Here is a 55,628-nt window from a genome sequence, read left to right as displayed (position 1 = left end):
TTCGTCCAGCGCGGAAACACGCCCGGTCAAGCCGGACAACTCCTGTTCGAGCTTGGAGGCAAGAGCCGTCTGGTTGTCCGAGAGCGTGTCGAGATCGCCGCGCAGACCGGAAAACTCGGACTTGAGCCCTTCGAAGTCCTGTCGCAGCGAAGTTGCGCGGTCGCGCAACTCGGCAAGGCCGCCGGAAAGGTCCGACGTGTCGGGGACCTTGGCAGCGAGCTCATCGAGACGGGTGCCCAGCGCCTGCTGGCCGTCCGAAACCTGCTTCAGCGTCGTATCCAGCGCGCCCTGCGCTTCCTGGAGGCTGGCAAGACCCGCCGTCTCCCCGGCACCGCCGGAGGACACGAACCGGCGGAGCTCGGCGAGGCCGGATTCGATCTGATCGATACGCGTTGCCGCTTCCTCGGACAGGCTGCCTGTCGCCGACCCGGACGACAGATCGCGCAAGGAGGTCTCGAGGGCGGCGATACGCTCCTGGACGGCGCTCAAGGCCGCATCGGCAGCCGGAGCCTCGCGCTCGGCAAGGCCCGCGATCTGCGTCTCCAGGCCGGCGATGCGGCTTTGCGCGGCGGCAAGCGCGGACTGGACGTCGCCGGAAGCGCTGCCCGAAGAGAGGAAGCCTGCCTGATTGGCCCCCCAGACGCCGCCAAGGGCGATGGCGCCGCCGAGCAGCGAGGCGACAAGCAGGCCGCCGAAACCGGTCGAGGACTTCGCCTCCTTCGCAGCGGCAGAGGTCGCGGACTTGTCCGGCTTGGCCTGCGAAGACGCAGTCGATGCAGAAGACGTCGGCTTGGCGGCGCCGCTGCCTGAGCCTGCGGCGCCCGAAGAGGTCGAGGAAGAAGATGGAGCGGACGAGGACGCCGCCCCCGAAGAGGGTGTTGCCGCAGCCGGCTTGGCCGTTGCGGCCGGACCGGAGGATGACGGCGACGTTGCCGAAGATGCGAACGATTCCTTCGAGCTGCCGGAAGACGCGCCGCTTGCTGACGAGGCAGAGGCCGACGACGACGCACCGACGGACGGCTTGGCACCGGCAGAGGCGGCCCCGGGTGTCGAACTGCTTGCCGAACCGGACGCCGGGCTGGCGGTGGACTGGCCGGTCGTTGTGCTGCTTGCCGGCTTCGATGCAGCCGACGTCGACGAGGGAGAAGACGACGATCCCGAAGAGGAGGAACTGCCGGCCGAGGCGGAGGATGTCGAAGCGGTCTTCGCCGCGCCGACTTCCTTGGCCTGCAGATCGATGGTCACCGGCTTGCGGCCCGCGCCTGCAGCCGCTGCGCCCTTGGCATCGGTCGCTTTCGGATCTCCCGCCTTCCGGTCGGCGGATGTCGAAGCGGTGCTCCTGGGGTCCGGCTTCTTGCTGTCGGCAGCCATGAACGGTCTCTCCCTTGGGTCCTTCACCGGGGCCGGATATCGGCACGGAGCCAGTATAGCGCGTCCGGCGGCGTCCTTGCCCCTCACCCCTTTGTCTATGTTCGCCGCTCTTGCGGTGCAAAACAAATCTGCCCCATGGCGGGTTTCGCCGCAGGCGAAAAAAACGTTTCAGCGCCCGCACATCGCTGTCACAGCAATGCCATGAGGCCGGCCTCATCCGGAGTTTTCGCGAGCTCTACCGGCCCGAGTCCCGCCAAAGGCTCGCCCGCCTCCGCCGAAATGGCGAGGAAGCGGAACGGCGGCCGGTCGCTCCAGGCAGCTAGCGCATCGGCCAGCGCCTGCGCGGAACGGCGCGAGTAAACGGGCGCAAGCACCGGCTCGGCACCGGCCGACAGGGCCGTGCGGATGTCCTGCGGCAAGCTGCCGACCGGTTCCATCGCATAGAGCTCGACCAGTCGGCAGGCGATCCCCGCCGGTGCGAGCAGCCCGGCCAGGTCGCCCGAGCGGTCACGTGCGCCAAGCTGCAGCACCTTGCTTCCACGCGGAAGCGCCGCCCGCAAGGCCGCGGCAAGCGTAGCGAGATCCCCCTCCGCCGCGTGAGTCTCGGCAAAGCCGGCCGCCCGTGCAGCTCGTGCGGTCGCCTCCCCCACCGCATGCAGCGGCAGGGCGTAATGGGCGGGAGACAGAAGGGGGACGGCCGCCTCGATGCCTCTCGCGCTGGTCGCCGCAATCGCCGCCAGCCCCTCTGCCGGCGGCATGGCATCCGGCCCGGGATCGAGCCGCGCGAATGCCAGGAGCGGCGCCACATGCACCTGGTGACCGGCCGCGCGGTAGCGGGCGGCACTGCGGTCGGCGGCGGGCGCCGGGCGGGTCACCAGAACACGGGCCATGGCTCAATACGCGAAGAAGTCCGGGCCGCCGCGGCGCTTCAACTCGGCGCCGGCATCGCGGCCCATCGCCTCGGCCTCGGCCGCCGCTCCCTCGCGCCGGGCCTCATGGACCGTGCGCCCGTCGGGCGTCAGGATCAGACCTTCCAGCACCAGCTTGTCGCCGGAAAGGCGCGCAAGCCCGCCGATCGGCGTGCGGCAGGAACCATCGAGCTCGCGCAGGAACGCACGCTCGGCCACCAGGCAGATCTCCGTTTCCGCGTCATGGATCGCGGCGATCATCTGCCGCGTCGCCGCATCGTCGGCGCGCGCCTCGATGCAGATCGCCCCCTGCCCCACGGCGGGCAGGAACTCCTCCACCTCCAGCAGGGAGGTGATGACATGGGCGAGGCCGAGCCGGCGCAGGCCGGCATTGGCGAGCAGCGTTGCATCGACCACTCCGTCGGCCAGCTTCTGCAACCGGCTCTGGACATTGCCGCGATAGGTCACCACCTCGATGTCCGGCCGCAGGCGCTTGATCATCGCTTGGCGGCGCAGGCTCGAGGATCCGACCACCGCGCCTTGCGGCAGGTCGGCCAGCCGTGCCGCCTTCGGCGAGATGAAGGCGTCGCGCACATCCTCGCGCGGCAGGAATGCGATGATCTCGAGCCCGTCGGGAAGCACCGTCGGCATGTCCTTGGAGGAATGCACGGCGATGTCGATCTCCCCCTCCATCATCGCCGTTTCCAGCTCCTTGGTGAAAAGGCCCTTGCCCCCCACCTCGGAGAGCGGACGGTCGAGGATGCGGTCGCCGGAGGTCTTGATCACGACGATTTCGAAGGCCTCCTGCGGCAGGCCATGGGCGGCCATCAGCCGGTCGCGGGTCTCGTGCGCCTGGGCAAGCGCCAGGGCGCTGCCGCGCGTGCCAATGCGCAAGGGAAGGCCGGAATGTTTTGTTTGCAAGAAACTCGTCCCTGGTGTTAGGCGGGGTGCGTCCGTTAGGCGGAACCGCGATGATAAGACCTGAAAGCGCATCGGCCAATGCGGCCGGCTCAAGTTTCCCTCCTGCCGGGCCGCTGACGGTGCTGGGCATCGAGACCAGCTGCGACGAGACCGCCGCCGCCGTGGTGCGCCTTGCTCCCGATGGCGACCGTGAGATCCTGTCCGACGTGATCCGTTCGCAGACCGGCGAGCACGAAGCCTTTGGCGGCGTCGTACCCGAAATCGCCGCGCGCGCCCATATCCGCATTCTCGACGGACTGGTGAGCGCGGCGCTCAAGGACGCCGGCGTCGGCTTCGACGACCTCGACGCGGTCGCCGCGACTGCAGGCCCCGGCCTGATCGGCGGCGTCATCGTGGGCCTGACGACGGCCAAGGCCATCGCCATGGCCGCCGGCAAGCCGCTCGTCGCCGTCAACCATCTGGAAGGCCACGCGCTGACGGCGCGGCTGACCGACAGTCTGCCGTTTCCCTACCTTTTGCTGCTGGTATCCGGCGGACATACCCAGTTCCTGCTGGTGGAGGGCGTCGGCTGCTACCGGCGGCTCGGCTCCACCATCGACGATGCCCTGGGAGAGGCCTTCGACAAGACGGCGAAGCTCCTGCAGCTCGGGTTTCCGGGTGGGCCGGCCGTGGAGAAGGCCGCAATGCGCGGCGATCCGTCGCGCTTCCACCTGCCCCGACCGATGCTCGACCGACCGGGCATCGACCTCTCCTTCGCCGGGCTGAAGACCGCCCTTCGCACCACCGCCGAGGCGAACGCGCCACTGTCGCAGCAGGATGTCGCGGACCTGTGCGCCTCCTTCCAGCAGGCAGTGACCGACGTGATCGGCGAGAAGAGCCGGCGGGCGCTCGCCCTCTTCGCCGAAAGCCACCCCGAGATCGCCCCTGTGCTGGTGATCGCCGGCGGCGTTGCCGCCAACACGGCGATCCGGGCGCGGCTGGAATCGGAGGCGGAAAAGGCCGGCGCACGTCTCGTCGCCCCGCCAGGCCGCCTGTGCACCGACAATGCCGCGATGATCGCCTGGGCCGGCATCGAACGGCTTGCAGAGGCGCATGCGGCCGGCGAGATTCTGGACGAGCGCGATGCCCCGGCGCGGCCGCGCTGGCCGCTGGATGCGGAAGCCACCGCCGTGATCGGATCGGGACGCAAGGGAGCCAAGGCGTGACCGCCGACCCCCGCTTTTTCGAGGGCGTCCTGTGCGACGCCATGCCGGACCGCTTCGACCGACTGAAGCACAAGGCCTATATCTACTTGACGGCCGGGCGCGAGGTACTGGTCTTCCGCCAGCCCGACCAGCCGGAAGTCGGCCTGCAGGTGCCGGGCGGCACGGTCGACCCCGGCGAGAGCCATCTTTGCGCCGCCTGCCGCGAATTTCGCGAGGAAACCGGGCTCGAGGTCGCCCGCGCGCTCGACCCGCTCTGCGAGCAGACCGTGCTCTTCGACAATTCCCGGGGACGCGACATCCACGCCCGTCGGCTCTATCACGGCCGCCTGCGCGGCAACGAGACGCGCCAGGCCCGCTGGGAGCACTACGAGATGACGCCCTCGGCCGGCGGCGATCCGATCCGCTTCGAGCTGTTCTGGATGGATGTCGGCGAGGCCTTGCGGCTCGGTCCGGACCGCTTCTTCACCGGCTTTCATGCCCCACTCGCCGAGTTGGCACGCCGATTGGGAGTTGCCCCGTGAGCCGCAAGGCGGACAGCGCGCCGGAGATCCGCCGCATCGCCGTCATCGGCGGCGGCGCCTGGGGCAGCGCATTGGCGCTCACCGCCGCGCGGGCCGGACGCGACACGGTGCTGTGGGCACGAGATGCCGAAACGGTCGCGGCCGCGGCCTCGGGTCGCGGCAATCCGGCCTATCTGCCGGGCATCGCCTTCGACGCGAAGGTGGCGGCGACCACCGACCTTGCTTTCGCGCTCGCGGGCGCCGACGCAGCGCTGCTGGCGACACCGGCCCAGACCACACGCGCCATGGGCGCGGCCATCGCCCCGCTTGCCCGTCCTGGCCTGCCGGTGGTGCTGTGCGCCAAGGGCATCGAGCGCGAGACCGGCCTGTTGCCGGCGCAGGTGCTGGCCGAGGTCGCTCCCGCATGCCGGGCGGCGATCCTCTCGGGCCCGAGCTTTGCCGCCGATGTCGCCCGCGGCCTGCCGACGGCGGTGACGCTGGCCGCCGAGGATGGCGAGCTGGCCGATGCGCTGGCGCTGGCGCTTGCCAGCCGCCAGTTCCGCCCCTACGCCTCGACCGACCCGCTCGGCGCACAGATCGGCGGTGCCTTGAAGAACGTGCTGGCGATTGCCTGCGGCGCGGTGGCAGGCAAGGGCTGGGGCGCCAGCGCGCTGGCCGCCCTGACCGCGCGCGGTTTTGCCGAGCTGAGCCGGCTCGGCCTGACGCTGGGCGCCAGGCCCGAAACGCTGACGGGTCTTTCCGGCCTTGGCGATCTCGTCCTGACCTGCTCCTCGGCCCAGTCGCGGAATTTCGCTTTCGGCATGGCGCTGGGCGAAGGCTGCACGGTGGCCGAACTCGCGGCGACCGGCAAGTTGGCGGAGGGCGTGCATTCCGCCGCCGTTGCCGTCGATCTCGCCGCCCGGCACGGGGTCGAGATGCCGATAGCGGCAGCGGTGGCCGACGTGCTGGCCGGCCGGCTCGGCGTCGACGAGGCCCTGGAGCGGTTGATGACCCGCCCGCTGCGCCGGGAAACCTGACGCGGACCCGCTTGCGGGCAGCCGCGAACCGGGTATCTATGCCGCATGATCCTCGGCGTCTTGCCATGCGCGAGACGCTACCGAACCGATACGGGAGGCCCCGCCGATGCTTTATGCCCTCATCTGCACCGACAAGCCGGGCGCGCTGCAGACGCGTCTCGACAACCGCGCCGACCACCTCGCCTTTCTCAAGGCGATGGGCGACAAGCTGAAGGCGGCCGGCCCGTTCCTTGACGACGACGGCGGCATGACCGGATCGCTGGTGGTGATCGAGGCCGCGAACCGCGACGAGGCGCTCGCCGTCGCGTCCGAGGACCCCTATGCCCGCGCGGGCCTTTTCGAGAGCGTCGAGATCCGGCCCTGGAACTGGGTCATCAAGAACCCGGAGATGTGAAGCATGCGCTACTGGCTGTTCAAGTCCGAGCCGGACAAGTGGTCCTGGGAGATGCAGAAGGCGAAGGGCGAAGCCGGCGAGCAATGGGACGGCGTGCGCAACTACCAGGCCCGCAACAACATGCGCGAGATGAAGCTCGGTGACCGCGGCTTCTTCTACCATTCCAACATCGGCAAGGAAGTGGTCGGCATCGTCGAGGTCTGCGCGCTTGCGCACCCCGACAGCACCACCGACGATCCGCGCTGGGAATGCGTCGACATCCGCGCCGTCCGCGACATGCCCAAGCCCGTGACGCTGGCCGACGTCAAGAACGAGCCGCGGCTCTCCGACATGGCGCTTGTCACCTCCATGCGCCTGTCGGTGCAACCGGTGACGGCAGAGGAATGGAAGATCGTCTGCGAGATGGGTGGCCTGACGGACGCATGACCACGACCGTCGATCCGCGCGCCTTCGTGCTGGCGAACACGCGGATCCACCCGGTCCCGCATGCGCCGGAGATCCGCCTGCACCTGGCCGACGAGGCGGTGGCACTGTGGCAGAAGACTGAGGACGATCTCGGCGCCATCGGCCTGCCGCCGCCGTTCTGGGCCTTCGCCTGGGCCGGCGGCCAGGCGCTGGCCCGCCATATCCTCGACGAGCCCGCGCTGGTCGCCGGCCGCAGCGTCTACGATTTCGCAACGGGATCGGGACTGGCCGCCATCGCAGCTGCCCGCTCCGGTGCGGCACGGGTAACCGCTTGCGACATCGACCGCTTCGCACTCGCGGCCGCCCGGCTCAACATGGAGCTGAACGAGGTCTCCTTCGCCCTCGACGGCGAAGACCCGCTCGATCTTGCCCCGCCCGACGCCGAGGTGATCCTGACCGGCGACGTCTTCTACGAAAAACCGATGGCGAGCCGGGTGCTGACCTGGGCCGACCGGTCGCTGGCCCGCGGCTCCCGCGTCCTGATCGGCGATCCGGGGCGCGCCTATCTGCCGAAGGAGCGGCTGCGGCACCTGGCCACCTTCAACGTGCCGGTGAACCGCTCGCTGGAGGATTTCGAGGTCAAGCGCACCAGCGTCTACGAACTGCTGGCGTCGAAAACCTGACGTAGCGGCGAGGCGGCGCCTGCAAAAGTGGGCCGGCAAAATGGCGCCGGGACTTGCGCAAGTCCACGTTTTCGGCGTCAGATACGCGCCTCTCCGCGGCAGCACCGCAGCCTCGACACCCTTTCGCCAAAACCAGAGGACTATCATGCCGATCATCAACCGCTTCGCCGATCTCGCCGAGGAGATCACCGAGTGGCGCCGTGACATCCATGCCCATCCGGAACTGCTTTACGACACGCACCGCACCTCCGAACTGGTCGCAGACAAGCTGAAGGCCTTCGGCGTCGACGAAGTGGCGACCGGTATCGGCCGCACGGGCGTGGTCGGCGTCATCAAGGGAAAATCGAACGGTTCCGGCAAGGTGATCGGCCTGCGTGCCGACATGGACGCGCTGCCGCTCGATGAGATCACCGGCAAGCCCTACGCCTCCACCGTTCCGGGCAAGATGCATGCCTGCGGCCATGACGGCCACACCGCCATGTTGCTCGGCGCCGCCAAGTATCTATCCGAGACCCGCAACTTCGACGGCACTGTCGTGGTCATCTTCCAGCCGGCCGAAGAGGGCGGCGCCGGCGCCAAGGCGATGGTCGACGACGGCCTGATGGACCGTTTCGGCATCCAGGAAGTCTACGGCATGCACAACATGCCGGGCGAGCCGCTGGGCAGCTTCCACATCCGCCCGGGCGCGATGATGGCCGCTGCCGACCGCATCCAGATCGACATCGAGGGCGTCGGCGGCCATGCCGCCAAGCCGCATGAGGTAGTCGACACGCTGCTGGTCGGCGCCCACATCATCCAGGCGGTGCAGTCGATCGCCAGCCGCAACGTCGATCCGCTGAAGTCCGTGGTCGTGTCGATCACCGCGTTCAATGGCGGCTTCACCGACAACGTCATCCCGCAAACGGCACGCCTGCGCGGCACCGTGCGCACGCTCGATGCGGAAATCCGCGATCTCGCCGAAAAGCGGCTGAAGGAGATCGTCCCGACCATCGCCTCCGCCTTTGGCGCCAAGGCCGAGGTCAACTACCTGCGCGACTACCCGATCACCATCAACCACGCCGAGCAGACGGATTTTGCCGCCGGCATCGCCCGCAAGATCGCCGGCGACGACAACGTGGTGACGGACGTCGCCCCGACCATGGGCGGGGAGGACTTCTCCTTCATGCTGCTGGAGCGTCCGGGCGCCTTCATCTTCGTCGGCAACGGCGACAGCGCCAACCTTCACCACCCGGCCTATGACTTCAACGACGAGCTGATCCCGGTGGGTTGCTCCTACTGGGTCAAGCTGGTCGAGACGGCGATGCCGGCCAGCTGATGCCGTCGATCTGATCCAAGACCGGATGCGGGAGACCCCTCCCGCATTCGCCCCCTCCCCCACCTGCGGGCCTCCCTTTGACCGCCCTTCTCGACACGCTGCAGCATCTCACCGCCGCTCCCGGCATGTCGGCGGCCTCGCAAGTCCTGCTCATCGCGGTCAGCCTTGCCACATCCGCCGTTTCCGCCGCCTTCGGGCTGGGCGGGGGCATGATGCTGATCGCCGTGATGGCGCAGGTCATGCCGATCCCCGCGCTGGTCCCCGTTCACGGCGTCGTCCAGATGGGCTCCAACGGCGGCCGGGCGCTGGTGTTGCTGCCGCATGTCAACTGGATCGCCGCGCTGTGGTACGCGCTCGGCGCGGTCGCAGGCGCCATCCTCGGCGGTGCGCTTGCCGTCAACCTGCCGGCGGAGATCGTCCGCCTCGCCCTCGGCCTCTTCATCCTGTGGATCGTCTGGGGCCGGATGCCGCGCTTCGAGCGCGCGCCGAAGCGGGCGATGGCCGGTGCCGGCTTCGTCGCCACCGGCCTCAGCATGGTCTTCGGTGCCACCGGCCCGATCGGTGCGGCGGTGCTGGCGGCCCTGCGCCTGCCGCGCCAGACCTTCGTTGCCACACAGGCGGTCACCGCGCTGTCGCTGCACGTGTTCAAGATCGCCGTCTTCGGCTTTCTCGGCTTCGCCTTCGCCCCCTGGACAGGCCTGATCCTGGCGATGATCGCCAGCGGTTTCATCGGCACGCTGATCGGCACGCGCCTGCTTGCGCGCATGTCGGAAGGCGCATTCCGATACGGGTTCCGTCTCCTCATGACCGTCCTTGCCGGCGGTCTCGTTCTGCGCGGCCTTGCCGGGTTCCTGCCCGCCTGAACCGCAGTCCCTTTCACCTCCCTCAAGGAGCCAGTCATGACCGAGCAGGCCGCAAAGCCCCTTCCCGTCACCGCCGCCGACATCGAGGCCGCCGCCGCACGGATCGCCGGCCGGGTGCGCCGCACGCCGGTGGTCGACAGCGGCGCCGGCAGCTTCGGCATCGATGCTTCGTTGTCGATGAAACTGGAACTGGTCCAGCATACCGGCTCCTTCAAGGCACGCGGCGCCTTCAACACGCTGCTGTCGTCCGATGTTCCGGAGGCAGGCGTTGCGGCGGCCTCCGGCGGCAACCACGGCGCGGCGGTCGCCTATGCGGCGCGCGCCCTCGGCTATCCGGCGGATATCTTCGTCCCCGAGACCTCCGCACCTGCCAAGATCGCCCGCATCCGCGCCGCCGGCGCCAGACTGCATGTGGCCGGCACCCGCTATGCCGATGCGGCGGAGGCCTGCGCTCGCCACCGGGAACAGACCGGCGCGATGGACATTCACGCCTATGACGCGCCCGGCACCATCGCCGGCCAGGGCACGGTGGCGCTGGAATGGCTGGAACAGGTCCCCGATCTCGACACGGTGCTGATCGCCGTCGGCGGCGGCGGACTGATTTCCGGCTGCGCTCTTTGGCTGGCCGGCAAGGTGCGAGTGGTGGCGGTGGAGCCGGAAGGCTCCTGCGCCCTGAACGCTGCGCTCAAGGCGGGCGAACCGGTCGATGTGCCGGTCGACAGTCTCGCCGCCGACAGTCTCGGCGCCCGGCGCTGCGGCGATCTCGTGCATACGATCTGCGCCGCCCATGTCGATCAGAGCCTGCTGGTGACCGACGAGGCCATCCGCACAGCGCAGACGCGGCTGTGGACGGAGTTGCAGGTGGCGGCCGAACCCGGCGGGGCGACGGCACTCGCCGCCCTGACCTCGGGCGTCTACCGCCCGGCGCCCCTTGAGCGGGTCGGTGTGCTCGTGTGCGGCGGCAATGTCGCACTCGACAGCATCGCGACCGGCTGAGCCGCATGCTTGCCAAGCGGCGCGCGACGTTCTAGCAGAAACCGGAAAGATCATCCCTTCGGCCTTCCGGAAAACCCACGAGGAAACGCTTCCAATGACGACCTACAAGCTTCTGCTCCTGCCTGGCGACGGCATCGGCCCCGAGACCATGGGCGAAGTGAAGAAGGTGCTCGGCTGGTTCAACGCCCGCGGCATCGCCAGCTTCGAGACCGAGGAAGACCTCGTCGGCGGCTGCGCCTATGATGCGCATGGCAAGGCGATCTCGGACGAGGCGATGGCCCGCGCCATGGCCTCCGACGCGGTGCTGTTCGGCGCCGTCGGCGGCCCGAAGTGGGACGGCGTGCCCTATGACGTGCGCCCCGAAGCCGGCCTGCTGCGCCTGCGCAAGGACATGGAGCTCTTCGCCAACCTGCGTCCGGCGATCTGCTACCCGGCACTGGCCGACGCCTCGTCGCTAAAGCGCGACGTGATCGAGGGTCTCGACATCCTGATCCTGCGCGAACTGACCGGCGGCGTTTATTTCGGCGAGCCGAAGGAGATCACCGAGCTGGGCAACGGCCAGAAGCGCGCCGTCGACACCCAGGTCTACGAGACCTACGAGATCGACCGCATCGCCCGCGCCGCCTTCGAGCTGGCCCGCACCCGTCGCGGCAAGGTTACCTCGATGGAAAAGCGCAATGTGATGAAGTCCGGCGTGCTCTGGAACGAGGTGGTGAGCCAGGCCCATGCCGACGGCTACCAGGACGTCGAACTCGAGCACATGCTGGCCGATGCCGGCGGCATGCAGCTGGTCCGCTGGCCCAAGCAGTTCGACGTCATCGTCACCGACAACCTGTTCGGCGACATGCTGTCCGACGTCGCGGCGATGCTGACCGGCTCGCTGGGCATGCTGCCCTCGGCCTCGCTCGGCGCTCCGGCCCCGGAGACCGGCAAGCGCAAGGCCCTGTACGAGCCGGTGCACGGCTCGGCGCCGGACATTGCCGGCAAGGGTGCGGCCAACCCGATCGCGATGATCGCAAGCTTCGCCATGTGCCTGCGCTACTCGTTCAGCCTCGTCGAGGAAGCGGACCTGCTGGAGAAGGCGATTTCGTCCACACTGGACAAGGGCCTGCGCACCCGCGACATCGCCGGCAAGGGCGACAGCGCCATCGGCACCTCGGCCATGGGCGATGCCATCGTCGCCGAACTCGATGCGCTGAGCGCCTGACGCGCATACCGCAATGCAAAGGGCCGGCCCCGCGGGGCCGGCCCTTTTTCGTTTCGGATTGCCGCCGGGCTGTTCGCTCAGGCGGCGTCGCTGTCGTCCAGAGGACGAGCTTCGTCCGGCAGCATGATGGGAATGCCGTCGCGGATCGGATAGGCGAGCTTGGCCGCGCGTGAGATCAGCTCCTGCTTCGCCGCATCGTATTCCAGCGTCGTCTTGGTCAGCGGGCAGACCAGCAGCTCCAGGAGCTTGCGGTCGAGTGCATGGGCGGGTTCGCTCGCCATCCCGGTCTCTCTCCGTTGTCGGGCCTGTGCCAGCCCGGTTCCGAACCGATTGCTGCCATGGCCGGAACGCCAATGCAACAGCGGCACCCGCTCCTATTGCAGCGTCACACCGCCCTCGTCGCGGCTGCGGCGGGCAAGATCGACCTCGGTCAGGGCCACGAGCGTCTCGGCGCGCGTACGAAGGTCCGGTGCCTCCAGCAGCGCCTGCTTCTCAGCCGGGCCATAGGGGCTCATCATCGCCAGCGCATTGACCAGGATTTCGGTCGAGGCGCGGTCGATGCTGTCCCAGTCTGCCTCCAGGTCATTCGCCTCGAGATAGGCACGCAGCGTCTTCACCAGCCCGTCCCGGTCGACCTCGTCCTCGCCGAGCCCGGTGCCGAAATCCTCCGCAAAGCCGGCTGAAGCGATGCGCCCTATCCGATAGGGCGTGAGCGTCGCCAATTCCTCTTCGAGGCGGAACCGCGCGATGCCGGTCAGCGTCACCAGATAGCGCCCGTCGCCGGTTTCCTGCACCGCAATGATGCGGCCGAGACAGCCGATCCCGACGAGCGGCGGCACCGGCTCCTCCGTCTTGCCGGATGCGAAGTCGGGCTGGATCATGCCGATCACCCGGTCGTTGGCCAACGCCGCGTCGATCATCGCCACATAGCGCGGCTCGAAGATGTTGAGCGGCATCTGCGCCTTGGGCAGGAGCACGGCCCCGGCGAGCGGGAACAGCGGAACCGTCGCCGGCAGGTCTGAGAAACTGGAATAGATCGCGTTTCCGGCGCGCATGTCGGATCACCCGTTGGAAAGCGTTGCGGCAGGCAGCAGCCTGCCTTCTCCTTTCCTATATGGGCGCACCGACCGCGCGTGGCCAGCCGGAGCCGGCCGTGGAGCGAAAAAAGCCCTGCCGCTCAAGGCAGGGCCGGGACTGCCGGTTCAACGGAACAAGACAGCCGACAGGCGTCGGCGACCATAAGCCGTCGCAGGATCCTTGTGCCCCCAGGCCTCGAAGAACTGCAGCAGCTGCTTGCGTGCCCCGTCCTCGTTCCACTCCCGGTCGTGGCGCACGATCTCGATCAGCTGGTCAACCGCCTCCTGGCGCCGCGCGGCGCTGGAGCCGAGCGCGACGGCCAGATCGAAACGCGCCTGGTAATCGGACGGATTCTCGGCGATGCGCGCCTCAAGACCGGCAAGATCGCCCAGATTGCTTGCCTGATCGGCAAGGTCTAGCGCCGCACGGGCAGCGGAGATCGCCGGATCGGAGGCAGCCGCCTCCGGCGCCATCGCCAGCACTTCGCGCGCCTTGTCGAGCGCCTCGGCGGCGACATAGCACTGGGCAAGCCCGCCGATGGCGACAGCGCTTTCCGGCTCCATCGACAGGGCGGCGGCATAAAGCTGCGCGGCCTGGGCGAGATCGCCGGCCTCGCGCGCGGCCTCGGCCTGCGCAATCACCTGCTCCAGATCGCTCGGCCCGATCGGCCCGGCGATTCGCTCGATGAACGCCTTCACCTGGCTTTCCTGCTGGGCGCCCATGAACCCGTCGACCGGCTGGCCGTTCTTGAACGCGATGACTGCCGGGATCGACTGAATGCCGAGCTGGCCGGCCACTTCCGGATGATCGTCGATGTTCATCTTGGCAAGGATCACCGCACCGCGCGCATCGCGCACGGCCTTTTCCAGCACCGGGGTCAATTGCTTGCAGGGGCCGCACCACGGCGCCCAGAAATCGACCAGCACCGGCTGCTTGCGCGAAGCCTCGATGACATCGGCCATGAAGGTCTGCGTGGTAACGTCGCGAATGACGTCCGCCGCCGGCGCACCACCGGCTGCCGGGCCGGCAGCGCCTCCCGGTGCGGCCGGCGTCCCGTACCCGCCACCGCCGAAGGACCCGCCGAAGCTGCCTCCGACCGAAAAACCGTCGTTGCTCATACCCTGTCGTCCCCGGTTGCGCGAACGGCTGCCGTCAGCCTGTCCGTCGCGTGATTCGTCTGGTTTCCCTCTTTCGCGCTGCCGGGTGGTCCGGAAGATCGGGAGGGCTGCCGCATGTTGCGCCTAACATGGGCGCATCGGCGGCAAAATTCAAACCGCGCCGTGCTGGCCGGATACCGCGATCACACGCGGTTCGTGGCCGCAGGCGCGCGCGAAGGCCAACAGCCCTTCGCGCGAGATCGTCGTGGTCGCCGTGTTCTCCAGCGGATGGAAATTGAGCGGCTCGACCTCCATCATCGCCGCATCGAAAACCGGCGTAACCCTCTGCCCCTCGCGGTCGTTGATCAGGGCAAAGGGTGTCACCGAACCCGGCAGCACGCCGAGCACCTCCATCAGGAGGTCCGGCTTGCCGAAGGAAACCCGCCCCTGCGCGCCGATCAGCTGGTGAATCGATTTCAGGTCGATCTCCGCATCGTGCAGCGCCACCACCAGGAAGATGCGGCCCTTCTTGTCCTTCAGGAACAGGTTCTTGGTGTGGCCGCCGGGAATTTCGTCGTGGATTTCGGTGGATTCGGCGACCGTGAACACGGCCGGATGATCGCGCGTTGCGACCTCCAGACCGAGGCCGTCGAGAAAGGCGAGAAGGTCCTGGCGATTGGCCGGCATGGGGTCCTGTCCTGATCCTGCGGGCCGGAAGTCCGGCGGGACGGCTCAACTTTTGCCTCGCAAATCAAGGCAACACCGGTCTAGCCGACGCAGCCGCCCGTGCACAAGCCGGGCCGCGCCCCATGCCCGCCAACGCCCGGAAATCCACTGTTGATCCACAGCCCGCGACGCACGAAAAACACTGTTGCAATCCGGATCGCCTTGGTTCATATACAGCCCACCTCAGGCGCCGGTCGCGACCGGCTGCCACAAACTGATGCGGGCGTAGCTCAGGGGTAGAGCACAACCTTGCCAAGGTTGGGGTCGTGGGTTCGAATCCCATCGCCCGCTCCAGTTTATAGAGCAAACAAAAAGCCGCGCTTCGCCGCGGCTTTTGTCGTTTGAGTCACCTTGCCTTGCTCAACTGGCCTGGCCGGCTTCGCAATCGTCTTGTCGTACGCTTCCCCGATCAGATCGAATGGTTGCCGCTTTCCACCGGCTCTCTCGGTGCCACCCGCCAGGAGGGAAGCCGCGCCGGCCGGCCGATGAAAAACCCTTGCGCGATATCGCAGCCCAACTGCTCCAGGTACAGAAGCTGCGCCTGCGTCTCCACCCCTTCGGCAACCGTCGTCATGCCAAGGCTGTGCGCCAGACCGATGATGGCACGCACGATGGCGGCATCGTCCTCCGATTGGCCGATATTGCGCACGAAGGACTGGTCGATCTTCAGCCGCGACACCGGAAAGCGCTTGAGATGGGTGAGCGAGGCATAGCCGGTCCCGAAATCGTCGAGGGCTAGGCTGATGCCGAGCCGCCTGAGCGCGGTCAGCGTCTCCGCAATCCGCTCGGCGGAGCGGTCGAGCAGCACGGTTTCCGTTACCTCGAATTCCAGTTGCCGCGGATCCAGTGCGTATCGCGCCAACGCTTCCGCCACATAGTCGGGAAAATGTGGGTCCTTCAGCTGCGAGGTCGCGAGATTGATCGCAAGCTGGCCCGGAGCATTCCGCTCCCCGGCCGCCTCGGAAAAGATGGCAAAGGCCCGCTCCATGATCGCCCGGCCAAGTACGCCGCCGAGCCCGAGATCTTCGGCGATGCCGATGAATTCGAGCGGGCTGATCGTCTGCCCCGCATGCTGCCAGCGCGCCAGCACCTCGAAGCCGACGATGCGGCGGTCGCCGAACCCTAGCTGCGGCTGAAAGGCGACATCGATTTCTTCTGCCGATATCGCCCGTCGCAGTGCATCGCCGAGTTCGTGGCGACGCTCCAGCCGCCGCCGCAGCTGCGGATTGAACAGGGTCCAGCCGTTCCGGCCCTGGGCCTTCGACTGATAGAGCGCGATATCGGCATTCTTGATGATGTCGGTCGGCGTGTCGCCGTCCGCCGGAAACAGAGTTACGCCCATTGAAATTCCCGGCCGCATCATCCGATCGCCGAGCCGGGTGCGCGCGGTCAGCGCCTTGTGCAGCTTCTCTGCCATCCTCTCGGCCGCCAATTCGTCCGCAAGACCGGTCAGCAGCACCGCAAATTCGTCGCCTCCCAGCCGCGCAACGACGTCTCCACGCCGCAGCAGGCGACGCAGCCGCTGCGCCACCACCCGCAGCAAGGTATCGCCGGCATCATGGCCAAGGGTGTCGTTGATCGACTTGAAGTGATCGAGATCGATGATGACGAAGGCCCCGATCCGGTCGCGGGCGCGCTTGCCTTGCAGCACCTTGTCCAATTCGCGCGTCATTACCGACCGGTTGGCCAACTGTGTCAGCCCATCCGTCTCGGCTGTGCGGCGAATGGCCAGCTCGGCATGCTTCAGCGCGGTAATATCGGTGCGTACGCCGACGATGGCGCCGCTGGCCGAACGCCTTTCGCTCACCTGCAACCAGCGCCCGTCCGACAAGAGCTGGATGCTCGGCTCGCTCGGCGGATTACGGTGGATCGCAATGCGGTTCAGGATCCAGGCTTCCCTCTGCTCCTCCGTCGCACCCGGATCCATATACTGCCCTGCCGCAACGCCATGACGCAGGATGTCCTCGAACGGCGTGCCTTCGCGGATGAGCTTGGCCGACAACGTGTAATAGTCACGATAGGAGCGGTTGAAGAGGATCAGCCTGTCCTCGGCATCGAAGGCCGCAATCGCATCGGGAATGGTCTCGATGACGTCGTGCAGAAGCGCCCGTGCCTCGACGAGTTCGGTCACATCCGTCTGTACGCCGACAAAGCCTTCCGGCTCCGCTCCCTCTCCTTGAATCGGCAGGATATCGAGGTCGAGCCAATAACGCCGGCCGGTTCGCGACTGGTTCAGCACCTGCACCCGCACAGAACGCCCCTCGGCGATGGCCGCGCTCATCTCCCGTACGGTTTCGGGATCGGTTTCAGGACATTGCAGCAACGCGCCGGGCTTCTTGCCGAGCACCTCGGCTTCCGAATAGCCCGTCAGGCGCTCGAAGGCGGTGTTCACCCAGCGAACCCGGCCGACCCGATCGCACACCACCACCGCATTGTTCGTCGCCCGGATGACGATGTCCGAACGCCGCAGCTGCTCTGCCATGGTTTCGCGCCGCGTCACGTCGCGCGTCACGCCACGATAGCCGAGAAACCGGCCGTCGGGCGAGCGGCGCGGCCGGCCGTTGACCTCCACCCACATTGACTCGCCATTGGCGCGCATTCCGGGAAAGATGAAGTTCACGATCGGCAGTTGCTGCGCCACCGTTTCCATATAGCCCCGCCAGAGCGGGTCGTTCGCCGTGTCCCCGTTCGCCACCTCCCAGCGGGTACGACCGATCCACCCGGCGAAGTCGAGGCCGAGCCGCTCCCCGTCGCCTATCACGCTGGCAAAACGATGCTCCTCGTCCGTCTCCCAGACCCAGTCGGAGGAAACGGCCACGAATTCCGCCAGCCGCTGATGCGCCTCATTGAGCCTGCGAACCGCGTCGGTCCGGGCGGTCTGGTCGACCGAAACGCCGACACCGCCGATGATCACCCCATCGGCCGTCACCGGTTCGATGGAGGTTTCGGAGACGAGCCGACCGCGCGAGGTTTCCAACTCCCGGCTGTAGTGAACGCGCTCCCCTCCGATCACCCTGAGGTGCATCTCAGTCCAGGCCTGCCCCTCCTCGGGGCCCAGGCCCGCCTCGCTCGGCAGCAACCCCACAGCGCTGCCATGGGTCTCCCGATCGATGCGGTTCTGGAAGACATAGCGACCGCTGCAATCGAAGATCCACGCGGGGTGAGGGAGACAGTCGAGCACAGCGGTCAGGCCGCGGGTGCTTTCGAGAATCCCGGTCTCCTGGGCGGAGGCGGGATCGGAGGAAGAATCGTCCCGATCCATCTTGCATCCCGTTCGGCGGATGTTGCCGCGCCGATCGAGGTCTCGGGCCGCAGCCTACCATCCAGCGTCAATTCTGTGGCCGGTCGTGGGCAGGTTATTTGCACGGCCCTGGTACCTGCCCTTTTCGTGCAAGCTTCTCCCAAGCCGAAGCATCCACATCCTGGTTCGGAAGCCATCGCCCCGAGGCCGCACATCCACGAATCGTCCGCCTGTCGAAACTTGCATGACCTGCTGATTTCTCAAAGCGACAAGTCGCGGATCGACCGCCCCTTCACCTCTCACGACCGGCAGAGAACGCGGCGGAAGCCTCGCTGTGGCGCCAGCGTCATCTCGCCGTTACACGCACCGCCTATCACTGAGCTTGGAAGTTTTGACGTGTCTGCGGCGTTGCGCCGCACGAAGGCCGAGGCTAACAATATGGAAACGCCGTTTCGTCGGCCGAAGAAAAACAGCGTGTATCTTGCAATGCACAGCTGTGCAAAGGGTGGAAAATGACGCAAGAGGGCTTCCTGAACATCGCGGGGCTGTCCGCGGGCTATGGCGCAACGCGTGTGCTCGAGGGGCTCAACCTCGCCATCGGCAAGGGAGAGTTCGTCGCGCTGCTCGGCTCGTCCGGCTGCGGCAAGACCACCTTGCTGCGTGCCATTGCCGGCTTCGTGAAGCCCTCAGGCGGCAGCATTTCCGTCGACGGTGCCGACGTTACGCGCCAACCGCCGGACAAGCGCGGCATGGCGCTGGTCTTCCAGTCCTACGCCCTGTGGCCGCACATGACGGTGGCGCAGAACATCGGCTACGGGCTGAAGCTGCGCGGCCGGCCGAAGGCCGAGATCGCAAAGCGCGTCGGTGAGCTGGAAGACCTGCTCGGCCTGTCCGGCCTCGGCGGCCGCAAGCCCGGTGCCTTGTCGGGCGGCCAGCGCCAGCGCGTCGCGCTCGGCCGGGCACTGGCGATCGATCCGCAGATCCTGCTGCTCGACGAGCCGCTGTCCAATCTCGACGCCCGCATCCGCCTCAAGGTCCGTCACGACATCAGCGCGCTGCAGAAGCGCCTCGGCATCACGGCGGTGCATGTCACCCACGACCGCGAAGAGGCCATGGTGATGGCCGACCGCATCGTCATTCTCGACCGCGGCCGCATCGCCCAGCAGGGCACGCCGCAGGAGCTGTACAACCGCCCCGCCACCCCCTTCGTCGCCGCCTTCATGGGCGCGGAGAACCGCATCGATCTGACCGGTCGGATCGCCGGCGACAGGGTCATCATCGCCGCCGGTCTGGCCAATGCCGCGGCCGATCTGGCCCTGGACGGACGGCCGCTGACCGACGGCGATCTGGAAGGGCGCTTCCGCGCCGAGGCCGCATCCCTCCTTACCGGTGAAGGCGACGGCACCGCCACCCGCGACGCGCTGGAATTGCCCGGCCGCGTCGAGGCGGCGAGCTATCCGGGCGGTGCCTGGCGCCATTCCGTGCGGGTCGGCGAAGACACGCTGCTGGTCGACAGCCCCGAACCCTTCGCGCTCGGCGCGGCGGTGCGTATTCGCATCCCTGCCGAAGCGCTCTTCCTCTTCGTCCGGCAGGGACACCCTGCCGGCCCCGAAGGCTCCTTGAGCGACGGCACCGAAGGCCGCGTCCTGGAAGCATCCGAGAGCTGAACGTCAATGATGTCTAGAAAGCGGAGTACCGACATGAGGAAACTTCTTTCGGCGACGCTGGTGCTGGGCCTTGCGTCCACACCGGTGACGGCGGCCGAACTGACCGTGATCACGGCCGGCGACCAGAACATGGTCGACTACATCAACGAGTATCTCGGCCCGATCTTCGAGGAGCAGAACCCGGGTCACACGGTGCGCGCCGTCGGCACCGGACCGGGCGATGCCGGCTCGCAGAAGATCCTGGAGCGCTTCGAGGCCCAGAAGCAGGCCGGCAGCGAGACCTGGGACACGGACGTTGCCGTCGTCCACGAGAAGTTCGCAGGCCCGATGGTGTCCGGCGGCTATCTCGAGGCCTATCGCGACACCATCTCCACCGGCAAGCTGGTGACACGGTCGAATGCAGACATAGCGCTCGGCTCGAACGTCAAGGGCTACGTCATGCCGATGTTCAACAGCCAGACCGCGCTCGCCTACAACCCGGCCCTGCTGCCGAACCCGCCGAAGAGCTACGAGGAGCTCGCCGCCTGGGTGAAGGAGAACCCGAAGCAGTTCGGCTACAACGGCATCAAGGGCGGCGCCTCGGGCGTGAGCTTCGTCATGGGCTGGGTCTACGCCTTCGGCGAGGGCGACGCCGGCAAGCTGATGAACGGCCCCTTCGAGGAGGCCGAGACCACCAAGTGGGACGCCGCCTTCGACGGCCTGAAGGAGTTCACCCAGAACGCCACCCTGACCCCGGGCAATGCGGGCACGCTCGACCTGCTGTCGCGCGGCGAGATCGCCATCGGGCCGGTCTGGGTCGACATGTTCTATTCCTGGCAGGCCAACGGCCAGCTGCCGCCGGAATTCAAGCTGGTGCTACCGGCGCCCGGCATGCCCGGCCAGCCGATGCACTACGTGATCCCGGCCAAGGCTCCGAACAAGGAGCTGGCGGAGAAGTTCGTCGAGCTCGCCACCAGCCCGAAGGTGCAGGCGGAAGGCATCGTCAAGCGCTTCAACTGGTATCCGGGCATCGATGCGCAGCACGTCCAGGCCGAGCTCGATGCCGAGACCTGGAACAAGCTGTTCACGGACGTGTCTCCGGAAGACCTCGCCAGCTACGGCAAGCCCTTCCCGATCGCGCCCTACAACAACGCGATCCTGGAAGCCTACGAGGCCAAGGCCGCGAACTGACCCTCACCGCAAAGGCCGCCCGGTTTCCCCGGGCGGCCGCCACCGGATCGACGCCATCATGCCAAGACGCCTGCTCGGACTGCTTCTCGTCCTGCCCGCCCTGACGGTGATCCTGTTCCTGTTCGTACTGCCGCTCGCCCTTTCGGTGGTCGGCGCCTTCGAGACCGAGGCGGGCTACGGGCTGGACAACTTCACGAAGTCCTTCGCGCTCTACAGCTCCGACATCCTCTTCACCGTGGTGATCGTCGGCCTGTCGACCTGCCTGATCGGGCTCTTCTCGATCGCCATCGGCGGCTATCTGACGCTGGGCGAAAACCCGCGCGCCGTGGCGATCCTGCGCTGGCTGTACCGGTGGCCGCTGTTCATTCCCTTCATCGTCGTCGGCCAGGTGCTGCGCACCTTCCTCGCCAAGAACGGCTTGATGAACAACATTCTCGTCGGTGCCGGCCTCATCACGCCGCTGCAGGCGGTAAGCTTCCTCGACTGGCGCGGCATCGTCATCGCCTTTGTCTGGAAGCAGACGCCCTTCGTGACGCTGCTGCTTGCAGGCGCCATGGCCTCGGTCGACCGCGGCACCATCGAGGCGGCACGCAATCTCGGCGCATCGCGGCTCCGCATCCTGATCGAGATCCTGGTGCCGCAGGTCGCCACCACGCTGATGGTCGGGCTGGTCCTGTCCTTCGTCACGATGATGTCGGTGCTCTCCGTGCCGCTGATGATCAACGCCCAGTCGCCCACCATGCTGACCGCCGACATCGCCTTCCGCATCAATGCCTATGGCGACTACGGCGTGGCCAACGCGCTCGGCCTGATCTCGCTCGCCGCGACCGCCTGCGTCGCATGGTTCTACCTGCGCCAGAGCATGAAGGAGCGCGGATGAGCGCCTCGTCGACACCCCTTTCGCGCAAGGCCGAGCCTGCGCGCATCCGCCCGGACCTTTGGTGGGTGCCGCGTGCCATCGTGCTCGGCCTGCTCGCCTTCATCATCTTCGGCCCGCTGACGAACCTCGTCCTGTGGACCGTCGCCGAGCGCTGGTACTTCCCCCATGCGCTGCCGCTCGAATACGGCTTCAGCTACTGGGAGCGAGTGTTCTCGCCCCGCGGCAACGCGATGGAATCTCTCGCCAACAGCGTCCTGGTGGCGAGCCTGACGGTGGTTCTGGCCATCGCGCTGGCAGTGCCTGCCGGCTATGCGCTGGCGCGCCTGCGCCTGCCGTTCAGAGCGCTGATCCTGCTGGCCTTCCTGATCCCGCAGGCCTTCCCGAACCTGCCGGTCTACGTCAACATCGCCCGGCTCTTCTACCAGATCGGCCTCAACGGCACGGTCATCGGCGTCGTGCTGGTGCATGTTACCCACGGGCTGGTCTATGCGGTCTGGATCGCGACGGCTGCCTTCTCCGCCGTCGACAGCGAACTGGAACAGGCGGCCCGCTCACTCGGCGCCGGCGCTTTCCGCGCCTTCCGGGACGTGACGCTGCCGCTTGCCGCCCCGGGACTGCTGGCCAGCGCGATCTTCGTCTTCCTGGAATCGCTCGACGAGTTCACCGGCAGCTACTTCGTCGGCGCGCCAGACGTGAATCTGTTGCCGCTCCTGCTCTATACAGCGGGTGCCGGCGGAAACTATCAGGTGGCATCGATCACGGCGTTGTTGCTCCTGATACCGTCCATTGCTTTCATGCTCGTCGTCGAGCGATTCCTCAGATCCGACGTGCTGTCGAAGGTTGGCCATTGAAACGGGACCAGGGCGAAAAGACCCCCGCACGGCGCTTCATCAGCGCGCAGCAGGTGGCACAAAAGGCCGGCGTATCGCGCTCGGCGGTCTCGCGCGCGTTTACGCCGGGCGCCAGCATCGCGCCGGAAACCCGCGAGAAGGTCATGCAGGCGGCAGCCGAGCTCGGCTACCAGGTCAACGATCTGGCGCGCGGCCTGCTCGCCAACCGCAGCCGCCTCGTCGGGCTCATCGTCACCCGGCCCGAGGTGGGCTTTCGCGCCCATCTCGTCTCCGCCCTGACGCGAGCGCTGATCCTGCGCGGCAGCGTGCCCCTGATCATCAACACCGGCAGCCTCGAGCAGGAGCTGCAGGCGGCGCAGAATGCCCTGTTCGGGTACCGCGCGGCGGCAACGATCATCCTGTCCGGCTCGCCTCCGGCCTCCTTCGTGGAACTGGCCCGGCGCAACGGCCAGCCGCTGATCATGATCGGACGCTCCGAGCCCGACTGCGATCACGTGCGCATCGACAATACCGGTGCGGCCCGAGAGGCCGCACGGCTCTTCGTCGAGCGCGGCTTCACGCGCCTCGCGGTGGCCGGGGTCTCCTCGGCGACGCCCAGCCTCGTCGAGCGCGAGGACGCTTTCGCGGACGAGGCCCGGCGCCTCGGCGCCAGCGTTGTCCGCGTTCACGGCAAGGAAGCCAACTATGCCGGCGGCCAGGAGGCTGCCGATGCGCTCCTGGGGGGGGATGCGGCACAAGAGCGACCCGAAGCTGTCTTCTGCGTCAACGATCTCGTGGCCATCGGCCTGATGGACCGCGCCCGCAGCAGGTTCAGCCTCGATCTTCCGCGGGATCTTGCGATGATCGGTTTCGACGACATCCCCGAAGCGTCCTGGGACGCCTACCGGCTCAGCACCTTCCGGCAAGATCCGGAAAAGATGGCGGAAGGCGCCGTCGCCCATCTGGAGCGACGGTTGACCGACCTGGATGCGCCGCCCTCGACCCTGAGGCTGGAGGCCATCTTCGTGGAACGCGCGACGACGCCCGGACGTTGACCGCTCAGCCTGCCTTAGCGGTTGGCCAGGTCTGCCGCCGAAGGCAGAAAGATGCTACCTGCGGGGAATACGCCTCGGCGGAGCATGTTTCACCACACGGAGGACGACATCATGAGCGCTGACATCAGGCGAGCGGTAATCCGCCAGTTCACCTGTCTCGACGACAATTTCGGCGTCCTTGTCCATGTGCCGGAAAGCGCAAGCGGACCGGGCGGCACAATCGCCATCGACGTGCCTCACCCCGATCCCTACAAGGAGGTGCTGAGGGAAACCGGCTGGACGCTGACGGATATTCTCGTCACCCACCATCACTGGGACCATGTCCAGGGGCTGGAGAAGCTCAAGGCCGATACCGGTGCCCGCGCCACCGGCCCCGCTCTGTCCCGCGACAAGATCGCCGGGCTCGACGCCTTTGTGGAAGACGGTGACGAGATCACGGTCGCGGGGATCGCCTTCAAGGCGATCGGCACGCCCGGCCATACGCTCGACCAGATCTCGTGGTGGGCGCCGGAACTCTCCTTCGCCCATACCGGCGACACGTTGTTCTCGCTCGGCTGCGGCCGCATCTTCGAGGGCGATCCGGCCATGATGTGGGCTTCGCTCGAAAAGCTCGCCCGCCTGCTGCCGCCGCAGACCTCCATCCATTGCGGTCATGAATATACCCTCTCCAACGCCCGCTTTGCGCTGACTGTCGATCCGGACAACGCCGCCTTGAAGGCGCGTGTTGCCGAGGTGGAGAGCCTGCGGCAGAAGGGCTTGCCGACGCTGCCGACGACGATGGCGGCAGAACTGGCGACAAATCCGTTCCTGCGGCCCGGCGACCCGGCCATCCGCAAGCACCTGGGCCTCGAAGGGGCAAGCGATGCGGCGGTCTTTGCCGAGATCCGGCGCCGCAAGGACACGTTCTGACCGCCCGCTGGAGCCGACCGCCGTGTTCGACGCCGACATGACCGCCGCCGAGATCATCTCGATGCTCGGCCTCGCGCCGCATCCCGAAGGCGGGCACTACCGGGAGACGTTCCGCGACAGCGAGACGGATGCCGCGGGCCGCGCCCGGTCGACCGCCATCTACTACCTGCTGGAGGCTGGCGAATTGTCGGCCTGGCACCGTGTGGATGCAGTCGAGATCTGGCACTGGCATGCCGGCGGGCCGCTCGCCCTGACCATCTCGGAGAACGGACACGATGCCCGTGCCATGCGTCTGGGGAACGACCTCGCTGCCGGCCAGCACCCGCAAGGCATCGTGCCGGCAGGAGCGTGGCAGACGGCCGAAAGCCTCGGCCGCTGGACGCTGGTCGGTTGCACCGTGGCGCCCGGCTTCGAGTTTGCCGGCTTCGAGATGGCACCTCCCGGCTGGCGGCCCGTTCCACGCGGCTGAATTTCGGCGCGGAACCGCAGCGCTTCGGGGTTTCCCGGCTTGCGCTCCGGCGCCCAAGGGCTACAGTGCGCGCGAATTTCACCAGCGGCGACCTGCCGGCCCGTGCCGGCGCACGGATCCCCTCAACCTGCCCAGGACTGGAACTACGGACCCCATGGCACACAAAGACATCAAGAAGGTGGTGCTCGCCTATTCCGGCGGCCTCGATACCTCGATCATCCTGAAGTGGCTGCAGACCGAATACGGCTGCGAAGTGGTGACCTTCACCGCCGACCTCGGCCAGGGCGAGGAACTGGAGCCGGCGCGCAAGAAGGCCGAGCTGCTCGGCATCAAGGAAATCCATATCGACGATTTGCGCGAGGAATTCATCCGCGACTTCGTCTTCCCGATGTTCCGTGCCAATGCCGTCTACGAGGGCGTCTACCTGCTCGGCACCTCCATCGCCCGCCCGCTGATCTCCAAGCGGCTGATCGAGATCGCCCACGAGACCGGCGCCGACGCGATCGCCCACGGCGCCACCGGCAAGGGCAACGATCAGGTCCGCTTCGAGCTGTCGGCCTATGCGCTCGACCCGGACATCAAGGTCATCGCCCCGTGGCGCGACTGGACCTTCAAGTCCCGTACCGACCTCATCGAATTCGCCGAGCAGCACCAGATTCCGGTGCCGAAGGACAAGCGCGGCGAGGCGCCGTTCTCGGTCGACGCCAACATGCTGCACTCCTCGTCCGAGGGTAAGGTTCTCGAGGATCCGTGGGAGGAGCCGCCGGCATATGTCTACCAGCGCACCGTCGACCCGATGGAGGCGCCGGACGTTCCCACCGAGGTCACCATCGGCTTCGAGAAGGGCGACGCCGTGTCGCTCAACGGCGAGAAGCTGTCGCCGGCAACCCTCTTCGCCAAGCTGAACGAGTATGGCCGCGAGAACGGCATCGGCCGCCTCGACCTCGTCGAGAACCGCTTCGTCGGCATGAAGTCGCGCGGCGTCTACGAGACGCCGGGCGGCACGATCCTGCTCACCGCCCACCGGGCGATCGAGTCGATCACCCTGGACCGCGGCGCCAGCCACCTGAAGGACGAACTGATGCCGCGCTATGCGGAGCTCATCTACAACGGCTTCTGGTTCTCGCCGGAGCGCGAGATGCTGCAGGCAGCTATCGACAAGAGCCAGGAAAAGGTCGCCGGCGAGGTCCGCCTCAAGCTCTACAAGGGCAACGTCATCGTCGTCGGCCGCCAGTCGCCCTACTCGCTCTACTCCGAGGAGCTGGTGACGTTCGAGGACGATCGCGGCGCCTACGACCAGAAGGACGCGGCCGGCTTCATCCGCCTGAACGCCCTGCGCCTGCGCACCCTGGCCAAGCGCGACCGGCTGAAGTGACATCGCACCCGGCGCGGGATGCCGCCTGGCTCGCCGGTCTCGGCGACGGGCTCGCTCGCGCCGGGTTTTGCCTGCTCGGCCGGTTCGAGCCCGTCCCGGAGGACGAGGTGCCCCACACCGGGACAGGCCATGCTGCCCGTGCGGTATTCGTTGTCGGCAGTCTTTCCAACGCCCTCTTCGAAGTCTTCGCAAGCAGTCCCGAAGCGGCCGACGGCCTGCCGGACCCGCTGGATCGCTTCACGCGCCGGGTCCTGACCGGGTTGGCCGAGAGCGAGGGCCTCGGCATCGTCTTTCCCTTCGAAGGCCCTCCCTACCATCCCTTCCAGCGCTGGACACTGAGGGCCGGCGGTTTCTCGCGCTCGCCGATGGGTGTGCTGGCGCATCGCGAGTTCGGCCCCTGGGCAGGCCTGCGTGCGGCCTTCCTGTCGTCGGAGCCGTTGGCCGTACCCGCGGCGTCACCCGCAGAAGGCCCCTGCCCGGCCTGCTCCGGCACGCCCTGCATGTCCGCTTGCCCAGCCGGCGCCCTGTCGGAAGCCGGCTACGACGTGCCGCGCTGTCTGGCTTATCTGCGGGCGAACCCTGCCGCGCCCTGCCACGCTGGCTGCCTCGCAAGGCATGCCTGCCCTTTCGGTCGCGCACATGCGCAGTCGCCGGAAGCCGGGAGCTTCCACATGCGCAGCTTTGTCGGCTGAAATGGTGAAATCCGGGCGGTCGGGACCCTCAGCGGTCGCGAGCAGCAACGAACCGGGCAAGCCCCGCAAGCGGCGCCGCGCGGGTCCCGTAAGGCACCAGCAGCGTCTCCGCCTCGCCCACCAGCCGGGAAAGCTCCGCGCGTGTCCACTCGGCGCCCTTGAGCGCGACCAGCGTCGCCTTGCCGGCCGCCGCATCCTTGCCGGCCGCCTTGCCGAGCGCAACCGCATCGCCCTCGACGTCGAGCAGGTCGTCGGCCAGTTGAAACGCAAGGCCGATCACCTCGCCGAACCGGGTCAACCTCTCGACATCCTCGCTGGACGCGCCGGCAAGGCGTGCGCCGGTGCGCGCTGCATAGCGGATCAGCGCGCCGGTCTTCATCGACTGCAACAGGCGGATCTCCGCCTCGCCGAGCGCGCTGTGCTCGGCCGCAAGATCGAGCATCTGCCCGCCCGCCATGCCGCCGACACCGGCGGCGCGCGCCAGGTCGCACGACGCCGACAGCCGGACGCCGGCATCTGCATGCACCCGCGGATCGGCGACGAGATCGAAGGCCAGCGTCAGCAGCGCATCGCCGGCAAGGATCGCCGTCGCCTCGTCGAAGGCGCGGTGAACCGTCGGCCGGCCGCGGCGCAGGTCGTCGTCGTCCATCGCCGGAAGATCGTCATGGACGAGCGAATAGCAGTGGATGCATTCTAGAGCGGCGGCCGCGACGAGCACGCCCTCGTCGTCGCGACCGAAAAGCCGCGCCGCCGCGATCATCAGACCCGGGCGCAGCCGCTTGCCGCCCCCGAGCACCGCATAGCGCATTGCTTCGACGAGCCGGTCGGGACGCGCCGGCTCCTCTTCGCACGGCTGCAAGGCAAGCAGGTTGTCGAGCATTGCCTCGAACCGCCCTGCATCGGCGGCAAGCTGGTCGGCGGCATCGGCAGTCACGGGAACGGCTCCGGAAAACCTTAAGGAACGGGGGCCGGCCTCGATCCGCCGGCGCCTCGCCTCAGTGTCGAAAAACCCGGCGAAGGTCAACCACTTCCAGGAAGGTTCGGTGGCGGCAGACGACCATCTGTTGTCTGAGACATTGCCAACCTGTATTCCCTCGCCACAGTGTGGCACCGTGCGCGAGGGGATCGGCACGGCGGACGGCGGGGGCGAATGAGCGAAGGCGAAGTCAGGAGCGAGACGCGGCGGCCGCGCCGCAGGCGATTGCGGCGGATCGTGCTGCGTACGCTTCTCGCCATTGTGCTGCTGCCGCCCGTCCTGACCCTGCTTTGGGCCGTGGTGCCGCCCGTCAGTACGCTGATGCTCGCCCGCTATGTCCAGGGGCTCTGGGTCGATCGCGACTATGTGTCCCTCGACGCAATCTCTCCGCATCTCGTGCGGTCCGTCGTCGCCTCGGAGGATGCCCGCTTCTGCCAGCATGGCGGCGTCGACTGGGAGGCACTGGAGAGCCAGATCGCCGCGCTGAACGACGGCGACAACGTGCGCGGCGCCTCGACCATCACCATGCAGGTCGCCAAGAACCTGTTCCTGTGGAACGACCGCAGCTATGTCCGCAAGGCCGTGGAACTGCCGCTGGCGCTGATGATCGACGCCATGCTGACCAAGCGGCGGATCCTGGAAATCTACCTCAACATCGCGGAATGGGGTGAAGGCGTCTTCGGGGCGGAAGCCGCTGCGCAGGCCTGGTTCGGCAAGCCCGCGAAGGACCTCGATCGTACGGAAGCGGCGCGCTTGGCCACGGCGCTTCCCAACCCGATCGCCCGCAATCCGGCCCGGCCGCGCCCCGGCCACGACCGGCTGGCGCGGATCAATCGCGGCCGGGCCGCGGCGATCGAGCCGCATCTGGACTGCATCCCCGGTTTTGGCCCCTGATCGCGACGGAAAGAATCGCCCGGACACGACAAATTTTCTGACTTTCGGGCTGGCAAAGCGGCAAAAGGTCCGGTATAAGCCCGCCATTCCTGCACACCGTGTAGACCCACGCCCCGGGCTGACCCGGTCCGGGTTTCGCGGGATATTGCACGACGGAGAGTACGACAATGGCCGTTCCGAAGAGAAAAACCACGCGCATGAAGCGCGGCGCGCGTCGCTCCGCGGACGCCCTGAAGCAGCCGACCTATGTCGAGGACAAGGATTCGGGCGAACTTCGCCGCCCGCATCACGTCGACCTGAAGACGGGCATGTACCGGGGCCGCCAGATCCTGGCGGTGAAGGACGACGTGTGATCCTGCGGCGGCCGCAAAACGGCTGCCCTGGAAAACGCGAAAAAGAGGCCGGTGCGCAAGCGCCGGCCTCTTTCGTTATGCGGTTCGCAGATCCTGCCGCGGCCGTGACACCCCTCGTGCGGACACCAACGAAAAAGGGCCCCTACCCGAGGCAGGAGCCCTTTCGAGATCGTGTTCGCTCGCGCGCGTGATCAGCCGTTGGCGTAGTACTGGCCGCCATTGATCGTCAGCACGGCACCGGTCATGAACGCAGCTTCCTTCGAGGCAAGATAAGCAACCGCCGCAGCGATCTCCTCCGCCTGGCCGAGCCGGCCGACCGGAATGCCGGCGATGATCCCCTCCAGAACCTTTTCCGGCACCGCCGCCACCATGTCGGTGTCGATATAGCCCGGGCAGATGGCGTTGACCGTGATGCCCTTGCGGGCGTTTTCGGAAGCCAGCGCCTTGGTGAAACCGATCACGCCGGCCTTGGCGGCCGAGTAGTTGGTCTGGCCGAGCTGGCCCTTCTGTCCGTTTATGGACGAGATGTTGATGATGCGGCCGTGGCCACGCTCGCGCATGCCGTCGATGACCGGGCGCGTCATGGTGAACATGGAATCGAGATTGGTGCGGATCACCGCCGACCACTGCTCGAAGTCCATCTTGTGGAACCAGCCGTCACGGGTGATGCCTGCATTGTTGACGAGCACCTCCACGGCACCGAGGTCGGAAACCACCTGCGCCACACCCTGGTTGCAGGCCTCGGGATCGGCGACATCCCACTTGTAGACGTGGATGCCCGTCTCCGCCTTGAACGCCTCGGCCTTCTCGGTGTTGCCGGCATAGGTCGCCGCCACCGTGTAGCCTGCGGCCTTCAGGGCCTTGGAGATGGCGGCGCCGATGCCACGCGTACCACCCGTCACGATTGCCACATTGCTCATGCATTTCCTCCCGTTCAGCTCGCGCTGCCGTGCCAGCCGCCGCCGACTGGCCCGGTCGCCGGTCGCAGGCGAAGAGCCGATCCGGCTCATGCCCGCAGTCCAGCCGATGGCGGCCGCCTGTGCCTTGACCGGCATCAAGCGCCCGCCATCAAATGATGGTCAGCGTTCCACGCAGAGCGCCACGCCCATGCCGCCGCCGATGCACAGCGTCGCCAGGCCCTTCTTGGCGTCGCGGCGCGCCATCTCGTGCAGCAGCGTGACGAGCACGCGCGCGCCCGAGGCGCCGATCGGGTGACCGATGGCGATCGCGCCGCCGTTCACGTTCACGATGTCCGGGTTCCAGCCCATGTCCTTGTTCACCGCACAGGCCTGGGCGGCAAAGGCCTCGTTGGCCTCCACGAGATCGAGGTCCTCGACCTTCCAGCCGGCCTTGGCCAGCGCCTTGCGCGAGGCCGGGATCGGGCCGGAGCCCATGATCGTCGGATCGACGCCGGCGGTTGCCCAGGAGGCGACCCGCGCCAGAGGAGTCAGGCCGCGGCGCGCAGCCTCTGCCGCGCTCATCACCACCAGCGCGGCCGCGCCGTCGTTGATACCGGACGCATTGCCCGCCGTCACCGAGCCTTCCTTAGCGAAGGCCGGGCGCAGCTTGGCCATGCTGTCGAGGCTGGCGCCGTGGCGGATATACTCGTCGTCCTCGACGATCCGGTCTCCCTTGCGCTCCTTGATCGTCACCGGCGTGATCTCGTCCTTGAAGCGGCCGGCCTTCTGTGCGGCTTCCGCCTTGTTCTGCGAGGCGACCGCAAACTCGTCCTGCTGCTCGCGGGAGATCTGCCACTTCTGTGCGACATTCTCGGCCGTCTGGCCCATGTGGTAGCCGTTGAAGGCGTCCCACAGGCCATCCTTGATCATCGTGTCGATCATCTTGTAGTCGCCCATCTTGTAGCCGGCGCGCATATGGGCGCAGTGCGGCGACAGGGACATGTTCTCCTGGCCGCCGGCAACGATGATGGAGGCATCTCCGGCAGCGATCTGCTGCATGGCGATGGCGACGGTGCGCAGGCCCGAACCGCAGACCTGGTTCAGCACCCAGGCGGTCGCGCTGTCGGGGATACCGGCAAGAATGGCGGCCTGGCGCGCCGGGTTCTGGCCCTGGCCGGCCGTCAACACCTGGCCGAACACGACCTCGTCGACATCGGCGGCAGCAACCGAGGCGCGCTCGAGTGCCGAGCGGATCGCCGCAGCCCCGAGCTCATGGGCGGGCGTGTTTGCGAAGGCGCCGTTGAAGGATCCGACAGCGGTACGCGTTGCGCTGACGATGACGACGTCGTTGGATGCGCTCATTTCATGATCTCCCGAAAAACCGGACCTCCCGTGGCGCGAGCAATCCCCTTGGTTATTGTTCGGCTGCCTGCGCGTTTCTCGCAAACTAGAGACGCCCGCCCGCCAAGTGTCAACCGCAACACCCCGTAGCCATCGGCAATTTTCCCGCTCGCCGGGTCATCCTTTCGGTGCAGTTCGGGTGCCGCCTGACAAGTTTGACAAAACGGTGGTGCGCCCGCCCACGATTGGCTTATCGTGCGACAGGACAAAGTCGCGGAAGGTGCAGGTTGATCTGCCGGCCGCGACCCAGGGAGGAATGCCGCAACGGCTTGCGGGCCGGGGCGCGAAGCCGGGATCCGAAAATCGACATGGCTACAAAAAGCAACGAGCCGACCATCATCAAGAAATACGCAAACCGGCGTCTCTACAACACCGGGACAAGCACATACGTAACGCTGGAAGACCTCGCCCTGATGGTGAAGGACGAGGAAGATTTCGTCGTCTACGACGCGAAGACGGGCGACGACATCACCCGCTCCGTGCTCACCCAGATCATCTTCGAGCAAGAGAACAAGGGGCAGAACCTGCTGCCGATCACGTTCCTGCGTCAGCTGATCCGCTTCTATGGCGACAGCATGCAGAACGTGGTGCCGTCCTATCTCGACTTCTCGATATCCTCGCTCACCAGGGAGCAGGACAAGCTGCGCGAGCAGATGGCCAACGCCTTCGGCTCCACAGCCTTCGATGCGATCGAGGACCAGGTGAAGCGCAACGCGGAGATCTTCGATCGCGCCATGCGCATGTTCCTGCCCTTCGGCACGGGAAAGGAAGGGGAAGCCCAGGCACGGGCGGCAGACCCTGCGAAAGGCGCCGGACCTGCGAGCGCCGACGATCTCGACGCGCTGAAGAAGCAGCTCGCCGACATGCAGAAGAAAATCGACGCCATCGCCGGCGGCAGCCGCGAGTAGTTCGCAGCCGGCCGCCGGATTCCGACGTCAGCCGCGGTCGGCGCCGAAGCCGACCGCTTCGATGCCCGCCACCGCGCAGGCCTCATCATTGTCCGAGGTGTCGCCGCTGATGCCCACGGCACCGAGAATCTCGCCACCTTCGCCTGCGCGAATCAGCACGCCGCCCGGCACCGGAACGATGGCGCCGCCCGCGACGCCATTCAGGGCCTGCACGAAATGCGGGCGTGTCTTTGCATTCTCGTCGAGCCAGCGCGAACCGGCCCCCACCGCAATCGCCCCGTAGGCCTTGCCGCTCGCCACCTGGGGCCGCAGGATCGAGGATCCGTCCTGGCGCTTCAGCGCGACAAGATGGCCGCCGGCGTCGAGCACGGCGACGGTGAGCGGCTTGAGGCCGAGTTCAGCGCCCTTGGCGAGCGCCGTATCGACAATCTTTTCCGCGCTGGAAAGGGTCAGTTTGCTCATTTTCTATGGTCTCCGTGCCGGCATCCGATAATCTTTGCCAGTCCATGGCTAGCAGCGTCACCGCTTGCCACCAACGGACAAGAACGACAAGCACTCGTTCCCCAGAGACGAAAATCCTCCCGCCGACCGGCGGACCTTCCCGCCTGACGGCCGGCCGATCCTCAAGGTTCGCGAACCGGTGCAAGACCAGAACAAGGATGGACCATGCGCGACTTCCATGCACCGGGACGCTCCTGCGTCCATGCCACCACCGCGATGGCGGCAACCTCGCATCCGCTGGCAAGCGCGGCCGCACTGGAAATGCTGCAGGCCGGGGGCAACGCCGTCGACGCCGCCGTGGCCGCCTCGGCGGTGCTTGCGGTCGTCGAGCCGCAGATGACCGGCATCGGTGGCGACTGTTTCGCCATCGTCGCCCGGCCCGACGGGTCGGTCCACGGGATCAACGGCTCAGGCCCCGCACCCAAGGCGGCAACGCTCGCGCGGCTTGCCGAACTCGGCGTAACGAGCATCGACGCACAGGGACCCCATTCGGTCACCGTGCCGGGAGCCATTCGCGCCTGGCACGACCTTCTTGCCGCTCACGGCCGCCGCGGCTTCGCCGAAGTGCTCAAGCGCGCGATCTCCTATGCCAGGGACGGCTACCCGGTCGCCCCGCGCGTTGCCCATGACTGGGCGCTGGCGGTTCCCAAGCTTGCCGCCGACCCGGGTGCGCGCGACAGCTATCTCTTCGGCGGCGCCGCGCCCAAGGCCGGCGACATCGTCCGCCAGCCGGCCCTGGCACGCACGCTGCAGAAGATCGCCTCGGAAGGCCCCTCCGGCTTCTACGAGGGCGAGGTCGCCCGCGATATCGTCGACACGCTGGCAGCCCGCGGCGGTTTGATGAGCCTCGATGATCTCGCCGGCATGACCACCTTGCCGATGCCGCCGGTGATCCGCTCCTATCGCGGCATCGACGTCGCCGAGCTCCCGCCCAACGGCCAGGGGTTCATCGCGCTTGTCATGCTGGGCCTGCTGGAGCGTTTCGACCTCGCCTCTCTCGATCCGCTCAGTGCCACCCGCTTCCATCTCGAACTGGAGGCCGGCCGCCTCGCCTATTCGGTACGCGACCTGTTCCTCGCCGATCCGGACCACATGCAGCACGGGCCGGACGCCTTTCTCGCCTCCGCCTATCTCGACAAGCTGGCGAGCAGGATCTCCCCGTCGGCCCGCATCCCGGAGATCCCGCCTGCCCTGCTCGGCCCCTCGTCGGACACGATCTACCTGACGGTGGTCGACGGCGAAGGCACGGCCGTCTCCTTCATCAACTCCGTTTACAAGAGCTTCGGGTCCGGCATCTGCGCACCGAAAAGCGGCGTCATGCTGCAGAACCGCGGCGCCTGTTTCCGCCTGGAGCCGGGGCATCCGAACTGCATCGATGGCGGCAAGCGGCCTTTGCACACCATCATCCCGGCCATGGCGCTGAAGGACGGCCGCCCCTATCTCTCCTTCGGCGTGATGGGAGGCGGCTACCAGCCCTGCGGCCATGCCCATGTGCTAAGCAACATCGTCGATTTCGGCATGGACCCGCAGGAGGCCATCGACGCCCCGCGCATGTTCTTCGACGAGACCACGCACGTGCTCCAGGCCGAGCGTCACGTGCCGCAGGACACCGTGGAAGGCCTGCGCAAGCTCGGCCATCAGGTCGACATCGTCCAGGAAGCCATCGGCGGCGGACAGGCGATCCTGATCGACCGCAGCCGCGGCGTGCTGGTCGGCGGCTCCGATCCGCGCAAGGACGGATGCGCCATCGGCTATTGAGCCTGCAGGCAAGCCAAAGGCCCGCGCAACGCGCGGGCCCTTTCCTTCACGGCATCAAGAACTGAAAGAGTACGCGTCAGCGGCTGACGGCCAGGACCCGGCCGGGAACGGCCAGACGCGGCTGACGCTCCGCGACCCGATAAGCATCCACCGCCTGATCGGGAGCCGCCCGTCGCCGCACCCGCATTTGCGGAACGTACTCGCGCATGGCGATCAGCTGAGCGAGAAAGGCGGCATTCGGTCGGTAGAGACGGGCAAAACGATCGCTGCGCGGCTCGCTGACCGGCGCGACCGGGACGACGGCACGGGCGGCAGACGCAGGTGGCCCATCGCCCGTCGAGGACACCGTGCTGGTGACCCTACGGTACTCTCCTGGTCCTGCCGCGGGACGTCTGCCCTGCTCGATCCGCATTTCCGCCTCCCAGGCGTGCCAATTTGATACATTGGCGTTGTTCCTAGGGAATTTAGCGCAAATGCCGTGCCAGTCGATAACCTTTTGTTAACTTTTGACGCAGGGGAAGACAGCAGCGCGTCCTTGTCCCCGCTTTTCAGGAGCGTTAGGTCGGCAACGACCCCGCGCGGCCGTCAACGATACTGATCGCCGTTGGACACGCCGAAATCGCGGCGAGCGCCGGTGATGGTGATCGAAAAGCCCGCGATCACGTCGACCAACGACACGCACATCAGGATGAAGAACACCGACGTTGCGGCCTTGCCCACCGTGAGAAACTCCACGAGGTAGGCGATGAAGACCAGCGTCGAGAAGATGTGGTCCGCAAGCGCCGAGACCCCGGTGCGGGTTGCTTTCAGCAATTCGAGGAAAAGCAGCAGCAGGGCGCAAAGGATCATCAGGTCGCCGCCCAGCAACGAAAAGCTCGTCCCCGACACAAGGTCGAGCGTGACGACAGGAACGAGCCAAGGGTTGCCGCCGGCACCGAACAGGCCGAAAGCGACGATGTTGTAGGCGATCAGCGGCAACACGGTAAGCGGAATCGAAGCGATCAGCGGCATGACAAGTCCTCGTTGTGCCGGACGAAGATCCGAGCGGGCTCTCGAACAACGGCCACGGCGCGGCAGACCGCCAGGCGAATCGCGGTCGCAGGCGAACGAGGATGGCCGCCCGGCACCTTGCAGGCAATCGGCAACAGCCCCTCGCAATCGAGAACAAAAAAAGCCCGGGGCACGGGCCCCGGGCTTCAAGGTGCAACCGTCGGTCACGGCGGCTGCTTCGGGAGATAGGTCGGCAGGGCTCAGACGCGCTGGCTGCCCTGACCGAATTCCGGATAGGCCTCGATGCCGACCTCGGCCTTGTCGAGGCCAAGCGCCTCTTCTTCGGCCGACGCGCGGATACCGATCGTCGACTTCAGGATCAGCCAGACGACCAGGCTGATCACGAAGGTAAAGACGCCATAGGCGACGATGCCGATAATCTGGACCGAGTAGGTCGCATCGCTGTTGGACAGCGGCACGATCAGCGTGCCCCAGATGCCGGCCACAAGATGGACCGGGATGGCGCCGACGACATCGTCGATCTTCAGCTTGTCGAGCAGCGGCACGGCGAAGACGACGATCACGCCGCCAACGGCGCCGATGAACACAGCCTGCCAGACGGACGGAGCAAGCGGCTCCGCGGTAATGGAGACCAGACCGGCAAGGGCGCCGTTCAGGGCCATCGTCACGTCGACCTTCTTGTACAGGACCTGCGTCAGAATCACGGCTACGACCACACCGGCGGCAGCCGCCATATTGGTGTTGGCAAAGATGCGCGAGATGTCCGTCACATCGCCGATGGTGCCCATGGCAAGCTGCGAGGCGCCGTTGAAGCCGAACCAACCGAGCCACAGGATGAATGTGCCGAGCGTCGCGAGCGGCATGGACGAGCCAGGCATCGGGTGCACACCATTGGCCGTATACTTGCCGGTACGCGCACCGAGTACGAGGGCACCGGCGAGCGCCGCCCAGCCGCCAACCGAGTGGACGAGCGTGGAACCGGCGAAGTCCGAGAAGCCCATGCCGTTGAGCCAGCCAGCCCCCCACTGCCAGGAGCCGGCGATCGGATAGATGAAGCCGGTCAGAACGACGGTGAAGGCAAGGAAGGGCCACAGCCTGATGCGCTCAGCCAGCGTGCCGGAAACGATTGAGGCGGTGGTGGCGCAGAACACCATCTGGAAGAACCAGTCGGAAGCGGTCGAATAGCCCGTGTCGAGGGCGTTGCCGCCGACCGCATCGAAGGCATACGGACCGAAGGAGCCGATGTAGCCGCCGTCGACGCCGGTGTACATCAGGTTGTAGCCGGTGATCCAGAACATCAGGCCAGCGATCGAGTACAGCGTGATGTTCTTCAGGCACTGCATGGAGACGTTCTTGGCCCGCACCATGCCGGCCTCGAGCATGGCGAAACCGGCCGCCATCCACATGACCAGGAAGCCGCCGAGAAGGAACAGCAGCGTGTTGAAGATGTAGGCCGTCTCCGAGGCCAGCGCATACTGGGGCGCCTCGGGAGCCGCCGCCGTATCCTGCGCGAGAGCCGCGCCAGCCGCCGCGAGAAGCGCAAGCGAGGCCGTTCCGGCAAGTTTGAGAGTTGCTTTCATTGGAATTCCCCTGCTCGAATGGATCAAAGCGCGGTGGCGTCGGTTTCGCCGGTGCGGATGCGCTGAACCTGGTCGAGCGCGTAGACGAAGATCTTGCCGTCGCCGATCTGGCCGGTCTTGGCGGCGCTTGCGATCGCCTCCACCACCTTGTCGGCAAGCTCCGAGGTGACCGCGACCTCGATCTTCAACTTGGGCAGGAAGCTCACGGCATACTCGGTACCGCGATAGATTTCGGTGTGCCCCTTCTGCCGCCCGTAGCCCTTGACCTCGGTTACCGTCAGTCCCTGAACGCCGATGCTCGTGAGGGCGTCGCGCACCTCGTCGAGCTTGAACGGCTTGATGATGGCCATCACGATTTTCATGCTCGCTTCCGTTCCTTTCCCTGCTTCGCTTCCCCGGCCCGTTGCGGCAGGCGCGTTTCGGCTGGATTTGGCGGACCGGAGGTTGCCGACAGGGCCTGACAACCGGGCGATCCGATTAACGCCGGTTCTCAGGTATCAAGGAGCGTGCCAACTCGTGTTGCGGCGCAAAAACGCGCGGATATGCACTCTCGAAAGAATTAGAAAAGTGAACAATTACAAAGGGATGTATATCGTCTGAGACACTATCCTCCACGAGGCGGCCGGGACCTTCCAAGCCTGTCAGGTCTGCACAAAAAATAGCCACATCCGGCAAGCGAATGTGGCTAAATTATGTGCACAAGTTTTAGGCAGGCAGCTCAGGCGCTGAATCCGCCATCCTTCAGAAAGGCCGCTTCCGCGGGCGTGCTCTCACGTCCCAGGGCCGCGTTGCGATGGGGGAAACGGCCGAACCGCCGGATCACGTCCAGATGAATCAGGGCGTAGAGATAGGACTGCTCGTCGCCGAGACGGCGGAACATGTCGACGCTGCGTTCCTGGTCCGCCATATCCTCGGAATGCTCGAAGGGCAGGTAGAAAAAGGGGCGCGCCGCCTTCGGGAATGCACGGTCGAACCCCTGGGCAAGGGCGGCTCCCGCAATGCGCCGTGCCCTGGCGTCCGAAGCAAAGGCCAGCGCATCGCCGCGAAACAGGTTGCGCGGAAACTGGTCGAGCAGAAGAAGCAGGGCGAGCGCGCCATGCGGTGTCTCGGCCCAGCCGTCCAATGCCCCGTCCCGGGCCTGCTCGACAAGCGGCGCAAAATTTTCCCGGATCTTCGCGTCGAAGCCATCGTCGCGGGCGAACCACCTTGCAGGCCCCGCCGTCCACCAGAAATCCAGAATGTCGATTGCCTCGGGCTTGCCGCTACTGGTCACGGGCATATTCTCCTGTCTGGTTGAAAATCCGCCCACCCGGCCGCAGGCTTGGGATGGGCGAAAAGCTGGGGTCGCGCCGGCGCCGAGCCGGCCCGCCCCTCATATCGGGGGGAGTGCACATTGGACAAGGTTGATCTGGAACTGGATCTCAAGGGGCTGAAATGCCCGCTGCCGGTCCTCAAGACCCGCAAGGCCATCGCCGGGCTGACGGCAGGTGCACGGGTGCGCGTGCTGTCCACCGATCCGATGTCCGTCATCGACATCCCGCATTTCTGCCAGGAGGCCGGACACAAACTGCTCTCGCGCGAGACAGACGGCGACGAGGTCCACGTCTTCCTGCTGGAACGCGCCTGAAGCGCGTGCCGGTCACCCCTGCGCAAACGCATCCATCTTCCGCGCAAGTCGGATGTCGAGATCGGTGAGACCGCCGGCATCATGGGTCGACAGCACCACTTCCACCGTCCGGTATACATTGGACCATTCGGGATGGTGGTTCAGCTTCTCGGCGACAAGAGCGACCCGCATCATGAAGCCGAAGGCCTCGTTGAAATCCTTGAACGCAAACGTCCGGGTGATCGCATCGCGCCCATCCACCTCGCGCCAGTCCGGCAGCCCGGCAAGAGCATCGGTTCGAGCCTCCGGCGACAGTTTTTCGGTCATGGCGATCTCCTGCAGGTGTGGCGACTGCACGCCTTCATGCGCTGCTATAAAGGGATCACGCTCGGCGGTGCATGACAACCGCCCGATCAAAAGACCGCCGGAAAGAAATCCGACCGGTAAGGAGGATGAGTGAGCGCGATCCTGTTCGTCTGTCTTGGCAATATCTGCCGCTCGCCGCTGGCCGAGGGTATTCTTCGCCACCGCATCCGGGCCGCCGGTCTCGAGCGCGCCGTGTCGGTCGACAGTGCCGGCACGGCCTCCTGGCACACCGGCAAGACGCCGGACCCGCGCTCCATCGCGGTCGCCGCCCGCAACGGCATCGACCTGACGGAGCAGCGCGCGCGGCAGGTGGCGACAGCCGACTTTAACACCTTCGACATGATCCTGGCCATGGATGCGGCCAATCTCGCCGAGCTTCGCGCCCGCAAGCCTGCCGGTTCGCATGCTGAAATCCGCCGCTTTCTCTGCCGCGACGTGCCCGACCCCTATTACGGCGGGCCGGAAGGATTCGACCATGTGTTTCGCATGCTGGACGAGGGGTGCGCCGCCCTTGTCGCCGAACTTTCTGAGCGCCCTTGACGCTGCACCCATTAAAACCGGAAGCCCGCGTACCTACGTGTCTCTTGGGGCGAAAATCCCGTTCAGGGTCGGCAAATGGTCGGCCACCGCATGAACGGACCGACACGTCACGAAAGGAGGCCTGCGATGAGCGGTCTGCGCATCGAGCACGACAGTTGGGTTCTGGTCGGAGATGGCGAGAAGGCACTGTTCTTCCGCAACCAGGGCGACGCGGATTACCCCAATCTCGAGGTCCTGAGGGTCCTGGAGCAGGACAATCCCTCGACCTCGGATCAAGGAACGGACGCGCCCGGACGGCGCAGCGACGGCCCCGGCCCGCATCGCAGCGCCATGGAGCCCACCGACTGGCACATGATCGAGAAGCACCGTTTCGCCAGCCGCATCGCCGACACGCTCTACAAGGAGGCGCACAAGGGCCGCTTCTCCAAGCTCATCGTGGTAGCTCCTCCGGGAACTCTCGGCGACCTGCGCAAGGCCTTTCACAAGGAAGTGGCAAGCCGCGTCGTTGCCGAGGTCGACAAAACGCTGACGGGCCATCCGCCGGACGAGATCGAGCGGATCCTCTCCACCAAAAACTGATCGGCAAGAACCGATAGCGGCAGCGGCGCGTCAGCCCGGGAGCTCGCGCCGCCAGCCGTCGGCGAAAACCACCCGCTCCATGCCGGTGAAGCGCGCCATGCGAGCGAACTCCGCTTCGAGACGGGCGAGCCGTCCTTCGCCGAGCCGCACCCCCGGCTCCGGCCAGAACGCCGTCACGAGCAACTCCCCTTCCGCGCGCCGGCAGATCAGGTCGGCCCGGCCGATCATCCGGTCCTTCTCCATCAAGGGATAAACATAGTAGCCGTAGGTGCGCTTGGGCGCCGGCACGAAAACCTCGATCCGGTAGAAGAAGCCGAACAGCCGCTCGGCACGCTTTCGGTCCCGTAACACGGGATCGAACGGGCTCAAGGCGCGGATCCGCGCTGGTGGCTCCGGGGCCTCCTCAAGCAGGGAGGCGATGTCCGGCCGCGCAACGCTCGCGCGCTTCGGCTGGCCAGGTCCGAAATCGATCTCCACCGGCAGGATGGACCTGCCGGCTTCACGCGCGCACCAGGCCTTCGCCTCGTCCGGCGAAACGAGATCGTAGAAGGCGGCGATCTCGCCGGAGGTACCGACGCCCAGCCGCTGCAAGGCCTCGCGGCACGCCCAATCGACGAAGGCCGTGTGGGTGACGTCCTGCTCCAAATGCTCGCGCGGGATCACGCGCTCCGACAGGTCGTAGATCTTGGCGAAATTGTCCCGTGCGGTAACCGCGATCTCGCCGGTTCGCCAAAGGTACTCGAGCGCCGTCTTTCCCGGCTGCCAGTTCCACCAGCCGGGCTCCTTGCGCGCACGATCTCCATCGAAATCGCGAGCGCGCGAAGGACCGTTCACCCGCACATGGTCGCGCACCCGGTCGATCTCCTCATGGAAGTCGTGCCCGTGCCAATTGGTCCAGCGCGCCTTCAGCCGCTCCTTCTGGCGCGCGAAGCGGTGGCGCCAGTAGGGATAGGCGCTCGAAGGGATCACCGCCGCATCGTGGGTCCAGTTCTCGAACAGCACCCGGTCCCGTTCCAGCAGCCGGGTAAGCTGCGGTTCCCGGTAGGTCTGGTTGCGGGAGAACAGGATCTGGTGGTGGGCGCGCGTTACCGTATTGATGCTGTCGACCTGAACGAAACCGAGCCGGTCGATCAGGTCGCACAGCTCCGCCTGCCCGAGGCGCCGCGACGGCGTATCGGACAGGCCCTGCAGATGCAGGAACACCCGGCGCAGGTCGGCAGCGGCAATCCTCAGCACCATCGGCCCGTCAGCCCTCCGCCGCGAAGACCACCAGCAAGTCCTTGGCATCGACCTGCTGGCCGGGGCTCGCCAGCACCTCCGCCACCGTTCCCGCGCGGTCGGCGTGGAGCGCCGTCTCCATCTTCATCGCCTCGATGGACACCAGCACGTCGCCCGGCGACACGCTTTGCCCCGCCTTCACCGCAACGGTGGAGATGACCCCCGGCATCGGCGCCCCGACATGGGCGGCATTGCCGTCCTCGACCTTGCGACGCGCCGCAGCTCCTGCCGCTCCATGCGCCCGGTCCGGCACCTTGATGATGCGCGGCTGGCCGTTAAGCTCGAAGAACACCTTGCATTCGCCGGTCTCATCCGTCTCGCCGATCGCCTGGGTCCGTACGACGAGTGTCTTGCCTGGCTCCAAGTCGATCATCATCTCCTCGCCCGCCGGCAGGCCGTAGAAATAGACCGGCGTCGGCAGCACGTCGACCGGGCCGTAGCGGTCGCGGGCGGCGGCAAAGTCGGTGAAGACCTTCGGATACATTAGGTAGGAGGCAAGGTCGGTATCGGAGATCTCGCCGCCGGTCTTTTCCGCCGCTTCCTTGCGACGGGCGGCGAGATCATCGGCTGCAAGCAGCGAGCCGGGACGCACCGTGATCGGCGTCTCGCCCTTCAGCACCTTGGACTGGATGTCCTTCGGCCATCCGCCGGGCGACTGGCCGAGATCGCCGCGCATCATCTGGACGACGCTCTCGGGGAAGGCAACGTCCTTTTCCGGCGTCATCACATCAGCCACCGACAGCCCCTGCGCCACCATCATCAGCGCCATATCGCCGACCACCTTCGACGACGGCGTCACCTTGACGATGTCGCCGAACATCATGTTGACATCGTGATAGGCCTGCGCCACCTCGTGCCAGCGGGTCTCGAGGCCGAGCGAGCGTGCCTGCTCCTTCAGGTTGGTAAACTGGCCGCCCGGCATCTCGTGCAGATAGACCTCGGAGGCCGGCGCCTTGAGGTCGCTCTCGAACGCCCGGTACTGCGCGCGCGCCGCCTCCCAATAGAAGGAGATCTCACGAATGGCGCGCGCATCGAGCCCGGTGTCGCGCGGCCCGTCGCGAAGGGCCGCGGCAAGTGAGCCCAGCGCCGGCTGCGAGGTCAGTCCCGAGAAGGCATCCATGGCGGCATCGACGGCATCGACGCCCGCCTCCACCGCGGCCAGCACGGTCGCGGCGGAAATGCCGGACGTATCGTGGGTGTGGAAGTGGATCGGCAGGCCGACCTCCTGCCTCAAGGCGGAGAACAGGCGGCGTGCCGCCTCCGGCTTCATCAGGCCGGCCATGTCCTTGACGCCGAGGATGTGGCAGCCGGCCCGCTCCAGCTCCTTCGCCAGCTTCACGTAATAGGCAAGATCGTATTTCGGCCGCGCCGCATCCAGCAGATCGCCCGTGTAGCAGATCGTTCCCTCGCACAGCTTGTCCGCCTCGATCACCGCATCGAGCGAGACGCGCATGTTCTCCACCCAGTTGAGGCAGTCGAAGACGCGGAACAGGTCGACACCGTTCTCCGCTGCGCGGGCGACGAAGTCGCGCACCACGTTGTCGGGATAGTTGGTGTAGCCGACGCCATTCGCCCCGCGCAGCAGCATCTGCAGCAGGATGTTGGGCACGCGCTCGCGCACGGCTCTCAGCCGCTCCCACGGGTCCTCGGTGAGGAAGCGCATGGCCACGTCGAAGGTCGCCCCGCCCCAGCATTCCAGCGAGAAGAGCTGCGGCAGGCCGCGGGCATAGGCATCCGCCACCGCGACAATGTCGAAGCTGCGCATACGGGTCGCGAGCAGCGACTGGTGCGCATCGCGCATCGTCGTGTCGGTGACCAGCGCCCGTCGCTCCGCCTTCATCCAGTCGGCGAAGCCCTGCGGGCCGAGCTCGTCGAGGAGCTGTTTGGTGCCCTTGCGGATCTCGCCCTCATAGACCGGTGCGACAGGCGCCGGAGCATCCGCGAGGGGCTGCGGCCGGTTGCGGGTCTCCGGATGGCCGTTGACGGTGACATCGGCGATATAGGTGAGCAGCTTGGTCGCCCTATCCCGACGGGTGACCTGATGGAACAGGGCCGGCGTCTCGTCGATGAAGCGCGTCGTGTAGCTGTTGGCCCGGAAATCCGGGTGCCCGATCACGTTTTCCAGGAACACCAGATTGGTCGCGACGCCGCGGATACGGAACTCGCGCAAGGCACGGTCCATGCGCTGCGCGGCCTCTTCCGCCGTCGGCGCCCAGGCCGTTACCTTTTCCAGCAAGGGATCATAGAAGCGCGTGATCACCGCACCCGAATAGGCCGTGCCGCCGTCGAGCCGGATGCCGAAACCGGTGGCCCCGCGATAGGCGGTGATCCGGCCGTAGTCGGGGATGAAATTCTGCTCCGGATCCTCAGTGGTGATGCGGCACTGGAGGGCGTGGCCGTTCAGCCGGATCTCTTCCTGTACCGGCACGCCTGAGGCCGGCTCGCCGATCATAGCGCCTGCCGCGATGCGGATCTGCGCCTTGACGATGTCGATGCCGGTGACCTCCTCGGTCACCGTGTGCTCGACCTGCACGCGCGGATTCACCTCGATGAAATAGAAGCGGCCAGTGTCGGAATCCATCAGGAACTCGACGGTGCCCGCACCGCGATAATGCGCCGCCCGGCCGATCCTCAGGCCATACTCGCTCAGCTCCGCGCGTTGATCGGCATCGAGATAAGGAGCAGGCGCCCTCTCGACGACCTTCTGGTGGCGACGCTGGATCGAGCAGTCTCGCTCGAACAGATGCACCAGCTTGCCATGCGCATCGCCGAGGATCTGCACTTCGACATGCCGCGCCCGCTCCACCAGCTTCTCGAGATAGATCTCGTCCTTGCCGAAGGCGGCCTTGGCCTCGCGCTTGGCCGCCGCCACATCGCGCAGCAGAGCCTCCTCGTCGCGGATGACGCGCATGCCGCGGCCGCCGCCGCCCCAGGAGGCCTTGAGCATCACCGGATAGCCGATTTCGGCGGCGAGCCGGCGCACCTCGTCCATATCGTCGGGCAGCGGGTCGGTTGCCGGCATCACCGGCACCCCGGCCTCGATGGCCAGATTCCGAGCCGCGACCTTGTTGCCGAGCCGGCGCATGGTCTCTGGCGAAGGGCCAATGAAGATGATTCCCGCCTCGGCGCAGGCTTCGGCGAATTCGGGGCTTTCCGACAGGAAGCCGTAGCCGGGATGGATGGCATCGACCCCGGCCGCCTTCGCGACACGCAGGATCTCCGGGATGGACAGATAGGCCTCGATCGGGCCGAGCGGTTCCGCAAGATGCGGACCGCGACCGATCTGGTAAGCCTCGTCGGCCTTGAACCGGTGCAGTGCGAGCTTGTCCTGCTCCGCATAGACAGCAACGGTGCGCATGCCCAGTTCGTTCGCCGCGCGGAAAATGCGGATCGCGATCTCCGAGCGGTTGGCGACGAGAATCTTCCGAATAGCCAAGTCAGCCCCTCCTCCTGATGGACGACCCGCAGAGCCGCCGTCCATGCCTTAGCGTCACCGCGTTCTAGCTGTTGCACCGCAACAAGGGAAGACGGCGGGAGCAAGAGGTCCGATAGGCCCGGCAACTAGCAATCTGAAAACCGTCCCGGAATGAAACGAAGCCGTTAATCGCATTCCAGCAGGCTACAGAACACCACAGGATGGCGCATCACCATCCAGCTCCATAGCCGCGCCGAACCACAATATACGCGAAGAACATATCGGGAACAATGTCAAGTCAGCGATTCGGGCAGGCTTCGTTCGCGGTTCGTCGGAGCGTAAATTTTACCTGGTGAATTTTAATGATTCGATTAATGATATCGAAAGCTTTGAAACACTCGACCCTAATCCGTCCGGATCCGAATCGACCGGCGCAAATCCTTGAGCAGATTCACGATTTCGCCCTGCCATCGACGCCATCCACAACATCTCGTAGGGAACGAAACCTGAATCTCGCGGAGTCGTCGATTCGGTCCGGCTTTGTTCAGGACTCGTTCTGTTCACCCTTTCGGAAGCCGGTTCGCAGACTTCGCTCCGGCCCCGTTCGGCAACAGCCGCACCGCGAAACACCGGGCGATTCGCAACCGCTCGTCCTTGCAGAAAACAGAAGGCGACAGCCCCGCGCGGACTGTGCTACCTCTCGGGGTAACGGGTTTGCGGTCGCCCGAAGCTTCCGCCGCAAGACCTCTCCGGACCCGGACGCCTTCCCGTCGCGCGGTTCTACTTAGCAACGGATCTCGGCGGGTTCCGCCGTGGCACGGATCGCACAGCACAGCTGCAGCCAATGCTTCATTCCGGAAAACCGAGGCCGTTTTCGGCCGGGGGCTACTCCGCCCCGACCTGGACCACGCTGCCGCCGCAGGCGCGGGCGCGCACGGTCACGGCGGTGCTCGGCCCGACCAATACCGGCAAGACCCATCTGGCCATCGAGCGGATGATCGCCCGCGAAACGGGTGTCATCGGCCTGCCGCTGCGCCTTCTTGCGCGAGAGGTCTATGGCCGCATCACCGAGCGCGTCGGCACCGACAAGGTGGCGCTGGTCACCGGCGAGGAAAAGATCATCCCCCCCGATACCCGCTACTGGGTGTCGACGGTGGAGGCTATGCCGCTCGATCTCGTCGTCGACTTCGTTGCCATCGACGAGGTTCAGCTCGCAGGCGATCTGGAACGCGGCCATGTTTTCACCGACCGCATCCTCAACATGCGCGGGACGCTGGAGACGCTTCTTCTCGGCTCCGCGACGGCGCGCCCGCTGCTGGAGCGCCTGCTGCCGGGTCTCAACGTGGTCACCCGGCCGCGCATGTCGATCCTGGCGTATTCGGGCCAGAAGAAGATCACCCGCCTGCCCGCTCGCTCGGCCGTGGTCGCCTTCTCCTCCTCGGAGGTTTATGCGATCGCCGAGCTGCTTCGCCGCCAGCATGGCGGCGCCGCCGTCGTCCTCGGCTCGCTCAGCCCGCGCACCCGCAATGCCCAGGTGGAGCTGTTCCAGAACGGCGACGTGGAGCACCTGATCGCCACCGACGCGATCGGCATGGGCCTCAATCTCGACGTCGACCACATCGCCTTTGCCGGCATCCGCAAGTTCGACGGCTACCAGTACCGCATGCTGACGCCGGCCGAGATGGGCCAGATCGGCGGACGCGCCGGCCGCCATACCCGAGACGGCACCTTCGGCGTCACCGGCCGGGTCGATCCGTTCGACGAGGAGCTGATCGAGGCGCTGGAAAGCCACCGTTTCGACGCGCTCAAGGTCTTCCAGTGGCGCAATCGCGCGCTCGACTTCGACAGCGTCGAGAGCCTGCGCCGCACGCTGGACGAGCCGCCTCGCGAACAGGGCCTGACCCGCGCGCCCCCCTCGGCCGACGAGACCGCCTTCGACCATGCCCTGCGCGACGAGGCCATCCGCCGGGTCGCGGCAACGCCGGAGCGGGTGCGCCTGCTCTGGGACGTGTGCCAGGTTCCCGACTACCGCAAGATCGCACCGGCGAACCATGCCGACCTGATCGCCGGGCTGTATGCGCATCTGACCCGCAACGGGGTCGTTCCCGACGACTGGTTCGCCCGCCAGGTTGCCTTCGCCGACCGGGTCGACGGCGACATCGACACGCTGGCGAACCGCATTGCCCACATCCGCACCTGGACCTTCGTCGCCAACCGTGGCGACTGGCTTGCGGATCCCGCCCATTGGCAAGGCGTGACGCGCGGCGTAGAAGACCGTCTGTCCGACGCATTGCACGACAGGCTCACCCAGCGCTTCGTCGACCGGCGGACAAGCGTATTGATGCGACGGCTGAGAGAGAACGCCATGCTTGAAGCGGAAATAACATCGGCAGGGGACGTGCTGGTCGAAGGACAGCATGTCGGACAACTGCAGGGCTTCCGCTTTGCACCGGACCCCTCGGCCGACGGCCCTGACGTCAAGGCTCTGCGTGCTGCGGCCCAGAAGGCTCTGGCCAACGAGTTGACCCAGCGCGCCGACCGTCTGTCGCGCGCCGCCAACGACGACTTCGCGCTTGCCTCGGACGGCGCCCTGCGCTGGCAGGGCGAGATCGTCGGCCGCGTGATCGCCGGCGACACGGTGCTGACCCCGGGTATCATCGTCCTGTGCGAGGACACCCTCGACGTTGCCGACCGCGAAAAGGTCGAGGCGCGCCTCGTCCTGTGGCTGCGCACCCATATCGACTCGGTGCTGAAGCCGCTGCGCGATCTGGAGATCGGCGAAGGCCTCGAGGGACTTGCTCGCGGGATCGCCTTCCGCCTGATCGAGGCCCTCGGTATTCTCGAGCGGTCCGAGATCGCGGAAGATGTCCGCCAGCTGGACCAGACGATGCGGGCCGGACTGCGCCGCCTCGGCGTGCGTTTCGGCGCCTACCACATCTTCGTGCCGGCGCTGCTGAAGCCTGCACCGAGTCGCCTGATCGCCCAACTCTGGGCGCTGAAGCACGGCGAGCCGGACATGCCCGGCCTTTCCGAGCTGCCGCAACTCTCGGCCTCGGGTCGCACCTCCATCACGGTCGACCCCGAGATTTCCAAGGCGCTCTACAAGGTCGTCGGTTTCCGTGTCTGCGGACCGCGCGCCGTGCGTATCGACATTCTCGAGCGCTTGGCCGACCTGATCCGCCCGCTACTGGCATGGAAGCCGCTCGATGCGGACGTGTCTCCGCCCGAGGGGGCCGTTGCCGAAGGCGGTGCGTTCACCGTCACGGTGGCGATGACCTCGCTGCTCGGCTGTGCCGGCGAGGACTTCTCCGCGGTGCTGAAGTCGCTGGGCTATCGCCCCGAGATCCGCGAGGTCACCCGTCCGGTGGCCGCCACTTCGGAAGCCGCAGCGCCCGAGGTGCCCGCAGTCGAGGCCCCCGCGGTCGAGGCTCCGGCGGAAGCGCCTGCCGACGCGCAAGCAGTTGCGGTTGAGGCCGAACCGGTCACAGAAGAGGCTGCCGCAGAGCCGGTGGTCAAGGCAGGCGAGGCCGACGCTTCTGCTGCCCCGGCGGACGCTGCCGCCACAGAGGCAGCCCCGGCAGAGGGGGCCACGGAAACGGTCACCATCGAGATCTGGCGACCTGGCCGGCGCGATCGCCGGCCGCAGGGCGGCCAGCGCGATGGCCAACGTGGCGGTCGGCGCGGTGACGCAGCCGGCGGCGACGCCTCGGAAGGTCAGGCCCAGAAGCAGCGGACCAAGGGCCGCGGCTTCGGCAAGGGCGGCAATCGCCAGCAAGGCCGGCCCGACCAGCCACGCGGCGGCGGCGGCAAGGGCCGGAACGAGGGCTCGCGTCCCGACGCCCAGCGTCCGCGCGGCACCCGGCCCGAACGTCCGGCGCGCGAGATTGACCCGGATTCGCCGTTTGCGAAACTGGCGGCTCTCAAGGCCGACCTGGAGAAGAAACCACGCTCCTGACCGGCCGGCGGCAGGACTGACGGAGGACAGCGGCAAGAGTGAGCGACACGACGACCAGCGAATCGGCCACACCGCCTGCGGACATGACACCGCAACGGCTCGACAAGTGGCTTTGGTTCGCCCGGATCGTGAAGTCGCGCAGCCTTGCCCAGAAGCTGGTGAACGGCGGCCACGTGCGGGTGAACCGCGACAAGGCGCAGGCACCGGCCAAGGCGATCCGCCACGGCGACGTGCTCACGATCGCCGTGGCGAACCGGATCCTCGTTCTGAAGGTTCTGGCGCCCGGCACACGGCGCGGGCCAGCACCCGAAGCCCGCCTTCTCTACGAAGATCTGGCTCCTTCGCCGAGCTCCCCGCCCATTTCCGATGACGGGGAGGATGCGGACGAGGACGCCGGAGGCCAGGGCGCGGCCGGCGCGGCTCCTGTCGGCCGCGAGGGTCCGGCACCCGGCCGGCGCGAGCGCGGCAGCGGCCGCCCGACCAAACGGCAGCGACGTCAGATCGACCGGCTCACCGACAAGGGCTGAAACATCTCCGCTGCTTGCGCGCACGACCCTGCCACAGATGGTCCGCGCACGAGATGCGCCCAGTGTGGAGAAAAATCTTCTCCGGGAGCTATCATCGGCAACATATTCCGAACTTGAAGCCCATCGCCAAACCCGGTACGCAGGCAGCAAGAACCGCCCGCACACCGGCCGGTGCCCGACCGGCCTTGGGTCCGGGCCGGAAGCCGGAACCCCGCATCGGACTGCCCCCGCGGAACGGAGACCGGGCCTTGACCCAAAGGGCCGCGACACGAGTGCGGCAGTGCCCGCCGGTCGGCGGCAGGAATGGCGCCGCGAGAGGATTGCGATGACCTATATCGTCACGGACAACTGCATCAAGTGCAAGTACACCGACTGTGTCGAAGTCTGTCCGGTCGACTGCTTCTACGAAGGCGAGAACATGCTCGTCATCCACCCGGACGAGTGCATCGATTGCGGCGTCTGCGAGCCGGAATGCCCGGCCGATGCCATCAAGCCGGACACAGAGCCGGGCCTGGAGAAGTGGCTGGAGCTGAATACCGAATATGCGTCCAAATGGCCGAACCTGACAGTCAAGAAGGACGCTTTGCCCGAAGCCGAGGAGTTCGACGGCAAGCCGAACAAGCTCGAGGCCTATTTCTCGCCGGAACCGGGCTCGGGCGACTGAAGCCGGGGCGGTTTCGCCGTGTCCCTTGGCACGGCCAATCCCCGGCATGGCACGCCCGCGGCAAGCAACCGCCAACGACGACGGCGCCGGAATCTTCCGGCTGCCGGCTCATGTTTTGAAATCCACAAGTTTTGTGATATAGTCTTTTCCTCAGTAATCGAACCAGTGGTCTCCCCCTCCACGCGGAGGTTTTTTTATGGTTGCGAACCCTTCGCCGCATGCGAAGGGGGGCGGCATCCCTCCTAGAACTGATCCGGGACCAGAGTTCGGTCGGCTGATCATCGAATAACGAACTCCGACGGGTTGTGGCGAAGCCACAAGCCCGATGGACGTGCGTTTTCTCCATGGACGGGCGACGTTCAGGCGCCGCCCCGGCTTCTGGCCGCAACTGCGCAGGAGTAGCATAGGCGTATGGCAACAACGATGAAGAAGACCGCGCAGAGACAGGGTTTCAAGACTGGTGAGTTCATTGTCTATCCGTCCCACGGCGTCGGACAGATCACTGCGATCGAGGAACAGAATGTCGCGGGATATGCGCTTGAACTTCTGGTGATCAATTTCGAGCAGGACAAGATGACGTTGCGCGTCCCGGTCGCGAAGATCGCATCCGTGGGCATGCGCAAGCTGGCCGATGCTCCCGCCGTGAAGAAGGCGCTGGAGACCGTACGCGGCCGTCCGCGCGTCAAGCGCACCATGTGGAGCCGCCGCGCCCAGGAATACGAGGCGAAGATCAATTCCGGCGACCTGATCGCCATTGCCGAGGTGGTTCGCGACCTCTACCGGTCCGAGAGCCAACCCGAGCAGTCCTACTCCGAGCGTCAGCTCTACGAGGCCGCCCTCGACCGCATGTCGCGCGAGATCGCTGCCGTGAACAAGTGCTCGGACACCGAGGCGATCCGCCAGATCGAACAGAATCTCGCCAAGTCGGCCAGCCGCAAGGCCGCCGCCGCAGCGACCGAAGACGAGGACGGGGAACAGACCGAAGCCGCCTGACCGCGACAACGGCACCGTCCGATGCTTCGACGCCCGGCGCTCCCAAGCGCCGGGCGTTTTCGTTTGGCCCGCGGCCTCGGGACTCAGCGTGCCATGTTGCGGCCCGATCAATCAGGTAAACTTATCGCGATCTTGAGGAACTTCTATTGGTCCTGATCGTATGCAGGGGTCATGCTTGCACCAAGAACCGCTGTTACCGATTTCGCGGAAGCCGGCGGGCTGAACCGATATCGCGGTAGCTGCGTATCATATGACGATAGCAGACCAGGGCACCGACGTGGCGGCCGCATCGCCACCGGGGCCAAGCCTCCGGACAGGAGGCGGGACGCGGAGGGACACACCGTGAGTTATCTTTCGGGCAACCGGCGTCAGATTGTCAGGGCCGCTATGAATGCGCCCTATCTCAGCCGTGGGGAAGAACAGCAGCTTGCCGTTGCATGGCGCAACGAAGGCAACCAGGCCGCGCTCGACCGTCTCAGCCTGGCGCATATGCGCCTCGTGATCGCGGTCGCAGCGAAATACCGCAATTTCGGATTATCTATGAGCGACCTTATCCAGGAGGGCCATATCGGCCTTCTGGAGGCTGCCTCCCGGTTCGAGCCGGAGCGCGAAGTGCGCTTCTCCACCTATGCCACATGGTGGATCCGCGCGTCGATCCAGGATTACATCCTACGGAACTGGTCCATCGTTCGCGGCGGAACATCGTCGACGCAGAAGGCCCTGTTCTTCAACCTGCGCCGCCTGCGAGCGAAACTCTCCAGCGGCACGACTCGCATCAGCGAAAGCGAGTTGGTGGAGAAGATCGCCGAAACGATGGGCGTCAAGGTGCAGGACGTGGCGACGATGAGCGCCCGGCTGTCGGGCCCCGACACCTCGCTCAACGCACCCGTGCTGGAATCCGACGGATCGGGCGCCGACCGGCAGGATTTCCTGGTCAGCGAAGATCCCCTGCCGGAGGAAACCGTCGGCGTCGTCATCGACACCGAGCGGCGCACGCGCTGGCTGGAGACCGCGCTCGGGGTCTTGAGCGAGCGAGAACTGCGCATCGTCCGCGAACGCCGGCTGAGCGAGGAAGGCGAGACCCTGGAGGCTCTCGGGCAGAAGCTCGGTATCTCCAAGGAGCGCGTCCGCCAGATCGAGAGCCGCGCTCTCGACAAGCTGCGCGACGCCTTACTCAAGGTCCAGCCGGACAAGCTCGCCTATTGCGGCTGACGCGCACGCGTCAGCCGCAAGTCTTCCAGGCGAAGCCGGTGCCCGCCGCCGCACGTCCGCCGGGACAGCGGCGGCGGTTGCCCTTGTCCCTCGCGTGCAGTAGGAGGAACGACTGACAAGCCGTTCTTCAAGCATCCGCACAGGGACTTCACATGACCGCACCCCGCGCGCTCATCACCGGCGTGACCGGCCAGGACGGCGCCTATCTCGCCCGCATCCTGCTCGACAAGGGCTACGAGGTGCATGGGCTGAAGCGTCGTTCCTCTTCCTTCAACACCGGGCGGATCGACCCCCTGATCCACGACCGGCACGAGGGAGACGGACGCTTCTTTCTCCACTACGGCGACCTCACCGACAGCTCTTCGCTGATCCGTCTCGTGGCGGAGATCCAGCCGGCCGAGATCTACAATCTCGCCGCCCAGAGCCATGTGATGGTCAGCTTCGAAACGCCGGAATACACGGCGAATGCCGACGCGACCGGCGTGCTGCGCCTGCTTGAGGCCCTGCGCATCCTCGGCATGGAAAAGTCCTGCCGCTTCTACCAGGCTTCCACCTCGGAGCTATTCGGCAAGGTCCGCGAGACGCCGCAAAGCGAGACCACGCCCTTCTACCCGCGCTCGCCCTATGCCGTCGCCAAGCTCTATGGCTACTGGATCGCGGTGAACTACCGCGAGGCCTACGGCATCCACGCCAGCAACGGCATCCTGTTCAATCACGAGAGCCCGCTGCGCGGCGAGACCTTCGTCACCCGCAAGATCACCCGCGCGGTCGCTGCGATCGAGCTCGGCCTTCAGAAGCAGCTCTATCTCGGCAATCTCGACGCCCGCCGCGACTGGGGCCATGCCCGCGACTATGCCGAGGGCATGTGGCGCATCCTGCAGCAGCCCGAGCCCGACGACTATGTGCTGGCGACCGGCGAGACCCATACGGTGCGCGAGTTCGTCGAGCGCGCCTTCGCCCGCGTCGGCCGCGAGATCGTCTGGTCCGGCGAGGGCGTGGAAGAGACGGGCCGCGACCGGGCAAGTGGAGAGACGCTGGTCGCCATCGATCCCGCATATTTCCGCCCGACCGAAGTCGACCTTCTGCTCGGCGATCCGTCCAAGGCGCGCGCGCGCCTCGGCTGGAGCCACACGACCGGCTTTGCCGAACTGGTCGACGAAATGGTCGATGCGGATCTCGAGTTGCTGCGCGTCGAGCGCCATGCCCGCCGCGCCTATGGCCGCGAGGACTAGGCGATGACGGCCGAGAGCACCGCCGGCGCATCGCGCCGGATCTTCGTCGCCGGCCATCGCGGCATGGTCGGCTCGGCAATCTGCCGGCGCCTGGCGCGCGAGAACGTGGAGAGCATCACCCGCACCCGTGCGCAGCTGGACCTGACCGACCAGCGCGCGGTCGCCGAGTTCTTCGCCAGCGAACGGCCCGACGCGGTGATCCTGGCGGCGGCGCGCGTCGGCGGCATTCTGGCCAACGACCGGCAACCCGTCGACTTCCTGCAGGACAACCTGCAGATCCAGACCAATGTGATCGCCGCCGCCGCCGATCACGGCGTCCGCCGCCTCGTCTTTCTCGGCTCCTCCTGCATCTACCCGAAGTTCGCAGAACAGCCGATCCGCGAGGACGCGCTGATGACGGGGCCCCTGGAGCCGACCAACCAGTGGTACGCGATCGCCAAGATCGCCGGCGTCTATCTCTGTCAGGCCTATCGCCGGCAGCACGGCCTCTCCTATGTCTCGGCGATGCCGACCAACCTCTACGGTCCCAACGACAATTTCGACCTCGCCACCAGCCACGTACTGCCGGCCCTGATCCGCAAGTTCGTCGAAGCCGCCGAAACCGGCGCCGAGACGGTCGAGATCTGGGGCAGCGGCACGCCGCTGCGCGAGTTCATGCATGTCGACGATCTCGCGGACGCCATCGTCTTCCTGCTGGACGCCTATGACGGCGACGAGCCGATCAATGTCGGCTCGGGGCAGGAAGTCTCGATCCGCGACCTTGCGACTCTCATCGCCAGCGAGGCCGGCTTCGGTGGCGAACTGCGTTTCGACGCCAGCAAGCCGGACGGCACGCCGCGCAAGCTGATGGATTCCCATCGCCTGCACGCGCTCGGCTGGCGTCCACGCGTGGCGCTCGAAGACGGCATCCGGCAGACGATCCGCTGGTACTTGGACAACCGCGCCGCTCTCGGCGCCGACGGCAGGACGGGCAGCACCCAATGAAAATCGAGAAACTTCACCTCGGCTGCGGCGTGAAGCACATTCCCGGCTTCTACCATGTCGATGCGCTCGACTATCCGCATGTCGACCGCATCGGGCCGGTCGAGGACCTGTCCTTCATCGCCGACGGCAGCGTAGAGCTGATCTATGCCTGCCACGTGCTGGAGCATTTCGGCCGCAAGGAGTACCGCGACGTGCTCGCCGAGTGGTGCCGGGTTCTGGCCCCTGGCGGCGTGCTGCGCATCGCCGTGCCGGACTTCCGGGCCGCCGCGGAGCTTTATCTCGACACGTCGAACGACTTTGCCCTGCCGCAGGTTCTCGGCCTGTTGGTCGGCGGCCAGCGCGACCAGTACGACTATCACAAGATGGTCTTCGACGAGGAAACCCTGTCGGCGGCGCTGATCGAGGTCGGCTTCTCGTCCACCCGCCGCTGGGACTGGCGCACGACCGAGCACAGCGGCCTCGACGACTATTCGCAGGCCTATCTGCCGCACATGGCCAAGGACACCGGCCGCCTCGTCAGCCTCAATCTGGAAGGCGTGAAGTAAGCCTCTCAGCCTCCGGGCGCAAAGCCGGAGGCGAAGATGGTCGGCGCGGCAACGAAGCGCTCGCTTACCTGATCGAGCACGCGCAGCTCGCCCGAGCCGATGTCGAACCAGGCGCCGTGCAGGGCAAGGCGTCCTCTCTCTTCCAGGATCTGGACGCAAGGGAAGCTACGCAGGTTCACCAGCGACTGGCGGATGCCGGCATATTCCATCGCCAGCTGCGGATCCTCGTCGCGCTCCAGCTTCAGGCACCGGAACTCGGCCGCCGGCTCGAGCAGGGTCATCCACTTGCCGATGAAGTCGCCCGGCGACAGCGGCACGGCATCCTGGTTCAGGAACGCCTTGACGCCGCCGCACTGGCCATGGCCGAGCACCACGATATGCCGGACCTTCAGGGCCTGGACCGCGAATTCGAGCGCTGCGCTGGTCGAATGGTAGTCGTTGTCGGGCGCGTAGGGCGG

The 55,628-nt window shown here is 66.6% G+C and carries 56 protein-coding genes and 1 tRNA gene (2 of these 57 cut by a window edge); 36 read left to right on the top strand and 21 right to left on the bottom strand.

Annotated elements, in window-relative coordinates:
• Positions 1–489, bottom strand: the beginning of a protein-coding gene (locus MNI96_RS07625; RefSeq protein WP_249691806.1) for a COG4223 family protein. Its footprint begins 576 nt before the window's first position; 489 of the gene's 1,065 nt are visible here — the first part of the coding sequence; its start codon is at positions 487–489; its stop codon lies off the left edge, out of view.
• Between the two features lie 139 nt (positions 490–628).
• On the opposite strand from MNI96_RS07625, the gene MNI96_RS07620 reads away from it, so the two are divergent.
• Positions 629–1,576, top strand: coding sequence for a hypothetical protein (locus MNI96_RS07620; protein WP_249691804.1), 948 nt, complete (start codon positions 629–631; stop codon positions 1,574–1,576).
• Here the strand turns inward: MNI96_RS07620 and MNI96_RS07615 are convergent.
• Together MNI96_RS07615 and hemC are read right to left on the bottom strand one after the other, a co-directional pair.
• Positions 1,560–2,261 carry a uroporphyrinogen-III synthase gene (locus MNI96_RS07615; RefSeq protein WP_249691802.1) on the bottom strand — a complete coding sequence of 234 codons (702 nt, stop codon included), beginning with the start codon at positions 2,259–2,261 and terminating at the stop codon, positions 1,560–1,562. The genes MNI96_RS07620 and MNI96_RS07615 overlap by 17 nt on opposite strands.
• 3 nt (positions 2,262–2,264) lie before the next feature.
• Positions 2,265–3,200: a hydroxymethylbilane synthase gene (hemC, locus tag MNI96_RS07610; protein WP_249691800.1), complete on the bottom strand. Its 936-nt coding sequence runs from the start codon at positions 3,198–3,200 to the stop codon at positions 2,265–2,267.
• A gap of 50 nt (positions 3,201–3,250) precedes the next feature.
• On the opposite strand from hemC, the gene tsaD reads away from it, so the two are divergent.
• The 10 genes from tsaD (at position 3,251) to leuB (ending at position 11,805) form a co-directional block, all read left to right on the top strand.
• Positions 3,251–4,405: a tRNA (adenosine(37)-N6)-threonylcarbamoyltransferase complex transferase subunit TsaD gene (gene tsaD, locus MNI96_RS07605; RefSeq protein WP_249691797.1), complete on the top strand. Its 1,155-nt coding sequence runs from the start codon at positions 3,251–3,253 to the stop codon at positions 4,403–4,405.
• Entirely contained in the window at positions 4,402–4,926 is a 525-nt protein-coding gene (locus MNI96_RS07600) for an NUDIX hydrolase (RefSeq protein WP_249691795.1), read from the top strand. The genes tsaD and MNI96_RS07600 overlap by 4 nt, the downstream gene beginning before the upstream one ends.
• The gene (locus tag MNI96_RS07595) at positions 4,923–5,942 is read left to right on the top strand and encodes an NAD(P)H-dependent glycerol-3-phosphate dehydrogenase (protein ID WP_249691793.1); all 1,020 of its coding nucleotides are present in this window, start codon (positions 4,923–4,925) and stop codon (positions 5,940–5,942) included. The genes MNI96_RS07600 and MNI96_RS07595 overlap by 4 nt, the downstream gene beginning before the upstream one ends.
• A 106-nt stretch (positions 5,943–6,048) precedes the next feature.
• On the top strand, positions 6,049–6,336 hold the full coding sequence (locus MNI96_RS07590; protein ID WP_249691791.1) for a YciI-like protein: 288 nt from the start codon (positions 6,049–6,051) through the stop codon (positions 6,334–6,336).
• Between the two features lie 3 nt (positions 6,337–6,339).
• On the top strand, positions 6,340–6,762 hold the full coding sequence (locus MNI96_RS07585; protein WP_249691789.1) for an EVE domain-containing protein: 423 nt from the start codon (positions 6,340–6,342) through the stop codon (positions 6,760–6,762).
• Positions 6,759–7,424: a class I SAM-dependent methyltransferase gene (locus tag MNI96_RS07580; RefSeq protein WP_249691787.1), complete on the top strand. Its 666-nt coding sequence runs from the start codon at positions 6,759–6,761 to the stop codon at positions 7,422–7,424. The genes MNI96_RS07585 and MNI96_RS07580 overlap by 4 nt, the downstream gene beginning before the upstream one ends.
• A 145-nt stretch (positions 7,425–7,569) precedes the next feature.
• Complete coding sequence (locus MNI96_RS07575) at positions 7,570–8,739, top strand: M20 aminoacylase family protein (protein WP_249691786.1); 1,170 nt, start codon at positions 7,570–7,572, stop codon at positions 8,737–8,739.
• 77 nt (positions 8,740–8,816) lie between these two features.
• Positions 8,817–9,602 (top strand): sulfite exporter TauE/SafE family protein, encoded by a 786-nt coding sequence (locus MNI96_RS07570; protein ID WP_249691784.1) that lies wholly within the window; start codon positions 8,817–8,819, stop codon positions 9,600–9,602.
• A 36-nt stretch (positions 9,603–9,638) separates the two neighbouring features.
• Positions 9,639–10,598, top strand: coding sequence for a threonine/serine dehydratase (locus tag MNI96_RS07565; protein WP_249691782.1), 960 nt, complete (start codon positions 9,639–9,641; stop codon positions 10,596–10,598).
• A gap of 94 nt (positions 10,599–10,692) precedes the next feature.
• Positions 10,693–11,805 carry a 3-isopropylmalate dehydrogenase gene (gene leuB, locus MNI96_RS07560; RefSeq protein WP_249691780.1) on the top strand — a complete coding sequence of 371 codons (1,113 nt, stop codon included), beginning with the start codon at positions 10,693–10,695 and terminating at the stop codon, positions 11,803–11,805.
• Between the two features lie 77 nt (positions 11,806–11,882).
• Here the strand turns inward: leuB and MNI96_RS07555 are convergent, their stop codons facing one another.
• The 4 genes from MNI96_RS07555 to MNI96_RS07540 form a co-directional block, all read right to left on the bottom strand.
• Positions 11,883–12,086, bottom strand: a complete 204-nt coding sequence (locus tag MNI96_RS07555; RefSeq protein ID WP_158194141.1) for a Trm112 family protein — start codon at positions 12,084–12,086, stop codon at positions 11,883–11,885.
• Between the two features lie 93 nt (positions 12,087–12,179).
• On the bottom strand, positions 12,180–12,860 hold the full coding sequence (locus MNI96_RS07550) for an LON peptidase substrate-binding domain-containing protein (RefSeq protein WP_249691778.1): 681 nt from the start codon (positions 12,858–12,860) through the stop codon (positions 12,180–12,182).
• A 147-nt stretch (positions 12,861–13,007) separates the two neighbouring features.
• Positions 13,008–14,000 (bottom strand): thioredoxin, encoded by a 993-nt coding sequence (trxA, locus tag MNI96_RS07545; protein ID WP_249691776.1) that lies wholly within the window; start codon positions 13,998–14,000, stop codon positions 13,008–13,010.
• 150 nt (positions 14,001–14,150) lie between these two features.
• Positions 14,151–14,666, bottom strand: a complete 516-nt coding sequence (locus MNI96_RS07540) for a prolyl-tRNA synthetase associated domain-containing protein (protein ID WP_249691773.1) — start codon at positions 14,664–14,666, stop codon at positions 14,151–14,153.
• 258 nt (positions 14,667–14,924) lie between these two features.
• Here MNI96_RS07540 and MNI96_RS07535 point away from each other — a divergent pair.
• Positions 14,925–14,999, top strand: a tRNA-Gly gene (locus MNI96_RS07535).
• A 115-nt stretch (positions 15,000–15,114) separates the two neighbouring features.
• Here the strand turns inward: MNI96_RS07535 and MNI96_RS07530 are convergent.
• On the bottom strand, positions 15,115–17,967 hold the full coding sequence (locus MNI96_RS07530; RefSeq protein ID WP_249691770.1) for a sensor domain-containing protein: 2,853 nt from the start codon (positions 17,965–17,967) through the stop codon (positions 15,115–15,117).
• A gap of 491 nt (positions 17,968–18,458) precedes the next feature.
• On the opposite strand from MNI96_RS07530, the gene MNI96_RS07525 reads away from it, so the two are divergent.
• From MNI96_RS07525 to MNI96_RS07485, 9 genes are all read left to right on the top strand, one after another.
• Complete coding sequence (locus tag MNI96_RS07525) at positions 18,459–19,613, top strand: ABC transporter ATP-binding protein (RefSeq protein WP_249691768.1); 1,155 nt, start codon at positions 18,459–18,461, stop codon at positions 19,611–19,613.
• A 33-nt stretch (positions 19,614–19,646) separates the two neighbouring features.
• On the top strand, positions 19,647–20,783 hold the full coding sequence (locus tag MNI96_RS07520) for an ABC transporter substrate-binding protein (RefSeq protein ID WP_249691765.1): 1,137 nt from the start codon (positions 19,647–19,649) through the stop codon (positions 20,781–20,783).
• 58 nt (positions 20,784–20,841) lie between these two features.
• Complete coding sequence (locus MNI96_RS07515; RefSeq protein ID WP_249691763.1) at positions 20,842–21,663, top strand: ABC transporter permease; 822 nt, start codon at positions 20,842–20,844, stop codon at positions 21,661–21,663.
• Positions 21,660–22,514, top strand: coding sequence for an ABC transporter permease (locus MNI96_RS07510; RefSeq protein ID WP_249691761.1), 855 nt, complete (start codon positions 21,660–21,662; stop codon positions 22,512–22,514). The genes MNI96_RS07515 and MNI96_RS07510 overlap by 4 nt, the downstream gene beginning before the upstream one ends.
• Entirely contained in the window at positions 22,511–23,548 is a 1,038-nt protein-coding gene (locus MNI96_RS07505) for a LacI family DNA-binding transcriptional regulator (protein ID WP_249691759.1), read from the top strand. The genes MNI96_RS07510 and MNI96_RS07505 overlap by 4 nt, the downstream gene beginning before the upstream one ends.
• A gap of 111 nt (positions 23,549–23,659) precedes the next feature.
• Positions 23,660–24,457, top strand: coding sequence for a hydroxyacylglutathione hydrolase (gene gloB / locus MNI96_RS07500; protein ID WP_249691757.1), 798 nt, complete (start codon positions 23,660–23,662; stop codon positions 24,455–24,457).
• A gap of 37 nt (positions 24,458–24,494) precedes the next feature.
• Complete coding sequence (locus MNI96_RS07495) at positions 24,495–24,926, top strand: cupin domain-containing protein (RefSeq protein WP_249692223.1); 432 nt, start codon at positions 24,495–24,497, stop codon at positions 24,924–24,926.
• 154 nt (positions 24,927–25,080) lie between these two features.
• Positions 25,081–26,301, top strand: a complete 1,221-nt coding sequence (locus MNI96_RS07490; RefSeq protein WP_249691755.1) for an argininosuccinate synthase — start codon at positions 25,081–25,083, stop codon at positions 26,299–26,301.
• Positions 26,298–26,993: a hypothetical protein gene (locus MNI96_RS07485; RefSeq protein WP_249691753.1), complete on the top strand. Its 696-nt coding sequence runs from the start codon at positions 26,298–26,300 to the stop codon at positions 26,991–26,993. The genes MNI96_RS07490 and MNI96_RS07485 overlap by 4 nt, the downstream gene beginning before the upstream one ends.
• A gap of 28 nt (positions 26,994–27,021) precedes the next feature.
• Here the strand turns inward: MNI96_RS07485 and MNI96_RS07480 are convergent, their stop codons facing one another.
• Complete coding sequence (locus MNI96_RS07480) at positions 27,022–27,873, bottom strand: polyprenyl synthetase family protein (RefSeq protein WP_249692221.1); 852 nt, start codon at positions 27,871–27,873, stop codon at positions 27,022–27,024.
• A 270-nt stretch (positions 27,874–28,143) separates the two neighbouring features.
• Here MNI96_RS07480 and mtgA point away from each other — a divergent pair, with 270 nt between their 5' ends.
• Together mtgA and rpmF are read left to right on the top strand one after the other, a co-directional pair.
• Positions 28,144–28,863: a monofunctional biosynthetic peptidoglycan transglycosylase gene (gene mtgA / locus MNI96_RS07475; protein WP_249691751.1), complete on the top strand. Its 720-nt coding sequence runs from the start codon at positions 28,144–28,146 to the stop codon at positions 28,861–28,863.
• 167 nt (positions 28,864–29,030) lie between these two features.
• Positions 29,031–29,216: a 50S ribosomal protein L32 gene (rpmF, locus tag MNI96_RS07470; protein WP_067224425.1), complete on the top strand. Its 186-nt coding sequence runs from the start codon at positions 29,031–29,033 to the stop codon at positions 29,214–29,216.
• A gap of 191 nt (positions 29,217–29,407) precedes the next feature.
• Here rpmF and phbB read toward each other — a convergent pair whose 3' ends face one another.
• Positions 29,408–30,136 (bottom strand): acetoacetyl-CoA reductase, encoded by a 729-nt coding sequence (gene phbB / locus MNI96_RS07465; protein ID WP_249691749.1) that lies wholly within the window; start codon positions 30,134–30,136, stop codon positions 29,408–29,410.
• Between the two features lie 159 nt (positions 30,137–30,295).
• Positions 30,296–31,477 (bottom strand): acetyl-CoA C-acetyltransferase, encoded by a 1,182-nt coding sequence (locus tag MNI96_RS07460; RefSeq protein ID WP_249691747.1) that lies wholly within the window; start codon positions 31,475–31,477, stop codon positions 30,296–30,298.
• Positions 31,478–31,824: 347 nt separating this feature from the next.
• Here MNI96_RS07460 and phaR point away from each other — a divergent pair, with 347 nt between their 5' ends.
• Entirely contained in the window at positions 31,825–32,424 is a 600-nt protein-coding gene (gene phaR / locus MNI96_RS07455; protein ID WP_249691745.1) for a polyhydroxyalkanoate synthesis repressor PhaR, read from the top strand.
• Positions 32,425–32,451: 27 nt separating this feature from the next.
• Here the strand turns inward: phaR and MNI96_RS07450 are convergent, their stop codons facing one another.
• Positions 32,452–32,886 carry a GlcG/HbpS family heme-binding protein gene (locus MNI96_RS07450; protein WP_249691743.1) on the bottom strand — a complete coding sequence of 145 codons (435 nt, stop codon included), beginning with the start codon at positions 32,884–32,886 and terminating at the stop codon, positions 32,452–32,454.
• A gap of 204 nt (positions 32,887–33,090) precedes the next feature.
• On the opposite strand from MNI96_RS07450, the gene ggt reads away from it, so the two are divergent.
• Complete coding sequence (gene ggt, locus MNI96_RS07445; protein WP_249691741.1) at positions 33,091–34,683, top strand: gamma-glutamyltransferase; 1,593 nt, start codon at positions 33,091–33,093, stop codon at positions 34,681–34,683.
• 76 nt (positions 34,684–34,759) lie between these two features.
• Here the strand turns inward: ggt and MNI96_RS07440 are convergent, their stop codons facing one another.
• The 5 genes from MNI96_RS07440 to MNI96_RS07420 all read right to left on the bottom strand — a co-directional run bounded on the left by MNI96_RS07440 (position 34,760) and on the right by MNI96_RS07420 (position 38,553).
• On the bottom strand, positions 34,760–35,095 hold the full coding sequence (locus MNI96_RS07440) for a hypothetical protein (protein ID WP_249691739.1): 336 nt from the start codon (positions 35,093–35,095) through the stop codon (positions 34,760–34,762).
• Between the two features lie 173 nt (positions 35,096–35,268).
• Positions 35,269–35,694: a hypothetical protein gene (locus tag MNI96_RS07435; RefSeq protein WP_249691737.1), complete on the bottom strand. Its 426-nt coding sequence runs from the start codon at positions 35,692–35,694 to the stop codon at positions 35,269–35,271.
• A 239-nt stretch (positions 35,695–35,933) separates the two neighbouring features.
• Positions 35,934–37,274, bottom strand: a complete 1,341-nt coding sequence (locus MNI96_RS07430; protein ID WP_249691734.1) for an ammonium transporter AmtB — start codon at positions 37,272–37,274, stop codon at positions 35,934–35,936.
• A 23-nt stretch (positions 37,275–37,297) separates the two neighbouring features.
• A complete protein-coding gene (locus tag MNI96_RS07425; protein ID WP_067224442.1) occupies positions 37,298–37,636 on the bottom strand; it encodes a P-II family nitrogen regulator in 339 nt (112 codons plus the stop codon).
• Between the two features lie 356 nt (positions 37,637–37,992).
• Positions 37,993–38,553: a DUF924 family protein gene (locus MNI96_RS07420; RefSeq protein WP_249692219.1), complete on the bottom strand. Its 561-nt coding sequence runs from the start codon at positions 38,551–38,553 to the stop codon at positions 37,993–37,995.
• A gap of 114 nt (positions 38,554–38,667) precedes the next feature.
• On the opposite strand from MNI96_RS07420, the gene MNI96_RS07415 reads away from it, so the two are divergent.
• A complete protein-coding gene (locus tag MNI96_RS07415) occupies positions 38,668–38,901 on the top strand; it encodes a sulfurtransferase TusA family protein (RefSeq protein WP_249691732.1) in 234 nt (77 codons plus the stop codon).
• Between the two features lie 12 nt (positions 38,902–38,913).
• Here MNI96_RS07415 and MNI96_RS07410 read toward each other — a convergent pair whose 3' ends face one another.
• Positions 38,914–39,207, bottom strand: a complete 294-nt coding sequence (locus tag MNI96_RS07410; RefSeq protein ID WP_249691730.1) for a 4a-hydroxytetrahydrobiopterin dehydratase — start codon at positions 39,205–39,207, stop codon at positions 38,914–38,916.
• A 129-nt stretch (positions 39,208–39,336) separates the two neighbouring features.
• On the opposite strand from MNI96_RS07410, the gene MNI96_RS07405 reads away from it, so the two are divergent.
• Both MNI96_RS07405 and MNI96_RS07400 read left to right on the top strand, forming a co-directional pair.
• Positions 39,337–39,786 carry a low molecular weight protein-tyrosine-phosphatase gene (locus MNI96_RS07405; protein ID WP_249691728.1) on the top strand — a complete coding sequence of 150 codons (450 nt, stop codon included), beginning with the start codon at positions 39,337–39,339 and terminating at the stop codon, positions 39,784–39,786.
• 126 nt (positions 39,787–39,912) lie between these two features.
• Positions 39,913–40,365, top strand: coding sequence for a baeRF12 domain-containing protein (locus MNI96_RS07400; RefSeq protein WP_249691726.1), 453 nt, complete (start codon positions 39,913–39,915; stop codon positions 40,363–40,365).
• Between the two features lie 30 nt (positions 40,366–40,395).
• Here MNI96_RS07400 and MNI96_RS07395 read toward each other — a convergent pair whose 3' ends face one another.
• Together MNI96_RS07395 and pyc are read right to left on the bottom strand one after the other, a co-directional pair.
• Positions 40,396–41,604, bottom strand: coding sequence for a winged helix-turn-helix domain-containing protein (locus MNI96_RS07395; RefSeq protein ID WP_249691725.1), 1,209 nt, complete (start codon positions 41,602–41,604; stop codon positions 40,396–40,398).
• A 7-nt stretch (positions 41,605–41,611) separates the two neighbouring features.
• Positions 41,612–45,079 (bottom strand): pyruvate carboxylase, encoded by a 3,468-nt coding sequence (gene pyc / locus MNI96_RS07390; RefSeq protein ID WP_249691723.1) that lies wholly within the window; start codon positions 45,077–45,079, stop codon positions 41,612–41,614.
• 823 nt (positions 45,080–45,902) lie between these two features.
• Here pyc and MNI96_RS07385 point away from each other — a divergent pair.
• The 8 genes from MNI96_RS07385 to MNI96_RS07350 all read left to right on the top strand — a co-directional run bounded on the left by MNI96_RS07385 (position 45,903) and on the right by MNI96_RS07350 (position 55,170).
• Positions 45,903–49,013: a helicase-related protein gene (locus tag MNI96_RS07385; protein WP_502960312.1), complete on the top strand. Its 3,111-nt coding sequence runs from the start codon at positions 45,903–45,905 to the stop codon at positions 49,011–49,013.
• 83 nt (positions 49,014–49,096) lie between these two features.
• Complete coding sequence (locus tag MNI96_RS07380) at positions 49,097–49,540, top strand: RNA-binding S4 domain-containing protein (protein WP_249692215.1); 444 nt, start codon at positions 49,097–49,099, stop codon at positions 49,538–49,540.
• Positions 49,541–49,865: 325 nt separating this feature from the next.
• Complete coding sequence (gene fdxA, locus MNI96_RS07375; RefSeq protein WP_067224455.1) at positions 49,866–50,204, top strand: ferredoxin FdxA; 339 nt, start codon at positions 49,866–49,868, stop codon at positions 50,202–50,204.
• 411 nt (positions 50,205–50,615) lie between these two features.
• The gene (locus MNI96_RS07370) at positions 50,616–51,197 is read left to right on the top strand and encodes a CarD family transcriptional regulator (RefSeq protein WP_158194199.1); all 582 of its coding nucleotides are present in this window, start codon (positions 50,616–50,618) and stop codon (positions 51,195–51,197) included.
• Positions 51,198–51,539: 342 nt separating this feature from the next.
• Positions 51,540–52,409: an RNA polymerase factor sigma-32 gene (locus tag MNI96_RS07365; RefSeq protein WP_349629135.1), complete on the top strand. Its 870-nt coding sequence runs from the start codon at positions 51,540–51,542 to the stop codon at positions 52,407–52,409.
• A gap of 152 nt (positions 52,410–52,561) precedes the next feature.
• The gene (gmd, locus tag MNI96_RS07360) at positions 52,562–53,641 is read left to right on the top strand and encodes a GDP-mannose 4,6-dehydratase (protein ID WP_249691720.1); all 1,080 of its coding nucleotides are present in this window, start codon (positions 52,562–52,564) and stop codon (positions 53,639–53,641) included.
• Between the two features lie 3 nt (positions 53,642–53,644).
• Entirely contained in the window at positions 53,645–54,625 is a 981-nt protein-coding gene (locus tag MNI96_RS07355; protein WP_249691718.1) for a GDP-L-fucose synthase family protein, read from the top strand.
• On the top strand, positions 54,622–55,170 hold the full coding sequence (locus MNI96_RS07350) for a class I SAM-dependent methyltransferase (protein ID WP_249691716.1): 549 nt from the start codon (positions 54,622–54,624) through the stop codon (positions 55,168–55,170). Before MNI96_RS07355 ends, MNI96_RS07350 begins: the two co-directional genes overlap by 4 nt.
• 5 nt (positions 55,171–55,175) lie before the next feature.
• Here MNI96_RS07350 and MNI96_RS07345 read toward each other — a convergent pair whose 3' ends face one another.
• Positions 55,176–55,628, bottom strand: the 3' portion of a protein-coding gene (locus MNI96_RS07345) for a carbonic anhydrase (protein WP_249691714.1). It continues 261 nt past the right edge of the window; 453 of the gene's 714 nt are visible here — the last part of the coding sequence; its start codon lies beyond the right edge, outside the window — the gene reads right to left on this strand; it ends in the stop codon at positions 55,176–55,178.

The organism is Stappia sp. WLB 29 (genome assembly GCF_023507705.1).
GTDB lineage: Bacteria > Pseudomonadota > Alphaproteobacteria > Rhizobiales > Stappiaceae > Stappia.
This window is presented reverse-complemented; position numbering and strand designations above follow the sequence as displayed.

What these genes read in the sequence shown, in the direction of transcription:
- MNI96_RS07615 (WP_249691802.1), bottom strand. Translation starts at nt 2,261, where the DNA reads ATGGCCCGTGTTCTGGTGACCCGCCCGGCGCCCGCCGCCGACCGCAGT.
- tsaD (WP_249691797.1), top strand. Translation starts at nt 3,251, where the DNA reads ATGATAAGACCTGAAAGCGCATCGGCCAATGCGGCCGGCTCAAGTTTC.
- MNI96_RS07590 (WP_249691791.1), top strand. Translation starts at nt 6,049, where the DNA reads ATGCTTTATGCCCTCATCTGCACCGACAAGCCGGGCGCGCTGCAGACG.
- MNI96_RS07585 (WP_249691789.1), top strand. Translation starts at nt 6,340, where the DNA reads ATGCGCTACTGGCTGTTCAAGTCCGAGCCGGACAAGTGGTCCTGGGAG.
- MNI96_RS07580 (WP_249691787.1), top strand. Translation starts at nt 6,759, where the DNA reads ATGACCACGACCGTCGATCCGCGCGCCTTCGTGCTGGCGAACACGCGG.
- MNI96_RS07575 (WP_249691786.1), top strand. Translation starts at nt 7,570, where the DNA reads ATGCCGATCATCAACCGCTTCGCCGATCTCGCCGAGGAGATCACCGAG.
- MNI96_RS07565 (WP_249691782.1), top strand. Translation starts at nt 9,639, where the DNA reads ATGACCGAGCAGGCCGCAAAGCCCCTTCCCGTCACCGCCGCCGACATC.
- leuB (WP_249691780.1), top strand. Translation starts at nt 10,693, where the DNA reads ATGACGACCTACAAGCTTCTGCTCCTGCCTGGCGACGGCATCGGCCCC.
- MNI96_RS07555 (WP_158194141.1), bottom strand. Translation starts at nt 12,086, where the DNA reads ATGGCGAGCGAACCCGCCCATGCACTCGACCGCAAGCTCCTGGAGCTG.
- MNI96_RS07550 (WP_249691778.1), bottom strand. Translation starts at nt 12,860, where the DNA reads ATGCGCGCCGGAAACGCGATCTATTCCAGTTTCTCAGACCTGCCGGCG.
- trxA (WP_249691776.1), bottom strand. Translation starts at nt 14,000, where the DNA reads ATGAGCAACGACGGTTTTTCGGTCGGAGGCAGCTTCGGCGGGTCCTTC.
- MNI96_RS07540 (WP_249691773.1), bottom strand. Translation starts at nt 14,666, where the DNA reads ATGCCGGCCAATCGCCAGGACCTTCTCGCCTTTCTCGACGGCCTCGGT.
- MNI96_RS07530 (WP_249691770.1), bottom strand. Translation starts at nt 17,967, where the DNA reads ATGGATCGGGACGATTCTTCCTCCGATCCCGCCTCCGCCCAGGAGACC.
- MNI96_RS07525 (WP_249691768.1), top strand. Translation starts at nt 18,459, where the DNA reads ATGACGCAAGAGGGCTTCCTGAACATCGCGGGGCTGTCCGCGGGCTAT.
- MNI96_RS07520 (WP_249691765.1), top strand. Translation starts at nt 19,647, where the DNA reads ATGAGGAAACTTCTTTCGGCGACGCTGGTGCTGGGCCTTGCGTCCACA.
- MNI96_RS07515 (WP_249691763.1), top strand. Translation starts at nt 20,842, where the DNA reads ATGCCAAGACGCCTGCTCGGACTGCTTCTCGTCCTGCCCGCCCTGACG.
- MNI96_RS07510 (WP_249691761.1), top strand. Translation starts at nt 21,660, where the DNA reads ATGAGCGCCTCGTCGACACCCCTTTCGCGCAAGGCCGAGCCTGCGCGC.
- gloB (WP_249691757.1), top strand. Translation starts at nt 23,660, where the DNA reads ATGAGCGCTGACATCAGGCGAGCGGTAATCCGCCAGTTCACCTGTCTC.
- MNI96_RS07495 (WP_249692223.1), top strand. Translation starts at nt 24,495, where the DNA reads ATGACCGCCGCCGAGATCATCTCGATGCTCGGCCTCGCGCCGCATCCC.
- MNI96_RS07490 (WP_249691755.1), top strand. Translation starts at nt 25,081, where the DNA reads ATGGCACACAAAGACATCAAGAAGGTGGTGCTCGCCTATTCCGGCGGC.
- MNI96_RS07480 (WP_249692221.1), bottom strand. Translation starts at nt 27,873, where the DNA reads ATGCTCGACAACCTGCTTGCCTTGCAGCCGTGCGAAGAGGAGCCGGCG.
- mtgA (WP_249691751.1), top strand. Translation starts at nt 28,144, where the DNA reads ATGAGCGAAGGCGAAGTCAGGAGCGAGACGCGGCGGCCGCGCCGCAGG.
- rpmF (WP_067224425.1), top strand. Translation starts at nt 29,031, where the DNA reads ATGGCCGTTCCGAAGAGAAAAACCACGCGCATGAAGCGCGGCGCGCGT.
- phbB (WP_249691749.1), bottom strand. Translation starts at nt 30,136, where the DNA reads ATGAGCAATGTGGCAATCGTGACGGGTGGTACGCGTGGCATCGGCGCC.
- MNI96_RS07460 (WP_249691747.1), bottom strand. Translation starts at nt 31,477, where the DNA reads ATGAGCGCATCCAACGACGTCGTCATCGTCAGCGCAACGCGTACCGCT.
- phaR (WP_249691745.1), top strand. Translation starts at nt 31,825, where the DNA reads ATGGCTACAAAAAGCAACGAGCCGACCATCATCAAGAAATACGCAAAC.
- MNI96_RS07450 (WP_249691743.1), bottom strand. Translation starts at nt 32,886, where the DNA reads ATGAGCAAACTGACCCTTTCCAGCGCGGAAAAGATTGTCGATACGGCG.
- ggt (WP_249691741.1), top strand. Translation starts at nt 33,091, where the DNA reads ATGCGCGACTTCCATGCACCGGGACGCTCCTGCGTCCATGCCACCACC.
- MNI96_RS07440 (WP_249691739.1), bottom strand. Translation starts at nt 35,095, where the DNA reads ATGCGGATCGAGCAGGGCAGACGTCCCGCGGCAGGACCAGGAGAGTAC.
- MNI96_RS07435 (WP_249691737.1), bottom strand. Translation starts at nt 35,694, where the DNA reads ATGCCGCTGATCGCTTCGATTCCGCTTACCGTGTTGCCGCTGATCGCC.
- MNI96_RS07430 (WP_249691734.1), bottom strand. Translation starts at nt 37,274, where the DNA reads ATGAAAGCAACTCTCAAACTTGCCGGAACGGCCTCGCTTGCGCTTCTC.
- MNI96_RS07425 (WP_067224442.1), bottom strand. Translation starts at nt 37,636, where the DNA reads ATGAAAATCGTGATGGCCATCATCAAGCCGTTCAAGCTCGACGAGGTG.
- MNI96_RS07420 (WP_249692219.1), bottom strand. Translation starts at nt 38,553, where the DNA reads ATGCCCGTGACCAGTAGCGGCAAGCCCGAGGCAATCGACATTCTGGAT.
- MNI96_RS07410 (WP_249691730.1), bottom strand. Translation starts at nt 39,207, where the DNA reads ATGACCGAAAAACTGTCGCCGGAGGCTCGAACCGATGCTCTTGCCGGG.
- MNI96_RS07400 (WP_249691726.1), top strand. Translation starts at nt 39,913, where the DNA reads ATGAGCGGTCTGCGCATCGAGCACGACAGTTGGGTTCTGGTCGGAGAT.
- MNI96_RS07395 (WP_249691725.1), bottom strand. Translation starts at nt 41,604, where the DNA reads ATGGTGCTGAGGATTGCCGCTGCCGACCTGCGCCGGGTGTTCCTGCAT.
- MNI96_RS07385 (WP_502960312.1), top strand. Translation starts at nt 45,903, where the DNA reads ATGCTTCATTCCGGAAAACCGAGGCCGTTTTCGGCCGGGGGCTACTCC.
- MNI96_RS07380 (WP_249692215.1), top strand. Translation starts at nt 49,097, where the DNA reads ATGACACCGCAACGGCTCGACAAGTGGCTTTGGTTCGCCCGGATCGTG.
- fdxA (WP_067224455.1), top strand. Translation starts at nt 49,866, where the DNA reads ATGACCTATATCGTCACGGACAACTGCATCAAGTGCAAGTACACCGAC.
- MNI96_RS07370 (WP_158194199.1), top strand. Translation starts at nt 50,616, where the DNA reads ATGGCAACAACGATGAAGAAGACCGCGCAGAGACAGGGTTTCAAGACT.
- gmd (WP_249691720.1), top strand. Translation starts at nt 52,562, where the DNA reads ATGACCGCACCCCGCGCGCTCATCACCGGCGTGACCGGCCAGGACGGC.
- MNI96_RS07355 (WP_249691718.1), top strand. Translation starts at nt 53,645, where the DNA reads ATGACGGCCGAGAGCACCGCCGGCGCATCGCGCCGGATCTTCGTCGCC.
- MNI96_RS07350 (WP_249691716.1), top strand. Translation starts at nt 54,622, where the DNA reads ATGAAAATCGAGAAACTTCACCTCGGCTGCGGCGTGAAGCACATTCCC.